General features: G+C 64.0%; 44 protein-coding genes (2 of these 44 cut by a window edge). 7 read left to right on the top strand and 37 right to left on the bottom strand.

Going from position 1 to position 57,671, the window contains the following annotated elements; translation table 11 throughout:
- The 17 genes from IB257_RS08750 to glmS form a co-directional block, all read right to left on the bottom strand.
- Nucleotides 1-1,417, bottom strand: the 5' portion of a protein-coding gene (locus tag IB257_RS08750) for a Vi polysaccharide transport protein VexE (RefSeq protein ID WP_175180367.1). Its footprint begins 488 nt before the window's first position; 1,417 of the gene's 1,905 nt are visible here — the first part of the coding sequence; the start codon lies at nucleotides 1,415-1,417; its stop codon lies off the left edge, out of view.
- The gene (locus tag IB257_RS08745; protein WP_119449878.1) at nucleotides 1,410-2,585 is read right to left on the bottom strand and encodes a sugar ABC transporter; all 1,176 of its coding nucleotides are present in this window, start codon (nucleotides 2,583-2,585) and stop codon (nucleotides 1,410-1,412) included. Before IB257_RS08745 ends, IB257_RS08750 begins: the two co-directional genes overlap by 8 nt.
- Nucleotides 2,563-3,279: an ATPase gene (locus tag IB257_RS08740; RefSeq protein ID WP_054455412.1), complete on the bottom strand. Its 717-nt coding sequence runs from the start codon at nucleotides 3,277-3,279 to the stop codon at nucleotides 2,563-2,565. The genes IB257_RS08745 and IB257_RS08740 overlap by 23 nt, the downstream gene beginning before the upstream one ends.
- A 9-nt stretch (nucleotides 3,280-3,288) precedes the next feature.
- Nucleotides 3,289-4,629 (bottom strand): ABC transporter permease, encoded by a 1,341-nt coding sequence (locus IB257_RS08735; protein WP_054455414.1) that lies wholly within the window; start codon nucleotides 4,627-4,629, stop codon nucleotides 3,289-3,291.
- Nucleotides 4,630-4,636: 7 nt separating this feature from the next.
- Entirely contained in the window at nucleotides 4,637-5,791 is a 1,155-nt protein-coding gene (locus tag IB257_RS08730; RefSeq protein WP_054455416.1) for a polysaccharide biosynthesis/export family protein, read from the bottom strand.
- A gap of 41 nt (nucleotides 5,792-5,832) precedes the next feature.
- Nucleotides 5,833-7,887 carry a glycosyltransferase gene (locus tag IB257_RS08725; protein ID WP_119449876.1) on the bottom strand — a complete coding sequence of 685 codons (2,055 nt, stop codon included), beginning with the start codon at nucleotides 7,885-7,887 and terminating at the stop codon, nucleotides 5,833-5,835.
- The gene (locus IB257_RS08720; protein ID WP_192492187.1) at nucleotides 7,884-10,364 is read right to left on the bottom strand and encodes a hypothetical protein; all 2,481 of its coding nucleotides are present in this window, start codon (nucleotides 10,362-10,364) and stop codon (nucleotides 7,884-7,886) included. The genes IB257_RS08725 and IB257_RS08720 overlap by 4 nt, the downstream gene beginning before the upstream one ends.
- A gap of 39 nt (nucleotides 10,365-10,403) precedes the next feature.
- Nucleotides 10,404-11,663 carry a nucleotide sugar dehydrogenase gene (locus IB257_RS08715; RefSeq protein WP_192353714.1) on the bottom strand — a complete coding sequence of 420 codons (1,260 nt, stop codon included), beginning with the start codon at nucleotides 11,661-11,663 and terminating at the stop codon, nucleotides 10,404-10,406.
- 617 nt (nucleotides 11,664-12,280) lie between these two features.
- Nucleotides 12,281-13,984 carry a LeoA/HP0731 family dynamin-like GTPase gene (locus IB257_RS08710; protein ID WP_192492186.1) on the bottom strand — a complete coding sequence of 568 codons (1,704 nt, stop codon included), beginning with the start codon at nucleotides 13,982-13,984 and terminating at the stop codon, nucleotides 12,281-12,283.
- The gene (locus IB257_RS08705) at nucleotides 13,984-16,182 is read right to left on the bottom strand and encodes a GTPase (RefSeq protein WP_175180365.1); all 2,199 of its coding nucleotides are present in this window, start codon (nucleotides 16,180-16,182) and stop codon (nucleotides 13,984-13,986) included. Before IB257_RS08705 ends, IB257_RS08710 begins: the two co-directional genes overlap by 1 nt.
- 173 nt (nucleotides 16,183-16,355) lie before the next feature.
- A complete protein-coding gene (locus IB257_RS08700; protein ID WP_192492185.1) occupies nucleotides 16,356-19,553 on the bottom strand; it encodes an exodeoxyribonuclease V subunit beta in 3,198 nt (1,065 codons plus the stop codon).
- A 2-nt stretch (nucleotides 19,554-19,555) separates the two neighbouring features.
- Nucleotides 19,556-22,249 (bottom strand): PD-(D/E)XK nuclease family protein, encoded by a 2,694-nt coding sequence (locus tag IB257_RS08695; RefSeq protein WP_175180363.1) that lies wholly within the window; start codon nucleotides 22,247-22,249, stop codon nucleotides 19,556-19,558.
- 69 nt (nucleotides 22,250-22,318) lie between these two features.
- Nucleotides 22,319-23,974: an ATP-dependent helicase gene (locus tag IB257_RS08690; protein WP_175180362.1), complete on the bottom strand. Its 1,656-nt coding sequence runs from the start codon at nucleotides 23,972-23,974 to the stop codon at nucleotides 22,319-22,321.
- Nucleotides 23,975-24,498: 524 nt separating this feature from the next.
- Entirely contained in the window at nucleotides 24,499-24,663 is a 165-nt protein-coding gene (locus IB257_RS08685) for a hypothetical protein (protein ID WP_175180361.1), read from the bottom strand.
- A 100-nt stretch (nucleotides 24,664-24,763) separates the two neighbouring features.
- A complete protein-coding gene (locus IB257_RS08680) occupies nucleotides 24,764-25,789 on the bottom strand; it encodes a YafY family protein (protein WP_175180360.1) in 1,026 nt (341 codons plus the stop codon).
- 206 nt (nucleotides 25,790-25,995) lie between these two features.
- Complete coding sequence (locus IB257_RS08675) at nucleotides 25,996-26,724, bottom strand: hypothetical protein (RefSeq protein WP_192492184.1); 729 nt, start codon at nucleotides 26,722-26,724, stop codon at nucleotides 25,996-25,998.
- Nucleotides 26,725-26,891: 167 nt separating this feature from the next.
- A complete protein-coding gene (glmS, locus tag IB257_RS08670) occupies nucleotides 26,892-28,724 on the bottom strand; it encodes a glutamine--fructose-6-phosphate transaminase (isomerizing) (protein WP_054455423.1) in 1,833 nt (610 codons plus the stop codon).
- A gap of 152 nt (nucleotides 28,725-28,876) precedes the next feature.
- Here glmS and IB257_RS08665 point away from each other — a divergent pair, with 152 nt between their 5' ends.
- Nucleotides 28,877-29,365 (top strand): Lrp/AsnC family transcriptional regulator, encoded by a 489-nt coding sequence (locus tag IB257_RS08665; RefSeq protein ID WP_192492183.1) that lies wholly within the window; start codon nucleotides 28,877-28,879, stop codon nucleotides 29,363-29,365.
- A gap of 11 nt (nucleotides 29,366-29,376) precedes the next feature.
- Here IB257_RS08665 and IB257_RS08660 read toward each other — a convergent pair whose 3' ends face one another.
- The 6 genes from IB257_RS08660 to IB257_RS08635 form a co-directional block, all read right to left on the bottom strand.
- The gene (locus tag IB257_RS08660) at nucleotides 29,377-30,435 is read right to left on the bottom strand and encodes a glycosyltransferase family 4 protein (protein WP_125472866.1); all 1,059 of its coding nucleotides are present in this window, start codon (nucleotides 30,433-30,435) and stop codon (nucleotides 29,377-29,379) included.
- On the bottom strand, nucleotides 30,432-31,754 hold the full coding sequence (locus tag IB257_RS08655) for a UDP-glucose/GDP-mannose dehydrogenase family protein (protein WP_054455429.1): 1,323 nt from the start codon (nucleotides 31,752-31,754) through the stop codon (nucleotides 30,432-30,434). The genes IB257_RS08660 and IB257_RS08655 overlap by 4 nt, the downstream gene beginning before the upstream one ends.
- Before the next feature lie 125 nt (nucleotides 31,755-31,879).
- Entirely contained in the window at nucleotides 31,880-33,292 is a 1,413-nt protein-coding gene (locus IB257_RS08650) for an MFS transporter (RefSeq protein WP_192492182.1), read from the bottom strand.
- Nucleotides 33,265-34,638 carry a bifunctional UDP-N-acetylglucosamine diphosphorylase/glucosamine-1-phosphate N-acetyltransferase GlmU gene (gene glmU, locus IB257_RS08645; RefSeq protein ID WP_119449871.1) on the bottom strand — a complete coding sequence of 458 codons (1,374 nt, stop codon included), beginning with the start codon at nucleotides 34,636-34,638 and terminating at the stop codon, nucleotides 33,265-33,267. Before glmU ends, IB257_RS08650 begins: the two co-directional genes overlap by 28 nt.
- Before the next feature lie 75 nt (nucleotides 34,639-34,713).
- Nucleotides 34,714-35,475: a PhaM family polyhydroxyalkanoate granule multifunctional regulatory protein gene (locus tag IB257_RS08640; RefSeq protein WP_054455435.1), complete on the bottom strand. Its 762-nt coding sequence runs from the start codon at nucleotides 35,473-35,475 to the stop codon at nucleotides 34,714-34,716.
- A gap of 40 nt (nucleotides 35,476-35,515) precedes the next feature.
- Nucleotides 35,516-36,193: a glycine zipper 2TM domain-containing protein gene (locus IB257_RS08635; protein WP_119449870.1), complete on the bottom strand. Its 678-nt coding sequence runs from the start codon at nucleotides 36,191-36,193 to the stop codon at nucleotides 35,516-35,518.
- A gap of 131 nt (nucleotides 36,194-36,324) precedes the next feature.
- Between IB257_RS08635 and IB257_RS08630 the strand changes: the two genes are divergently transcribed.
- Nucleotides 36,325-36,543, top strand: coding sequence for a DUF3717 domain-containing protein (locus tag IB257_RS08630; protein WP_054455439.1), 219 nt, complete (start codon nucleotides 36,325-36,327; stop codon nucleotides 36,541-36,543).
- 18 nt (nucleotides 36,544-36,561) lie between these two features.
- Here the strand turns inward: IB257_RS08630 and IB257_RS08625 are convergent, their stop codons facing one another.
- From IB257_RS08625 to IB257_RS08605, 5 genes are all read right to left on the bottom strand, one after another.
- Entirely contained in the window at nucleotides 36,562-37,167 is a 606-nt protein-coding gene (locus tag IB257_RS08625; protein WP_119449869.1) for an SCO family protein, read from the bottom strand.
- Nucleotides 37,168-37,184: 17 nt separating this feature from the next.
- Nucleotides 37,185-38,078 (bottom strand): heme o synthase, encoded by an 894-nt coding sequence (cyoE, locus tag IB257_RS08620; protein WP_054455442.1) that lies wholly within the window; start codon nucleotides 38,076-38,078, stop codon nucleotides 37,185-37,187.
- A gap of 13 nt (nucleotides 38,079-38,091) precedes the next feature.
- Nucleotides 38,092-39,126, bottom strand: coding sequence for a COX15/CtaA family protein (locus IB257_RS08615; protein WP_192492527.1), 1,035 nt, complete (start codon nucleotides 39,124-39,126; stop codon nucleotides 38,092-38,094).
- Nucleotides 39,127-39,197: 71 nt separating this feature from the next.
- Complete coding sequence (locus IB257_RS08610) at nucleotides 39,198-39,779, bottom strand: hypothetical protein (RefSeq protein ID WP_054455444.1); 582 nt, start codon at nucleotides 39,777-39,779, stop codon at nucleotides 39,198-39,200.
- A 90-nt stretch (nucleotides 39,780-39,869) separates the two neighbouring features.
- A complete protein-coding gene (locus tag IB257_RS08605; RefSeq protein WP_175212842.1) occupies nucleotides 39,870-40,676 on the bottom strand; it encodes an SURF1 family protein in 807 nt (268 codons plus the stop codon).
- 39 nt (nucleotides 40,677-40,715) lie between these two features.
- Here IB257_RS08605 and IB257_RS08600 point away from each other — a divergent pair, with 39 nt between their 5' ends.
- The gene (locus IB257_RS08600; protein ID WP_006224570.1) at nucleotides 40,716-40,916 is read left to right on the top strand and encodes a twin transmembrane helix small protein; all 201 of its coding nucleotides are present in this window, start codon (nucleotides 40,716-40,718) and stop codon (nucleotides 40,914-40,916) included.
- 101 nt (nucleotides 40,917-41,017) lie between these two features.
- Here the strand turns inward: IB257_RS08600 and IB257_RS08595 are convergent, their stop codons facing one another.
- The 5 genes from IB257_RS08595 to coxB form a co-directional block, all read right to left on the bottom strand.
- A complete protein-coding gene (locus IB257_RS08595; protein WP_042795688.1) occupies nucleotides 41,018-41,893 on the bottom strand; it encodes a cytochrome c oxidase subunit 3 in 876 nt (291 codons plus the stop codon).
- Nucleotides 41,894-41,931: 38 nt separating this feature from the next.
- Entirely contained in the window at nucleotides 41,932-42,156 is a 225-nt protein-coding gene (locus IB257_RS08590) for a DUF2970 domain-containing protein (protein ID WP_013390978.1), read from the bottom strand.
- Nucleotides 42,157-42,165: 9 nt separating this feature from the next.
- Nucleotides 42,166-42,291: a cytochrome oxidase small assembly protein gene (locus tag IB257_RS31515; protein ID WP_013390977.1), complete on the bottom strand. Its 126-nt coding sequence runs from the start codon at nucleotides 42,289-42,291 to the stop codon at nucleotides 42,166-42,168.
- 31 nt (nucleotides 42,292-42,322) lie between these two features.
- The gene (gene ctaD, locus IB257_RS08585; RefSeq protein ID WP_054455447.1) at nucleotides 42,323-43,930 is read right to left on the bottom strand and encodes a cytochrome c oxidase subunit I; all 1,608 of its coding nucleotides are present in this window, start codon (nucleotides 43,928-43,930) and stop codon (nucleotides 42,323-42,325) included.
- Nucleotides 43,931-44,034: 104 nt separating this feature from the next.
- On the bottom strand, nucleotides 44,035-45,192 hold the full coding sequence (coxB, locus tag IB257_RS08580; protein ID WP_054455449.1) for a cytochrome c oxidase subunit II: 1,158 nt from the start codon (nucleotides 45,190-45,192) through the stop codon (nucleotides 44,035-44,037).
- Between the two features lie 288 nt (nucleotides 45,193-45,480).
- On the opposite strand from coxB, the gene IB257_RS08575 reads away from it, so the two are divergent.
- The gene (locus tag IB257_RS08575; RefSeq protein ID WP_192492181.1) at nucleotides 45,481-46,293 is read left to right on the top strand and encodes an NUDIX hydrolase family protein; all 813 of its coding nucleotides are present in this window, start codon (nucleotides 45,481-45,483) and stop codon (nucleotides 46,291-46,293) included.
- 28 nt (nucleotides 46,294-46,321) lie between these two features.
- Here IB257_RS08575 and IB257_RS08570 read toward each other — a convergent pair whose 3' ends face one another.
- Nucleotides 46,322-49,036 (bottom strand): cation:proton antiporter, encoded by a 2,715-nt coding sequence (locus IB257_RS08570; RefSeq protein ID WP_054455453.1) that lies wholly within the window; start codon nucleotides 49,034-49,036, stop codon nucleotides 46,322-46,324.
- A 184-nt stretch (nucleotides 49,037-49,220) separates the two neighbouring features.
- On the opposite strand from IB257_RS08570, the gene cpdA reads away from it, so the two are divergent.
- Nucleotides 49,221-50,060, top strand: coding sequence for a 3',5'-cyclic-AMP phosphodiesterase (gene cpdA, locus IB257_RS08565; protein ID WP_192492180.1), 840 nt, complete (start codon nucleotides 49,221-49,223; stop codon nucleotides 50,058-50,060).
- Nucleotides 50,061-50,403: 343 nt separating this feature from the next.
- Here cpdA and rpoH read toward each other — a convergent pair whose 3' ends face one another.
- The 3 genes from rpoH to fghA all read right to left on the bottom strand — a co-directional run bounded on the left by rpoH (nucleotide 50,404) and on the right by fghA (nucleotide 53,150).
- Nucleotides 50,404-51,288, bottom strand: coding sequence for an RNA polymerase sigma factor RpoH (gene rpoH, locus IB257_RS08560; RefSeq protein ID WP_054455457.1), 885 nt, complete (start codon nucleotides 51,286-51,288; stop codon nucleotides 50,404-50,406).
- 212 nt (nucleotides 51,289-51,500) lie between these two features.
- Nucleotides 51,501-52,190, bottom strand: coding sequence for a hypothetical protein (locus tag IB257_RS08555; protein WP_119449866.1), 690 nt, complete (start codon nucleotides 52,188-52,190; stop codon nucleotides 51,501-51,503).
- A gap of 93 nt (nucleotides 52,191-52,283) precedes the next feature.
- The gene (gene fghA / locus IB257_RS08550; RefSeq protein ID WP_125472879.1) at nucleotides 52,284-53,150 is read right to left on the bottom strand and encodes an S-formylglutathione hydrolase; all 867 of its coding nucleotides are present in this window, start codon (nucleotides 53,148-53,150) and stop codon (nucleotides 52,284-52,286) included.
- Between the two features lie 235 nt (nucleotides 53,151-53,385).
- Between fghA and IB257_RS08545 the strand changes: the two genes are divergently transcribed.
- Both IB257_RS08545 and IB257_RS08540 read left to right on the top strand, forming a co-directional pair.
- Nucleotides 53,386-54,147, top strand: coding sequence for a hypothetical protein (locus tag IB257_RS08545; protein WP_119449865.1), 762 nt, complete (start codon nucleotides 53,386-53,388; stop codon nucleotides 54,145-54,147).
- 366 nt (nucleotides 54,148-54,513) lie between these two features.
- On the top strand, nucleotides 54,514-57,671 hold the 5' portion of the coding sequence (locus tag IB257_RS08540; protein WP_054455466.1) for a glutamate synthase-related protein. It continues 1,582 nt past the right edge of the window; 3,158 of the gene's 4,740 nt are visible here — the first part of the coding sequence; it begins with the start codon at nucleotides 54,514-54,516; its stop codon lies beyond the right edge, outside the window.

The following is a 57,671-nucleotide window of genomic DNA, read 5'->3' as shown; positions in this document are numbered from 1 at the left end:
CCAGCGCCATCAACCCGGCGTACATGGGACCGACGTGCGCGGTGGCCACCACCACGCCCTTGCCCCCCGCCAGCAGCGGCGCAAAGAAGCGTTCGCCGGTATCCAGCTCTCCCAACACCTGCATGGCTTCTTCGACGCTCTCCTCGCGGCATTCGAGCCAGTCGAACAGCAGGTGGTCCACCAGGTGGCCCCAGCGCGCACGGCGCTCCCATTGCGCGCGGTCGATACTGGTGTCGCCGCGCATCGACCAGGCCCAGTCCAGGCGCGCCTGCGGGATCGGGGCGGTGTGCAGCCGTTCCTCCAGCTGCGCCATGGCCTCGTCGAAGGTCGCCGGCAGCCGCTGGCCGCGTTGCGCCACGTACTGTCCAAAGAGCGCCTCGGCCTCCTGCTTGCGCCCCGCCTGCGACAGCGCGCTGATGGCCGCGCGCTGCCAGAGCTGCTTTTCGGGCGACTTCTCCAGCAGATGCATCATCTGGTCGGCCGCCGCGTCGTACTGCAGCGTGTAGCGCAGCGCGCGTGCGTAGAAAGCCCGCGTCTGTTCCAGGTCTGGCGCCAGGTCGATGGCCTGCTTCAACGGCGTCAGGGCTTCCTTGTAGCGTCCGGCGCGCAGCAGGGTCTCGCCATGCAACGTCAGCAGCCTGACATCCGCGGGCGCCGCGCTCAGGCCGGCCTCGAAGTGCGCCAGCGCATGCACCTTGCGGTCATCTTCGTTGCCGCGCCGCAGATGCGCCAGGCCCAGGGACGAGCGCAGGACCGCGCAGTCGTGGCCCGCGTCCAGGGCTGCGCCGCCAAAGCGGATCGCCGCCTCCACCCTGCCGTCATCCAGCAAGGCGCGCACCGCCATCGTCGCCACGCGCTCGTTGGGCAGTTCTCGCGGGTCCAAGGCGGCAGCCATGCCGGCCGCCTCGGCCGTATCGCCGTTGCGCACGAAAGCCATCAGCCAAGGGTAGGCTTCGCCGGGTTCGTTTTCCGCCAGGTTCCGGGTCGCGCGTGCGACCTCGGCAGCCTCGGCCACACGGCCGGCCTGCACCCGCAACTGGATGCGCGCCGCATGCAGCGCCGCCGCGCCGGGTTCGATGCCGGCGGCGGCATCCGCCTCGGCGATGGCGCGGTCCCATTGCTCGGTGCGTCCGAACAGGCTGGCGAGCAGGCGGCGCTCGTCGGCGCGCGCGGGATAGACCGCGACCATGATCTCCAGCGCGGCGATCGCGGCGCCTAGCTTGCCTTCCCGCACCAGGGGCGAAACCAGCAAGCGGCGGGCGTCGCGCCAACCGTCCGCGGCCTCGCGCAGCGCCGGCTCCAGCATGGGCATGTCGTTCAGCGGCTCGGCCGCGGAATGAATCTGCTTGATCACGTCACGCAAGCGTGCCGTGGCATCAGTGCCGGCGGGACGATCCGCAATTGCCGTATCAACCATGACGCAATCCCCTCAACAACGCCAACGCCACCCGAGCGATGAACATCAGCACAAAGCCCAGCGCCAGCGCCTGCAGCAGCAGGATTCCGGTACGCGGACTGCTCGGGCGGTCCGTGGGTACTGGCTGCGCGATGATGGACAGGTAGCGTTGCAGCCGCAGCGTGTCCGTCATGGCCTGCTGGTAGGTCTGCTGCGCCAGGGTCAGGTTCGAATCCGCGAACGCCTGGGCGTTGCGCAGCGCTTCATAGGACTTGAGCTGCTTCGCTTCCGTGTTGCCCGCGCCGCTCAGGCGCTGGCGCACGGCCGCGATCCGCTTCTTCAGGGAAGCCACCTGCATCTCGGCGGGCCGCAGCATGAAATGGTCCTTGTTGCCCAACGCGCGGATCTTGTCGAGATTGATCTGCGCGGTGTTGAGCTCCCCTTCGAGCTGGCTGGACAGGTTCAGCAGCATCGTCACCGTGGCCGTGGGATCGATATTGCCGTGCGTGGTCCGCCATGCTGTCAGCGTTTCCCGGGCGGCCAGCGCCTTCTGCTCCGCGAGCTTGACCGCCTCCTCGCTCACTTTCAGCTTGTCGGCGACGCCTTTCTCGTTCATCGAGCTGACGAAGCTCTCGGCCAGCTCGATCAACGCCCGGGACAGCAGCGCGGCATCCTCAGAGGAAAACGCGCTCACGCGCAATACGTCGATCTGTTCCAGCGCGTTGAAGGAGACCTTTACCGAGGCCTGGTAGGCGCGATAGAGATCGTCCTCGCTTGAGTCCTCTGCAAGATGATTCACAGGGTCCATGCCCGCGCGGATCAGGTACTGGCGCAGGCCGACCTTCTTGTCGAGCTGCTGCATGGCATCGCGCGACTTGAGGAAATCGGCGACCGCCCAGCCATCCACGAAGCCGCCGAGCATGCCGCCCGCGTTGCCCGTGGTCAGCAGGCTGGCCGCAGCCCCCCCGCCGCCTTGCTGCCCGGAGGCCGACTGCACGAAAAAGCGCGATTCCGCCTCGTAGCGGGGCGTGGCGAAGAGCAGCAGATACGCCAGGGCGCACGCGACCGGCGCCAGCACGATGAGCGTGTTGATCCAGCGGTGACGGCGCCGCTCTCGCAGCGCCGATTGCCGCTCGCGGCGGCGGCGTTCGATTTCGGACCTGCCCTCAGAGGCCGATTCCGCCCTCATCGAAGCCGCCTCCGAGGACGTCGTCGCCTGTGCCGGATTCGCTCCTTGATCGTCGCGGGGGGAACCTGCGGATGCACTGGTCGAGGTCGTCTTCGATGCTGAGTGCGCTTCGTTCATAAATCAAACCCTTGAAGCAATAGTCCGCCAACTGATTCTGGCGGTAACTGGAAAGAATGAGTGTCCGGCCGACCAGGCGCTCTTCGAACAGAGCCAGCCACAGGCGGGTGAAACGGCAAGGCTCGAAAGGGATGGCCCCTTCGATCACGTAGACATCGAACGCCGGCGCCAGCGCCAGCGCGAAGGAAAACTCCTGCCGCGCGTAGAGCGGCCAATGCTCCATGGGCTTGGCCAGGGTCCTGGGATCGCTGACCAGGTCCGCGACCAGTTCATGCGTGGCATCCGCGTCGATCTCGTACATCTCGCTGACGAAGTCGATCATGCTCAGGCCGTTGGCCTTGCCGCGGATGAATCCCTGGCGGCCTATCGCCCAGGACACGTTGCCATCGTGCTTGACGAAGCCCTGGCGCGGCGGCCGCAGGCCGCACAACACATCGACGATCTGGCGATGCAATTCCGGCGCGGGCGACAGCAGCGCATAGCGCCCGACCGGAATATCGAGATCGACATTGGAAAGCAGCGCTTGCCTGCTTCCGAATGCATAGGGCTCGTCAGTGACGCCATTGAAATGGATCATCCACTTCCCTCACATCGGCTGGACGTTGGGACGGGCCAGCCGCTCGGCCGCCAACGCAAGCACCATCAAGAAAACCAACGAGGTCAGGAAGTATCCCAAGCTCGCATCGTGCGAGGCGTAAGCCTCGAAATACGCGGAGCGCAGCAGCTGCATGCCGTGCGCCAAAGGCAGCCACAGCATCCAGGGCCGCAGGTTCTCTGGCAACTGTTCCGAAACAAAGAACACGGCCGCGAAGATCTGCAGAAACCGTTCGATGATCGGCGCGAGCCTGAGAAAGAAATGCCAGTAGGTCGCGATCGATCCGAACAACACGCCCAGCGCAGCCCCGAAGCATCCCATCAATACGACGAAAAGCAGAAAACCGGACCAGCTTTTCGGCAGCGTCACGAGTTCCAGCGCATGGCCCGCGCTGATCAGTACCAGGAACACCACCAGATATACCGACACATAGATGAACGCCTGCACCAGCGCGCACATCAAGGGAGTAACGCCCTGGAAGTTCAGCAAACCGCGGGCAGATACGTAGGCCGTGCTGCTCCGGAAGGCGATCTGCCGGAACATGATCCAGGTCGTCGCGCCCAGCAGCGAGAACGTCTGCACGTCCATGCCCATGATGTAGTGCGTGCCCATCAGGATGTACAGCGACGAAATCAGCGTCAACAGCACGACCGGGCCCACCAGCGCCCATACCAGGGCGATCCGGCTCTCGCCATGCATCACGCGCAGCTGGTAGATGAACATCGCCAGCAGCGTGCGGCCGACCGGCCGGACCTTCACGGAATGGCTCGGATCATGTCCTTCATGCAGGTCCTGCAAGCGGGCCCGCAGTATCGCGAGATCGCCGGCCTCGTCCTGCGGCACTTCGACTTCCAGCGCAATGTCGTTGCGCGAGGCGTGGCGGCGCGCTTCGCGCGCCTCGTCCTGCTTGCGGCGATCCACGCGGCGCGCATGCGCCGCGGCCAGCCGCTCGTCTTCCGCCACCAGCTTGGCTGGCATGTAGCCGGGCGCGAACACTTCGACGCCGTCGCGGATATCCATTTCCAGCAGGCGCACGATGACGCGCAGGCGCCGGCGCGAAAAATCCGCCAGCGTCTCATCGACGTTGCTGCGCGCGATCTCCGCGTCCAGCTCCGCCTGCACCGCCTCGTACACCGCCCGCCGGGCAGCCACGGAGTCGTGCGGCTCGCCCTGCAGGCGCGCGACCAGGGGCTTGAGCAGGACGGCCGGCGTGGCCTTTGCTTCAAACAATGCCGCCGGATCCAGGCGCCATGCCGCGACGCCGGATCCTACTGCGTAGCTACTGTCCTTACGGCGCGAACGCCAGCCCTTGATCCTGTCCTCGTTACTCATCGACACGCTATTGGCTTATGCCGGACGAGCCGCCCGAGTCGCTGTCAATGGCGCGCGTGGCGCTGAAGCCGGCGCTCATCGTGACGCGGAACGCGGACAACACCTTCTGCACCTGCGTGAACGGCGCATCCGAGATATAGATGGCCTGGCCTTCCTGCACGGTGAATTCGCGCGCCAGCGCCACCTGCTCCGGACGCGTCAGATCGAACTGATAGACCACCGGCAGCAGATCCGGCTTGCCCTCGGCGCCGGCCTTCGCGGGCGTGAACAGGAACACGGAACGCGGGTCCGCCAGCTTGTCGTCCAGGCCGCGGGAATCCGCCAGCGCATCCAGCACGCTGTAGTTGCGCTTGCTGATGGCCACGCGCCCCTGGGTGCCGGCCGCGCCCAGCACGGTCAGGTACTCCTTCGAGTCATAGGCGGTGATGACATCGCCCGCGCGCAGCAGGATGTCGTTGTTCTGGTTGCGGTAGATATCCGACAGCCGCACCGACGCCACCTGGTTGTCGCGGCGCAGGCTGATGACGAGCTGTTCGGGGTTCGTCTGCACCGGCGCGGCCTGGGCCAGCGCGCTGCTCAGGCGCTGCGAGGTCTGGGTGATGGGATACATGCCGGGCTTGGTCAGGTTGCCCTGCACCGTCACCATCTGGCCGCGCGCGTCCGCGGCGCGCGTCACGCTCACGTCGGCGCCGACAACCAGCCTGGCCAGACGAGCGACGACGGCATCATGCAGCTGCGCCAGGGTCATGTTGGCGGCGTGGAACTTGCCAAGGATGGGAAACGTCACGTTCCCTGCCGGGTCGATCTCCTGGTTGCCCAGGTCGCTCACGCCGGAGGGGTCCGCCGCGAACACGCCCAGCCCGCCGCGCTCCCAAACCTTCACATTGATGCCGTCGCCGGGAACCAGGCGGTCGAATCCGGCCTGTGTGAGATCGCGGTAGCGCACGGGAAAATCGGCCACATCGGGCACCCGGCTGGCCTGCACCAGTTCGCGCGAGACGGGCATCACGATGACGTCCTTGTCATCGTGCGCGCCCGTCATTTCGCTCAGCATCGGGCCGGAACGGGGCAGCTGGCACCCCGCGAGAGTCAGCGTGGCAAGAACCACCATGGTCAGGGCTGCCTTGCGTCGCAGCCCTGAACCCGGGACGTACATATGCATAAGATCCTTTCGTTTCCGCAGCTTGATCGGTTGGACGCCAATCAGGCTTGCATCAGGCGCATGGGTTCGATATCCATGCGTTCGTCGTTCTCGGACACCACGGGCATGCACAGGCCCATGAACTTGGTCAGCATGGCGTCAAGCGAGAACAGCTTCTGCGCGCGGTGACGGCTGTGCTGCCTGAGCTGCTCGTTGCTGCGCACCTGGTCGACCATGGATGCGACTTTCTCGCAGGCCTCGTGCAGATCCGGGTGATCCACGCAACTGAGCAGATGGCCGGTCTCGTTCTCCACAAAGCACTCGCCAGCGCCGCCAGCGGGAGTCGAGATCACCGGCACTCCCACCAACTGGGCTTCGATCAGCACGTTGGGCAAGCCTTCGTAGCGCGACAGCAGGACGCTGGCATCCATTTGCGAATACCAATAGCCCACGTGGTTGGAAAGACCGACCAGCAAGAGCCTGTCCGTCACGCTCAGCTCTTCGGCCAGGGCCTCGATGTTCTCGCGCAGCCGTCCGTCTCCAACGATGACGAAGCGCGCCTGCGGCCTGTCCTTCAGGTACATCGCCGCCAGCTTGATCCACAGCTGCGGCCGCTTGTCCGGCTCCAGGCGGAACACGCCGCCTATCGTCTCGGTGGCGTCGTTCGTGCTTTCCTGAAAGGCCTTCCACTTTTCCTCATCCACGGCCGAAGCGTCCGTCGACAGATCGGGCACGCCGTTGTAAAGGATGTGAAAGCGCGTGATCGGGATGCCCAGCCATTCCGAGTAGGCTTCCGCGGCCTTGCAGCTGTTGCTGACGAAAACCACCCCCGGCACCTGGGCCAGGGCCTGGTACAGCTCGGGATATTCTTCGCGGAAGCGGTCCTTGCGGATGTTCGGCGGCAGTCCGCGGAAGACCAGGTGTATGGTCGGGGCGCCAGCCAAGAGCGCCGCCAGCGCGCCGAACAGGCAGGTTCCGTCCTGCCACAGGCTCACCACGTCGAACGGGTTCTCGCGCAGCACAGGCGTAAGCCGGGTCACGCCGTAGTGCACCGGAGGCGGCAACTGCTCCAGCAGACGGCTCAGGCTGCCCTCGGGCATGGATTGATGGGACACCGACACGGCCGGCAGCTTGTTGATCTCCGTGACCGGAATCTGCGCCTTCACCAGCACCGGCAGGAAGAAATCCAGTCCCTGCTTCTTGGTGGAACCCGCGGGCTCGGTGTGCTGCTTGACCATGACTTCGACTTTCTTCGGCATCATGATCACGTCTGCCGGCCGGCGCTCGGGCGACTCCGCCAGGCGGGTCAGTTCGCCCGCAAGCCGCGTCAGCTGGCGCTCGGCGCCGCCGGGGCCAAGACTGCCCGTGACCAGCGCCACCGACACCGGCTTCTCCGCCGACTGCTCGACGATCTTGCGGTCGCGGAAGTGCAGGATCGCATGCTTCATGGACACGATCCTGACATCCTTGCCCACCAGCCCCTCTTCCGACTCGAAGCGTTGGTAGAAGGCGTAGTCGCTGGCCAGGTCGTTGGCCAGCTCGGCCGCCTTGCTGCCGGGCGTCAGGTGCTTCATGACGGGCGCGATCGCGTCGAACGCGTCGGCCAGCAGCCCGCGCTTGCGCAGGCGCTTGGCGAACTCGACGCGCATGTTGCGGTCGGTGTTCTCGGAAATCAGCCGGCGAAAGAGTTCGTCGGACTGCTCGTGCGCGCGGATGTCGCTAAGCAGCTTGGCCCGCGCGAACAGGCGGTTGGGATTCTGCGTCGAGGGCGGCAGATGATGGTCGACCAGGGCCAGGGCCTCATCGATCTTGCGTTCCTTCACCAAGCGCGTCGCGCAGTAGCGGACGATCAGGAAATCGTCCGGGCACTCCTGCAACAGCGTGGCCCACTGCTCGGCCATGCCTTCGTTCAGGCCCGCCGCCTCCTTCAGCCTGAGCAGCAGGAAGCGGACCTTGGAGTCTGCCATGTGGTCGCGCGCCAGTTCCTGGGCGCGGGACAGGTTTTCCTGGGCGACTTGAACCCGCACCGACGCCGTGACGATCTCTTCCAACCGGGCTTGCACCGCTTGCAGATCGGATGCAGCCTCCGCTCGCTCGGTAGTCAATGGGGGATTCATGCTGCCTTCCTCCGGTTGATCTTCTCGATCCACACGAGGCAGCGTTCGATGTAGTGATCGAACTGCGCCGGATTTTCGGAACGTTCCTGCAACTTGCGCCAGTACGGCAGGGCCTGTTCGAAGCGATGCAGTCGCATGGCGCCCACGGCGGCCAGGCGCAGGCCGATGGGGTCTTCCGGAACCAGCTTCAGGATGCGCTCGCCCAACGCCAGGCGTTCGGTCGTGCTGGCCGAATCCAGCGCACGCGCTTCGGCGTACAGCACGGCGATGATGCGCCGCTTTTCATGGTCGACTTCCGACATGCCGGGCCACGACTGCGCAACACGCTCCAGCAGGTTCCAGGCTGCCTGGTGATCGCCGGAGGAAAGGATCTCGCGCGCGCCTCGGATGGCGCGGGGTCCCAGCCTGCCTAGCTGGCGCTGCGCTTCGTCCTTGGCGCCCTGGTCCGCGCCGGCATGGTCGAGCACGGTCTTGTAGGCATCGATGGCCTCGCCATACCAGCCGCCGTGGAAGGCTACCCGCGCAAAATGCAGCTGGGTGCTGAACGAGGCGGAATCGCCGGCGGCAGCTTGCTCGAGGTGCCGCATGGCGGTCTTCTTGTCGCCTAGCGCGTCGGCCGCGCGGCCGCGCATGGCATGCAGTTCCGGGAAATCGATCTGGCTGTCCAGCGCGATGTCGGTAAGGTCGATGACTTCCTTGTGATTGCCCGCCACCAGCGCGGCCCGCACGCCCAGGCGCATCGCACGCTCGAAGGCGCGCTGGGCGCGCACGCCGGCCAACGCATCGGGAGTCAGCAGGCGATGCGCGCAGATGCGCTCCGCGGCATCGCGCAGGCGTCCTTCTTCCAGCGCGCGGTTGCCTTCCTCGGCCCAGGCCTGCGACTGCGAATTCAGCCAGGCAACGATATCCTCCTGCTCGCTGCTTGCCAGCTTGCACGAGACCGCCAGCGTGGCGGCGGCCATGATGCTGCCGCGCCACGAGGCTTCCTTGACCAGCTCCAACGCGTCGACATCATTGAGCACGGGCGACTCGGACGCCAGGTTGCGCAGTCCGGCGCGATCGCCGGCCAGCAGCCGGTCGCGCCACAGCATGGCGAAGCCGCGGCCATACGCGGGCATGGCCGCGCGGACCTGGTGGACCCAGCGTATGGCGGATTCCATATCGCCGCTGGCCTGCAGCAGCGCCAGCACGGTGTCGGCGGCTTCCACCGCGACCGCGTCTTCCGGGGACGAGATGCGGAACAGCTGCTTCCAGTTGCCCAGCGTCTCGTCCACATAGCCCAACTGGCCCGCGGAAATCGCCGCGATTCGCACGATTTCGGGGGTTTCGATCTCATCGCCCAGCAAGCCCGCGGCCAGCGAGTACGCCACGTCATGGCGTCCCAGCTTGAACTGGTTGCGCATCAGGATCTGCTCAGCCTTGCTGCCGGACGCCACCGCGCCGTCGGCGCTGCCCAGAAGCGCCAGCGAACCTTCGTAGTCGCCCAGCTCTTCCTGGATGCGCGCAAACAGCAGCGTGTGGTCGGGCAGGCCGGGATGGCGGCGCAGCACCTCGCGCACGCGGCGCGAGGCTTCGCGCAGTTCGCCCGAATCCCACAGCTTCTCGATGCGGTCGGCGCTTTCGTCGGCGGAGAGCTTGGGCGCGGCGGGCTGCGTCGTCGACGCATCCAGGCGCGGACGCATGAACGTCTTGAACCACTCTGCGCACAGGCGTTCGGCGAAAACCGGCGTGTAGTGGGTCAGGTCCAGTCCGCCATTTTCCATGGCCTCGGCCTGGCCGATCTTGTTCATCAGCGGCGTCGGGTCGTAGCAAGGCACGCCGATGCGCTGCGCGCTGGCGAGCACCGCGGCGATCAGTTGCTGGCGTTGCTCGATGGGCGCGTTGTCCGGCGTCATGGCATTGACGTGCGTGACGAACACCACTTTGTCGCGGCCCAGCAGGTCGACCAGCTGGTTCATTTCCTGCTCGATCTCCTCATCCGTCTGGTCACGCTTGACGATGCGGGCGAGCAGGTTGCGGTCGTCCGGCGTAAGCGCCTTGAAGACCGGGTCCTGGTCCAGCAGCGCGCGGCGCTCGGCCAGGCGGTCGGCGTGGGCCATGGACCAGAACATCCGGGTGCGCGTGCGGTCGGCGAAGAACTCGCTGAAGTAGCGCACCAGGTAGTTGGACTGTATCGGGTAGCCGTCTATGGTCAGCAGCTTGCGCGAAGACAGTTCGACCACATAGAGGTCAGCCGGCTTGTGGGCGCCTTTGCGCGCCTGCTCGCCATTCGAAGGCCGGAAGATCACGCGCTGGACGTCGGCAGGGATGTCGCCCTGGCCGAACATGAATCGCGCCTGCTGCAGCGCCTCGGCGCTGGTGTGCACGAAACCGTAGTTGCGCCCGAGTTGCAGCTTGATCGGGTAGCGGCCCACGGCATCGCGCAGCGGCGTATGGATGCGGCAGGTTCCAATCGGAGCGGTGGTAAAAGCAGCCATTCGGAGGCTCTCCTCTAGTGATCGATAGTGAGCCTGAACTTAAAGAGTCCAGTACAGGAGGTCGGACTGAAGCCGTTTGCTGTCGAGCACGGACTTCAGGTCGCACACCATGCCGTCGCTCTTGACCAGCGTCGGCAGGTCGTCCCAAAAGGTGTCCATGGTTTCGCGGTGCGGCACCGCCAGGATCAGCACATCCATGTCGCGGAACTGGTCGCGCTCGACGAGCTTGATGCCGTACTCGTGCTCCATCTGTTCCCGATCGGCCATCGGGTCGCACGCGACCGGGGTGATGCCGTAGGCGCCCAGGGCGTTGTAAAGATCGACCACCTTGGAGTTGCGGATGTCGGGCACGTTTTCCTTGAACGTCATGCCCAGGATGCCGACGCGGGTCGTGGCATTGAGGCGGCCGTTGCGGGCCAGGGTCTGGACCACTCGCGAAGCGACGTGGCTGGCCATGCCGTCATTGATGCGACGGCCCGACAGGATGACCTCGGGGTGATAGCCAAGCTCCTGCGCCTTGGACGTCAGGTAGTACGGATCGACGCCGATGCAGTGACCGCCCACGAGACCAGGCGAAAACTTCAGGAAGTTCCACTTGGTGCCGGCGGCTGCCAGCACTTCCGAGGTGCGGATGCCGACCAGATCGCAGATCTTCGACATTTCGTTCATCAGCGCGATGTTGATGTCGCGCTGCGTGTTCTCCAGCACCTTCGCCGCCTCGGCGACCTTGATGGAGGAGGCGCGGTGCACGCCGGCATCGATGATCTTCTCGTACACGCCGGCAATGACTTCCAGCGACTCCTCGTCCTGGCCGGACACGATCTTGACGATCTTCTCCAGCGGATGCTCGCGGTCGCCCGGATTGATCCGCTCGGGGCTGTAGCCCAGCTTGAAATCGACGCCGCAACGCAGGCCGGACACCTTCTCCAGCTCCGGTCCGCAGATTTCCTCGGTGGCGCCGGGATGGACGGTGGATTCAAAAACCACGATGCAGCCGGGGCGCAGCACGGGGCCGATCGAGCGGCAGGCGCGCACCAGCAGAGAAAAATCCGGGTTGTTCTTTTCGTCGACGGGGGTCGGTACGGCCACGACGAAGAAATCGCAGCCTTCCAGTTCCGAGATCTGGTCGGTGAACTGCATCGGGGAGGCAAGCAACACGTCGCGTTCGATCTCGCCGGTCCAGTCATCACCCTCTTTCAGCCGTGCGATTCTCCGCTTGTCCACGTCAAAGCCGATGACATCAAAGCGCTTGGAAAATGCGACGGCTACGGGCAGGCCGACATATCCAAGGCCACACACTGCGATTCTCTTTACCACGGGGGACCTCACTGTTTTCGTCGTGTCGAAGACACTAGAAATTGACACCCGGGGGCACGAAATCGATGCAGAATCGAATATGTTTGCCCCGGTTCGGGCGGGCGTATTGCTTAAGAATATTTACAGCTCGATACTTGATTAGGCGTACCAAGCGGCGAGCCAACGAATCGTATAGGTGGCAAACAGCAAAATTCTTTCTAAATATTTTTATTGCTGTGCAAGTAAGTCGGATTCGTCGCAATAAACCCCGGGAAATCCCTCAAACAATTACATTCATTACATAAACCGCAACATGGCCCGTCATTGGGGTTGTTAGCAAATATATAAAATGGTTTTTCTTGGTCCGGTTTAACCAAAATGAAAAAACATAATTATCGCAAGGGGTTATTTATTAATCACCCAGAGAAATGTCATATTCCAAGACAGCCTGGCTACAGTCATTATTCAGACATAACAAAGACTGACTTCCGTCTGCCGGGCAAGTGAGTGTTCGCACTCGCGTCCTTCCCAAAAGCAAAAAAGCCCACCGCGCAGGGGGCTTTTTTGCCGGATGCTAAAGGAAAGGGAATTAGGTTCGCCTCGTCCGGCGAACCGGCAGATCAGCCCTCCAACATGCGAAATTCAGCATCGATGGCTTCCGCCTGCCGGCGCCATTCCTGGAATTTGACCTGCCGCTCCCGCCCTTCGGCGACGCTCCCGAAAACGACGTCCACAGCCTTGTTGAGGTCAACGTAACTTTGGAAGAACCGCGTCTCGAAGTCGTCGCCATTGATGACTTTCAACAGTTCCACGCGCTGCTGCGTGAAGTCGCTCACCAGGCTCTCGACAATCTTCTTGAACTCGTCGGCCTTGTTGGCCTGTTTGATGGTGTCCCACACTTCAATGGCTAAGGTAGCGGCGGCCAACACGCCATTGAGTCCCTTCGCCAAGTTCACCGCGCCCCAAGGCTTGAACTTGAGCATCTTGGCCAAGTCCACACCGACGAACTTGGCCACATTGACCAGACCGTCCCTCGCCAGGAGGATATTGCCGTTGTTGATGAGCTTGCCCTTCAAGACAAAGTCCATTCCTTGCTTGCCAAGGCTCATCATCGTCGTTTCGTAGTGCTCGATCTCGGACTCGAAGCCTACCGCGATGCGTCCGATTTCCATCGTCGCCGACTCCAGTTGACGCTCGAACTCATTCTGCAAGCGCGCGGCGATCATCACCCCGTCCGTGCCGATTTCTTTCTCGAAGAACTCTCCAAAGCCTTCCATCCCGACGCCTGATACGCGCCGAATCAAAGACGCGAAGTAGTCGGTCACAAAGCTTCGCAGCCTAATTCTCGCGTCGCTCATCTGACGGCGAGCGTCCTGAAGCTCTTCCTGCATCTGCCTGCTGATGCCCTCAAGCTTGTCCATTTCCTCGCGTATTCTCTCGTCGTTCTGAATGGCAACGGGCAATTCCTTGTTCAGCACGTCGCGAATGATGCTTCTGCGCGTGGCGCTCACGATCGCTTGCGGGCCGCCATTGCTCTCGACCTTATCGGCAGTCGCTTGCTGCAGAAGTCCAATGTGAGACAAGCTGCGAAATTCTTCCGCATTGGACAGCCAATGCTCGACGCCAAGATCGAACGGATTGGCAGCCACTGCGACAATAGAGAGTTCCGACTGTTCTTCGGGAGTCAGGTCTATCAATTCCCGCAGGCGTTTGGACACGTTCTCCCGCTTGATCTCGAAGTTCTCCTGGAACTCGGATTCATCCGCCACGTCCGCCACCATATCGAACCGGCTCAATACGAAGACGGTTCTGGGGAGCAGATTCAATGTACGAAAAAGCCATGTCAGATCATCCTGGTGACTGGCCTTGATGGGATTGGTCGAGTCCATCACATACAACACCAAGTGAGCTTCACTCACGTACTTTTTCGTGATGTCCTTGTACTTTTCCAGCTCGCGCGTTTCAGCGTTCACTTGCTCTTTGAATCCGAACAGTCCCGGCGTATCTATCAGCACGATGGGGCCGGCCTCGTAGATGTTGACTTCGTTGGAAGACTCTTGTTGGCTGATCTTCATGCTGGACTTGTCCAACTTTTCTAGCCAAGCTGCGGCAATCGAAGTCTTACCTTCGGAGAATCCGCCGATCAAAGCTACCCGGAGCGAGCCGCCATCGACGTCTTCGATCGTGCGCTGCAATTTGGTCTTGAGGTCGGCAGCGATGGGAACGCCAGCATTCTCCCCTTGATGCAAGAACGACACGAGATCCCGCAGAATCGCTGTCGCTCGGGTTTGGCCTTTCTTGAATGCGTCTAGTGTTTTTTCCATTATCGACTCGTTACGAATTCCAGATTCTTGGACAGTTTGGTGAGTTTCTTGACAGCTTCGTCCAGGGACTCATTGATGACGCCGACCTGCCGGACCGGAACCATCAGAATTTCCTCGATACGGCCGACGGCCGCATCCAATTGCGGACGCGATTCATCCAGTTTTTCGCGCGTGGTGTCCCCAAGTTTCTTTTTAATATCGTCGAGGTTCTTGTTTACAGCCGTTCGCTGCTGGTTCATTTTGTACTCAGAGCTGAAATAGCTCCGGACGCTTTTGTAAAGCGCCAGGGCAATGCCTGCGATACCGGCTGCAAGTATCACCCACCCCGCGGGGTTCCAGAACAACGCGGCACCACCAGCCAGCACACCCAGCAAACTCGCCACCTTGAGACCGTTATCGATATTTATGTCGAGATTGAAGGTCTGATCCGGGCCTCCACTTCCTAGCTCAGCATAGGCCTGATTGAGTTCCTTCAGATGCTCTTGATAGCGATCTACGATCTTTGCCACCTTTCCCTCAAAATTCTGCCGTTCTTCCACCAGCGCGTCCGACAGCCTATCAATCAACGCCTGTTGCTGGCGTTTAAGCACATCCTTAAAACGCTGCTCGAAATCCTCGTTGCTAACATCGCACTTGATGTAGTCGTACATCTCGCTCTCGACGGCTTCGCTGAACCGCTCAATTTTGGCCGCACACTGCTGGCCTAGGCTTGAGGCGAACGCCGCCTTTGCTCTATTCAGCTGGTTCGCCGCCAGACTCTTCTGCTTTTTTGCATTTGCCTGCACCGGCTTAAAGCGGACGCGCGAGATCTCATCGATGCTATCGATTACGGAGGCAAGGGCAACTCTCGCCTTGTTGAAGTTCGATTCATGAATCTTCTCCGCGCACCCCTGAATCAGTTCTTCCGCCAGAAACTTCTGCAGTTTCCCCATACCTGAACGATCGAGCAGGGCCTGCGCATCGAACTTTGCGAGGAATTTTCCCCGGCTCTTCGCATCGCTCGAGCCCGGAACCAAACAATCGGCAACGCTCAGAAAGGCGACCTGGGCACTCATCGGAATAGTTTTCCGATAATTCTCGCCCAACACGCCTTTCATTCGTCGATCAAGGACCTTCAGACTGGCCGCTTCATCGTCTGTGATCAGATCCTGGGTCAGTTGTACGGCATTCGTGATGCGCTTGTTGAATAGAGTCCAGACCTCGGTCTGGGCGCCCAGATGCTTGACTATCTTTTCAAGAGTGCCCTCGCCATCGCCATCCCCCTTCTGCGGCGGCGCAGCTTTGGAGGTTACGTAGAACACCGCGTGGGCCTTCTGGACCGCTTGCCAAATCTGTTCAATGACGTGGGATTCGCTCCCCTCGATACCGGGCACATCGAGCAAGGCGAACTTCTGGCCCTCCAGCACGAACTGGAATGTCTGCACGTCCGTGGTGTAGTCAGAACGCCCGGTGCCAATAATCCTGCCGTCCGCGTGGACGTCAAGACGATGGAGGTTGTCCAGCTGATGTTGGTGCTTTTCCTCGGCTGCGGCCAAATTCCGCGCAGCCTCCGCTCTCGCTACCTCACCTGCCTTGTCTGCACGATCATGCTCGGCAAGCGCCAGCTTCAAATCTTGCTCGGCCTTCGCCAGAGCCACATCCTGGGGCGCGGACCGGAAAAGGCGCACAATTCTCTGAATTAATGTTTCCCGCCGACGAGCCTCCTCGACAAGAACAGTGGACTCCTGAACACGGGCCCTAAACATATCCTCGCGCAGTGCCTGTTGCTGTTTCCGGTCCGAAAGGTCGCTCTCGACCACAGCCAATTGCTCTTTGCCCTGCTCCACGCCGATGCGCGCCGCTTCCATATCGCTCTCGGAAAGGTTCAGGCGTGCCTGCTCCTCTCTGAATAGGCGCCGGGTATCGCGTTTGGTTGGTTCATCGAGGAGTATGCGCAGTGCCTCCACGGTGGTCGATTTACCCGCGTTCGTTTCTCCGTACAGGGCAATGGTGAACACATCCCATTCGGCATTACGTTGCAAGCCTTCGAGGCCTTGCTCCAGATCTTTCCTGTTGCTCTCCAAGATTGCCTTCGCCGTGTCCTGAGCCTCTGCAATCGCAGGCTCATCAATCGGGGCCAGCATTCCTTCATGAATCGCGGACACTTCATCCAACATGATGCGGTAAATCTGCTCGGGCGCGTTCTTCTGTACTCTCATCTCGTTCTTCTGTTACCTGACATTAAGCGAAGGCCATACCAGTTTGGGCTTTTGAACCAGCACATTCATACTCACTTCCCTGCTCACATTGCCAAAAGCAACGAGTCGCCGACGACTCACCCTCTCCGCTGGATGATCGGCGCACCGCCGCCTGCTGTTGTCTTGCGCGGCCATCAGGCCGCCCCGATCCGTACAGCCCGCGCCGCCACCAGCAAGAACAGCCAACGTTCTAGCACTGGCTCACCAGAGGCAGACTCGACCGCGCCGGCATAGGCTTCCAGCTGACCACCGTGCGTAACAGCCAAGCGATCGCCGTCGTCGACGCCGCGCGGATCCGCCTTGTGATCAATGAGGATGCGGCCGGCCGGGACGCGGATCAGCAGGTCGATCTGCCCGCGAACGACGGTGCCGTCGGCGCGTGGCACCTGAATCGGCAGTTCCGCCTGGGCAACCCCGCCGGGCCACCTCGCCTGCCACCAATCCTGGAAGGCTTCCACCTGAAAGCGCACCGCTTCCGGCGTTACTGCGCCATGGACGCCCCAGCGGATCAGGGCCTCCCTGATCTGTTCGTCGCTGACGGCACGCGCCGGGTCCGCCATCGAGCAAGCTATGCATCCATGCAGCGCCGAACCCAGCGCGGCCATGTCCGTGCCGGACTGGACCACGATCCGCCTGCCTACCTCTTCCACCGTTATCACCCGATGCTGCCCGGGCAGGGCAGCGCTGGGCGCGAACCAGAGCCGCTGAAAGGACTGGCGCTGGCGCGCGGCGAAGTAACGCATGGCCCACACCTCGGGCGCAGGCGGCGCGTCGAGCGATTCATCGAAATCCCAGGACTTCGCTTCGCGCACGACGGTATGGCCGTCCGCCACGAATTCGCCCGCCGGTCCCCAGAGCTTGGCCGCCGCATCGATCTCGTCCAGCCAGTGGCAAGGTGGAGGGTCGCCCGCCGCCTTGGTGCCGCCCACGAGAGCGAGCAAGTCGCGCGCACGGGTAAGGGCGACATACAGCAGGCGTGTGTTCTCCGCGCGCGCCTGCTCGGCCATGAGCTTGCCGGTTTCCGAGGCTTCCGCATCGGCGATGACCTGCACGCCAGCCCCAAAGGGATTGACCCAATGGTGGATGTAGCGATTGGCCAGAGGAGCCGTCGCGTCAAAAGCGCCTATCGTCCGGGAGCGCACGCTCCAGAGATCGGTGCGATAGCCGTGATCCAGGCCGATCACGATCACCATTGGCCATTCCAGGCCCTTGGCCGCATGGAAAGTCATGACTTCGACAGCGCCATGGGCAGCAGTCGCGCGTCCATCCGCCCCGTTCGCCTCCAATTCCTGGAACCAAAGCAGCATTCCGTTGACCGTCGCCGGCTGGCGTGCGCCCAGACAAGCGTCCTCGTACTGCTGTGCCAACGCCAGCAGCGCTTCAATATTGGCGATGCGCACTTGCGCCTCGCGCTCCGCTGCCGACCACTGGTGTGCCAGGCGCGCCACGCCGGATTCGGCCTTTGCCAGACGCAAGGCCTCACGGGGTGTGAGCGACGTCAGGGACGACCGCAAGCCTGCCAGTCTGGCAATCAGCGGATGAGCGCCTTCCCCCTCTGTCTTCCACGCCGACTCCGACGCCGACCTTTCGCCATCTCCGTCCGTACTCATGCCGGCGAGGAACTGCAAGCGGTCTTGCAGCCAGTCTTCCGGCCTGACCGCCCCAGTCAGCCCGACGATCATTGCGGTAGCCACGGTATCCGAAGCATCTCGCAAACGGCGCAGGCAGGCCAGCACCAACTGGACCTCGGGTGTCGAGATCAGGCCGGGCCGGGCCGCCGCCGCGGCAATGCCCCAGCGGCTCAGCGCGTCGACCGCGGACTTTATGTGATCATTCTTTCGGCACAGCACGGCGATGTCGCTGGCTTGCAGCGAACGCGCCTGGCCTGTGGTTTTGTCGACAAACTGGATGCCGCGCCCCAGCAGATCCGACACTGCGGGTCCCAGGGCTTTCAGCGAAATCGAACGCTTCCCGGCTTCCGTCACGAACGACCAGTTCAGGAGTTGCGGCTGTCCGACGAGCGGCCTGCGCACCGGCCTGAGCGCGGTTTCGGAGGCGGGAGCGGGATGGAAGGCCGGCACGAACACTTCGTTGGCCAGGCCCACCAGCGCCGGCGTAGAGCGATACGAATCCGACAAAGGCGTCCCCATTGTGCCGCCCCAGCTTTCCACAGAATCGAGGATCTGCTGGATGAGCGTCGAATCCGTGCCGCGAAAACCATAGATGGCCTGCTTGGGGTCGCCTACCCAGATCGAACTTTTGGCCAGCTTCGCCAACTCGACGAAGATGGCCAACTGAAGCGGATTGGTGTCCTGAAATTCGTCGACCAGCACGAGATCGAGCTCTCCCTCGAGCGCTTCACGCACCAAGGTACTGCCTTGCAAGGCTCGCAATAGCAACACTTCCTGATCGGTGAAGTCGACCACGCCAAGTTCCCGCTTGGCCTGCGCAAAAGCTTGCAAAGCGCGCCCCGCCAGGCCGAACACCGTACGAAGATAGTCCCGCACATCCTCGTGGAACCTTTCATGGGTGGGGTGGCGTGCCGCGACGTCTTGAAGCTCCTCCACCATGCCGGCCTGCCTGGCGCCAGCTTTCAGCTTCGACAGTTGCTGCCAGACGTTCCATGCCAGCTGTCCCCGAGCGAGTGCGCCGCGGGCTGCCGTGACTTTCTCGATCGCCTCGTTCAGAACTTTGGTCGTCACGCCGGCGGCCTGCGCCTGCTTGAGTTCGCCCTCCGTGCGTTCGAGCGCCGCGCCGAGAGCGGCATCATGATCGCCCTGCGGGCGCGGCCAACACGCCAGCATGGCGTCTGCATTGTCTGACCCCATTGCGGCGAGTTCGTCCGGGCCAAGATTGTTGGAGCGCGCGGCGTTCATGATTGCGTGCAGCGTAGCGGTCACCGCATCATCATCCAGGTCGAGCCGCACAGCCAGTCGCGCCAGATGCTCGACCGCATTGGCATCCTGAACACTTTCGACAGCCATGCGCACCAGGCGGCGGCCTTCGTCTTCGGTCAGAACAGTCTGATCCGGCGAGATGCCGAGTTCAAAGCAGAAGCGCTGGATCAATTGTCCGCAGACGCTATTGACCGTGCCAATGCTCGCCTGCCCCAGCGCCGCGGCCAGATCGAGCCGTCGCTGGCTCAACAGCGTCGACCTGGCGCGCTCGCGCAACTCCGAAGCCGCCTTGACCGTGAACGTGGTAGCCATGATCGCTGCGGGCCGCGCAGCGCCGCGTTGCAGGCGGTCGGCCAGCAAGTGTGTCAGATAGTAGGTCTTGCCGCTGCCCGCCCCGGCACGGACAAATTCCACATTCATGTTCTTCTGGTCCATGGTTATTCCCTACTGCCGAACAGTGCCGTGTAGTCGCCGTGCCACGGCGCGGTTTCGCCCAGTGGCAAACAACCTTCCGGAGATGGCTCCGGCGGCGGGTAGAGCCCATCCCCGATCACGTCGACATGCCCTTCCTGCCACTGCCGCACCCGCCAGGCCCAGGTGGTCCTGGCCTGCATGACGAGCTCCGCCGCGTTGACGCCGTTCTTTGCATTGACGACGCGGGCCAGCGGACCGAACAGGTCTGGCGTGGCGGTCAATAGCAGAGCCTCCCTGAACGTGAAATAACCCACCGCGGCGGGCGGCGCTTTGAGCTCTTGCCGGATCATCTCGCCATACAGCGCCAACTGCAGGTACACGCCATCGGCCAGCGCTTTGCGATACCGCTTGGCACCCGTCCATTTAAGGTCGAGCGCAGCTGTCCCGCCATCGGCAAGATGCAACAGCAGATCGGTTGCTCCATTGAGACGCAACGCGCCAAGCATGCCGGCAAGCGGCCGTTCGGCCTCGACGCGTTCAACGCCGGCGTGGGCCATATGTTGCAGCAATACCCGCAGGCCGTGACGCACGGTGCTCTTGAACTGGAAGAGCGCAGCGCCGTTGCCCGGCGCCAGCAACGGCATCCCTTCCTGTTCAAGCAATCTTGCCAATTCCGGCTCCAACCACGCCTCCAGGCGGTCATGGCTCCAAGATGGCGCATCATTGTTGACGAACAGCCTCTCAACCAACCGATGCGCGAGGTTGCCAAGCAAACGGCCATCCTTGGCCACCACCGTGGCCCGGCCTGTACGCAAACTGGCCGCGTACTTCAACACTGCGACCGCCGGGTTGTTGAAATGAAGGTCCAATGACGTATAGGACTGCGAAGGCAGGCGTGTCGGAAGCGGATAGGCGTCCCGCCATGGTGCATCCGTATCCAGGCGCCATACACCTTGTGCGCGCTGCAATGGCAGGGGGATGACCTGTCCTGCCCGGTCGCGCACCATGGGATGCTCTTCCAGCTGCCTTGCGGCCATCCCGGGTGCGAGCAGGGCGATAAGCTGCCAAGCCGGATGATCTTCCGCGGGCGCTGGCGGCAAGACCAGGATCAGACGATCGGTGGCGGTAAGCAGCGGCCTCATCCACAGCGCGGCCAGGCTTTCCATCGCGAACGCCAGGTCGACAAGTTCGACCCCGCTGGCCGCCAGAGCTTCGATCTCAGGACGACTCCATGGGTATCCTCCAGGCAGCTTCGGAGTGGAAGGCATCCACCAGACGACTTCGGCGACCGGCCCCAGCGCGCAAGCTTCGGGCGTCGTGGCGCTGAGCATGCAACCCGCCTCGGCCACGGCCAGGCTGTTGCCGCACAATGTGGTCGCCTGAGCACATAACTGTTCGAGCAGCCGGGGTTTGACGTGCTTGATCCCATCCCGCTGCAGCGATTCCAGGCCGCTGAGCATCCCCGCGCATTGACCGAGGGCCGCAGCGAGATCTCGCGCCGCTGCGGCGGCAGGCGTGAGGTGCTGCAGGCGCCCGCGCAGCGCCTGAGTCAGCAGCTTGACCCGCTCGATTGCATAGCCTATCGGCGCGCCGGAGGTTCGCGGGTGCCGCGGCGATTCGAGCCAGATCCGGATGTGCTGCTCCAATTCAGGGCGATACTCCGCAGGAGCGTCGTCCAGCAGGCGCGCACGCACCTTGGACCACTCAGCTCCGCCGATACCCGGTTGTTCGGAAAAGACCGCACCGAACGCCCGCCGCGCCGACGCCCGGAAGGGTCCGATCGGATGCATCAGGAAATCGAGCAAGCGCGCGGGTTCCAGGGGATCCCAGAAGGTCTCGAAGATCAACGGCAGCGCCAGCAAGGCCGGACGCAAGGCGCTGGACTCGTCGAAGCCGCAAGCCGGTGCGCCGTTGACGCGCAGGGTATCGTCGACTGAAGCGCCATGCTGCTCGCTGACGAGAAGCATCGGTGTCCGCCGGGCGTGATAGTGATGTGCGAGCCATTGTTCCGCGGTCTCGCATGTATGGGGACGAAGAACGACAACCGAACCATCGCTGTCGTCGATATCTGGCAGGGGAATGAAGGATTGGTCAAGGGACACCGCGTCCAGCACGGCGCGTTGCAAACGTCCCAGTTGCGTATGGGGAGCAGCCGCAGGGGTCAGCGCGCTTCCATCTACCAACGGGAAGCGGGCGAGCAGCCTGCGCCACAAGGACGGAAACAGCTTGCTGTCCTCCAGCAAGACGATCTCGCCGACCGGCACGCTGCGCTCATCCAGACGGCGCAGGACGGCATTGAGGCGATCGCCTTCGCCGGGAGGCAACAAGCCGGCCGCCGCGGTTTCGACGACGGCCATGTCCAATAGGCGAGACGGGCATCCCGCTGCCGCAACGCCTGTCCATCCTCCAAGTATCCATTCGTCGCGCCACTGCAGAAGCCGAGCCGCGGTTCCGATTTCATCGGCAGCCAAGCTGTCATGGAAGAACCTCCTCGGTCCATCGGACTGACGCAGCGCCAGCAGGAAGGCGGCAGTCCGTTCAGCTCCGCCGGCCGGCCGCGACGACAGGCCGAGCCAGGTTTCCAGCATCGCAAGAAAGGCCTGGCGCCCCACGGTCGGGCATTCGAACAACGCTCCGGGGTGAGGTCCTTGCCACTGCTCGACGTGCAGGCCTAGCGTAATTCTCAGCGCCGCCTTGGCGCGTTGTTGCTCTTGCATTTCGCTCACTCTCAGGTCAGAGGTGCCAAAGGGGTGAATGGCTGTTCCCGGAAGCCGCCACGGGACTGATCACGCAGTCGCCGGGCAGCCTTCAAGACGTGCGAGCAATCGCCCCGCCGCCCGGTCGGACAGGACCAAGACCAGTTTCATCGAGGCGCGAGTCGCGCCTACGAACAAGCGGCGGACCTCATCGTCGCCCAGCGCTTCGAAATCGATCTCCGCCATCACGACTGCCGGCGCGGACTGCCCCTTGAAGCGGTGCACGGTATCCGTCACCAGCGAGCCTTCCGAATACTCCGGCCGGCCCTCAGCATCGTAGGTGCCAAGAAATTTCTTCAGCACATAGGGACCCAACTGATCGTAGGATAGGATGCGGGAGTTATCCCTTCCCCGATAACTGAGAAGCGCGATGTCCGTCGTCGCGAACCCGGCAGATTGGCACAGGCGCACACCTTCCTTGACTTGGTCCAGCAACTGCGCGGCGGTCTCGTAGGTAAGGAATTCCACTTCGTGACCAATGACTGGCGATGCAGGCACGACGGCCATCCCGTCCGGGACCAATGCCTGCAGTAATTGAACGACCGAACGCGGACTACGGAAATTCTTGTCCGCCCGCAGGCGTATCCAACCCGGCAGTTGCACGGCAGCATGGCGATACAGTTTCTGCATCGGGTCTTCCAGCCAGAGTATGCGAGCGTTGTCGCGGGCATGGCGCAGAATCAGGTCGAACCATTCAGCCTTGATGTCCTGCCCTTCATCGATGATGACCGTATCGAAGGTCAGATCCGGTGGGACAGCCAACTCCCGGCAGGCATTGACCAGTTGCTCGAAAGCCATTGCGTCATTGAAGTCAGGCGCGGATCCCGACTGTCTGACCATACGTACGCACAACATGTGGAACGTGCAGACCGCGCCGCCGGAGGGCACGATCGTGGCGATGTGGTCCGCCAGAGGCCGGTTGAAGCAGAGATATAGCGGCCTGTGGCCAGCGTCGACTGCCGCGCGGTACTCGGCCAGGGCCAACTGCGTCTTTCCAGAGCCGGCCGTACCGTTTACGTGCAGTCGAAAGGGCGTCATGTCGATTTGCCGGGCCCAATAGGCCAGGCCGCTGGACACGCGGGTGACGAGGGCTTTGGCCCGCCCCACCAGCGCACTGGCGTCCGCCTCCAGTTGAATGAGGTCGCAGAGAAACCGATGCACCTGCGCGTACAGCGGACCCGCAACGCCCGCGGGGAGTATCTGCTGAATCACCGAGCATAATGCGTCGCGCCGGCCGGCGTCGACGATACGTTCGGACATCACGCCCACGGTTTGCAGCGTCTTGCACAAATAGTCCGGGCAGTAGAGCAAATGCTCGATCTCGATGTAGGCGCCGTTCAGAACCCGCGCCAGCTTGCTTCGCAAGCTATTCACCGTGCGACCCATTTGCGCGGGCACCGATTTCAGTTTGCCACCGCCATAGTTCTTCGCCAGCCCGTCAGGCGTCTCTTCCAATGACCCGCATTTCTGCTCAATGAGCATCATGTGCCCGGACTGGTTGACGATGACGAAATCGACTTCGCCATGAATGGCGTGAGAGCGTTCGATATTGGTCCAGTGCACGGCGTGATAAACCGTGTACTCGTCCGGCAACCCCTGCGCCAACGACTCCAAGGTCTCGAACTCCCGACGCATGGCACCGATGGCGTCCATGGTCTGCCAACCGTCCGGCACGATACGCGCCATGTTGCAAAGCTCCTTTTCAGGCGAAATTGGCGGGCGATGCCGGGGGCATCAGGAATATGTCGTCAGTCTGGGGAATGACCCTTGCCAGGCCGAAAGGGCCAATTTGTCAAAGTCAACATTTTGACTTACTTGAAATCATTTGAATACAAGGCGTGAGCATACCCTATCGGGCATCCCATTTCATTTTTGAATGGCACGCCCATTAGGGCATCTGGCAAATGGTAGTGCCATGACCTCGCGCTGGAACCGGGAAACACAGCATGTTCCTAGCGCTTTATTCCAAGTTCAGCAGCCGTTTCAACCGGCTCGAAACTAGCGCGAGCGCCGAGGGTGCGACGCATCGCAGTTGCTTTGATTGGCATTTTGGGCAATGCGCCGCAATATCCCGCCCGACGACAAGCGCGTCACTGGCGGGCGCAAATGTCCGTATCCAGTTGCATTGGGTGCATATTTGAGTGAATGGCCGGGGACGGACAGGCATGCTGCGACTCCAGGGTAAGCAGAACGAGATATGGGGAACGCTATCAGTTGGCGCCTGGCTCAGTCATTTTTCCGCAGGCGTCTTCTACCCCATCTCGCCTGACTGCATCGATATATCGGCCCAGGATTGCAGTGCTCAATACACCTGTCACGAACACAATGGCGAATGCGGCCAGGTGTTCCAGGGGCGTGGCGTTGTTGTTGATCATGTGTACTCCGGGATAGGCAAGATCGGCGGCAAGATGACTGCCGCATCCCGGACAGAATAGGAGGGGATCGGGACATTACATGTCCCGATCCCCTACGCATTCATGCGTGCGTCGCATATAGCGCCGAAAGTGCGCGCACTTCGGCGGCCATTTCCTCGCGCAATGCCTCAGGTCCCAAGACTTCTACGTTGGGGCCGAACGACCGCAGCCACCAGCGCAAACGTTTGCTGAGCAAGACCGTGCCCGTGACCCGCAGTTCGGATCCGATGTACTGCACCACTTGATCATCGGATAACGGCGATTCAATCAGATGATTGCCTGCGCCATTGAGAAAGCGCAATTCCACTTCCACCGCGCCCTCAACCATGAAATCGAACTGCCGCTGCTGCTTCACATACTCGGCCAAGCTGAATTCCCGTGGATAGGCGAATATCTCCGGCAACATGCTGGCGCTGACCACCCTGTCAAGCCGGTACATTGCGGGCTTGGCATAGCCCGCAATGGCCGCAACGAGATAGATCACCCCGCCCACCTCGACCAATCCCAACGGGTCGATTATCTTCGTCGTTTCCTGATCCGCTTTGGAGCGAACGCGATAAACCACTTCCAGTTTCTGCTCGAAAAACAGAGCGCGCGACACGGTGGAAAAGGTGTTTGAGTCTATAGCTGGATGCTGCAAGGCAAAAGCGCCGCTTTCTACTTCTACTTTATCCACCCATTTCCGATAGCGGCGTTCGCTGTCGCTGTGAGAAACGCCCAGCCGTTTCTCGGCGGTGTCGAACAGGGAAGACAGCGATTCGGAAACCAGCGACGGAATCTGACGGGATGAAAAGCGCTTCAAGGTCTGAAGCGCCAGCGCCTGTTCATGCGTCATCAGGCCTGCGGCCCTGGCGGGCACGCCGCCAGCGCCGGCGCACCTGCGCCAAACGAGCGCCGTCCCGCGCCTTTCGCATTCCACCAGTTGCTGGTCAAGCAGCTTCTGCAATGTGCGCAGAACCGTCTTGACGACGGGAGGATCGGGATCTGACCTGCACAACGCTCGGTGTATTTCCGGCGTACTTATGAAGTGCCCGCCTTGTTCGGCGTCCTTCAAAATATGAAATATATTGGCAACCAGCGGGGGCATGCAGGGACTCGCTCGCTTCGATTAGGAATTATTACGATGGTTAACTGGAATTTACCAGAGCGGACATAGCCCGCGTAATCAGGCGCCAGTGCAAGGGAATAATCCCTCATGAAGCGGAACCGCTGGGCATCGCGCGCCCCTCCTACATCCGCAACGCGTGACGACAACCGGAGGCGCAAAATCCCGATAAAAATAATCGGCTGGATTTACTCGAGAACAGGCCACTCAAAACCCAGCAACGCATCCACGCGCATCGCACCATCCAAAGTCATGGGCGCGGCGGTCAAAGGCTGCAATTCATGCAAACCCGCTTCGATGATCGTGCGCTGCAACTCCCGTTCGGGGACGCCGGCGACCGCTAGCGCGGCCGGCTGCATCAGCAATGCGGTCAGCGCCTCACGCAGCACCTCCGAAAATCCGGCAGCGGTTTCATCGAAGCCAAGAACGGAAAGAAGATTGGCGTCGGCGAACCTGCGCGCGGCGAGCCATGCATGCAGGGCCTTGTAGCCTTCCGTACGGTTCCATTCCAGAGCCGCCAGCGCCCGCACCAGCGTTTGCACGGCGGACGCCCAAGGCTTGTCCGCCGCCATGACCCAGACGCCCTTGCGAACGGCGGGCAACTGGCTGACCCGGCCGCGGCACAGAGCCAATGCGGCCACGCCCTGCTCACGAGCCTGACGCATGGCCTCGATCGGGCCAAAGGTATTCCATACGGCACGCCCTTTTCCTGTCAGCGCGGCAAAGTCGACAAGATGCAGCGATAGCGCGCCCTGCGGCGCGTCCGTATCCGCGTGCCAATCAAAGACCGGCATTTCCTGCGCAAGCTGCCGCACAAGCAAGACGATATCCTCCGCAGGCATGCCCCAGCCGTGCAGGGAAACCGCGGGGCGATTGGATGCGGTATGAATTCCACGGATTGCTATCGAGTCCGACACTGCGTCTCCACTTGAATTGGGAATACGCAGTTTGGATCGCGGTCCGGACATTAGCTGTCCCGAAGGCCGCATTGCTTGTATTTATTCTCTTGCCCGCAGGAGTCGTCCGGGATATTGTGAAAAAAAATGCCGCTACTGGAGCGGCATTTTTCTTGAGGCGACCGGCCTTACTCCACCGTCACGCTCTTGGCCAGATTACGCGGCTTGTCCACGTCCGTGCCTCGCGCGCACGCCGTGTGGTACGACAGCAGCTGCAGCGGGATGGTGTGCAGGATGGGCGAAAGCTTGCCGTAGTGCTCGGGCATGCGGATCACGTGCATGCCTTCGGCGCTCTGGATCTTGCTGTCGGCATCGGCGAAGACATACAGCTCGCCGCCGCGCGCGCGCACTTCCTGCATGTTGGACTTCAGCTTTTCCAGCAGTTCGTCCTTGGGCGCGATGGTGACCACGGGCATGTGCTCGGTCACCAGGGCCAGCGGGCCGTGCTTGAGTTCGCCGGCCGGGTAGGCTTCGGCGTGGATGTAGCTGATTTCCTTGAGCTTGAGCGCGCCTTCCAGGGCGATCGGGTAGTGCATGCCGCGGCCCAGGAACAGGGCGTTTTCCTTGGAGGCGAAGCGGTCGGCCCAGGCCATGATCTGGGGCTCCAGGGCCAGCACCGAGCCGATGGCCACGGGCAGGTGGCGCAGCGCCTTCAGGTGTTCGGCTTCCTGCTCTTCGGTCAGGTGGCCGCGCACCTGGGCCAATGCCAGGGTCAGCAGGAACAGCGCGGTGAGCTGGGTGGTGAAGGCCTTGGTGGAAGCCACGCCGATCTCGACGCCGGCCCGCGTGATGTACGACAGCTTGCACTCGCGCACCATGGCGCTGGTGGACACGTTGCAGATGGTCAGCGTGTTTTCCATGCCCAGCGAGCGCGCATGCTTGAGCGCGGCCAGGGTGTCGGCGGTTTCGCCGGACTGCGAGATCGTGACCACCAACGAGCGCGGGTTGGGCACGCTGTCGCGATAGCGGTATTCGCTGGCGATTTCCACGGCCACGGGGATCTTGGCGATGGACTCGATCCAGTACTTGGCGGTCAGGCCCGCGTAGTAGCTGGTACCGCAGGCCAGGATCAGCAGGGAATCGACGTCCTTGAAGATCTTGTAGGCCTGGTCGCCGAAGAGTTCGGGCGTGATGGCTTCGATGTCCTGCAGCGTGTCGCCCACGGCGCGCGGCTGCTCGAAGATTTCCTTCTGCATGTAGTGGCGGTAAGGGCCGAGTTCGGCCGCGCCGGTATGCACGTGCACGGTGTGGACTTCGCGGTCCACGTTCTTGCCGTTGGCGTCCACGATCCAGACGCGCGAGAGCTGCAGGTCGACGACGTCGCCGTCTTCCAGGTAGATGATCTGGTCGGTGGTGCCGGCCAGGGCCAGCGCGTCGGAAGCCAGGAAGTTCTCGTTCTGGCCCACGCCCACGACCAGCGGCGAGCCTTGGCGCGCGCCGACCACGCGGTGCGGCTCGTCGCGGCAGAACACGGCGATGGCGTAGGCGCCATGCAGGCGGCGCACGGCGTTCTGCACGGCTTCGAACAGGTCGCCGGCATACAGGTGGTTGACCAGGTGCGCGATCACTTCGGTATCGGTCTGGCTTTCGAAGACATAGCCCACGGCCTGCAGCTCGGCGCGCAGTTCGTCGTGGTTCTCGATGATGCCGTTGTGGACCAGCGCGATGCGCGGCTCGTCGTTGCCCAGGCGCGAGAAGTGCGGGTGGGCATTGTGCGTGGCCGGCACGCCGTGGGTAGCCCAGCGGGTGTGGGCGATGCCGGTGAAGCCGCTGACCTTGTCCTGCGCAACCTGTTCGGCCAATTCGGCCACGCGTTGCGTGCTGCGCGTGCGGCGCAGATGGCCGTCGGCGTAGACGGCGACGCCGCAGGAGTCGTAGCCGCGGTACTCAAGGCGCTTGAGGCCTTCAACGAGGATCGGGGTGATGTCGCGCTGGGCGACGGCGCCAACAATGCCGCACATAGGAGAGTGCTCCGGTAAGTTCGTGTACCGACGCATTGTGCTCGTCCCCGCAAGAAATTTGATTTCTTTATGCAGTAAAAAATGGAAGTTAATTCCCTTACATGATTGTGATTAAATAATATTTCTTCTAGATCATTTTTTTGAAATTAATCATGCAAAACGCACAGATTTCCCTGCCAGAGCTGGATGATCTGGACCGGCGCATTCTTGAACAGTTACAAGAAGACAGCTCGCTGACCAACCAAGAGCTGGCGCAACGCGTGCATGCCTCGCCTCCGACCTGCCTGCGGCGGGTGCGGCGGCTGGTGGATGAAGGGGTGATAGACAGGCAGGTGGCCATCCTGGCGGCGGAAAAGCTGGGCAGCACGCTGACCGCCATCGTCGAGATCACGCTGGACGTGCAGGCGGCTGAGAGCCTGGACGCGTTCGGGCAAAGCATGCTGGTCGAGTCCGCGGTGCTGCAGTGCTACCGGGTATCGCCCGGGCCGGATTTCGTGGTGATCGCGCAGGTGAAGGACATGCCGGCCTATCACGCGCTGGTGCACCGCGCTTTCACCGCGCAGGCCAACGTGCGCAATGTGCGCACGTTCTTCTCGGTGCATCGCGCCAAGTTCGAGACCCGGATAGACCTGCGGACCTGAGGCAGGTCGGATCAGCGGCGGGCGATCAGGCGCTCGAACTGCGCCAGGTAGCGGTTGCCCATCTTCTGCACGTCGTGCTCGTCTCGCACGTAGGCATAGGCGCGCTCGGTGACTTCCTGGCGGAAGGCCGCGTCGTCCAGGCAGCGCGCCATGCCCTGCGCCATGGCCTGGAAATCACCCACGGCGCACAGCACGCCGCGTCCGTCGGCCAGGCTTTCCTTCAGGCCGCCAGCATCGGTGGACACCACCGGCACGCGTTGCAGGAAAGCATCCAGCACGCTGCTGCCCAGGGCCTCTTCCTCGGAGCTCATGACGAACACGTCGAGGATGCTGTAGAAATCTTCCACGCCCTTGCGAAAGCCGGCGAAGCGATAGACATCCTCGATGCCGAGCTTGCGCGCCTCATCCTTGGCCTGCTGCTCGCGGTCGCCGCCGGCGCCGAAGTGCAGGAACACGAAGTCGCGGCGCGTCTTGGCCAATTCGGCCACGGCGCGCACCAGCGTGACCGGGTCCTTGTCGCGGATCAGCGCGGCCGACGTGGCCATGACCTTCTTGCCGGCCAGATCGAATTCCCGCACCAGCTGGGCGACATTCTCGGTGTCGATCTGGTGCGGCTCGACGGCGCTGCGGATGATGACGGGCTCGATCCCCAGGCGGCGCGGCTCGCCGGCGGCCATCTCGCTGATCGCCACGAACAGGTCGGCGTGGCGCCACTTGAAGCCGGTCTTCCATTCGTCGCCGGGTTTGACCACGAAGGACGTGCGGCGGGAAAACGCCACCGGCCGGCGGTGCAGCCATTTGGTGAGGACCGCCCAGGTGATGGTGTTGGCGGTCTGGGCATGAACTATGTCGTAGCGGCCGGCGCCGGCCAGGAAGGCCAGCTGCCCCGGCACGTTGCGGCAGGTATGGGCCACGAAGCCCTCCTGGCGCGCGCGCTCGGCCAAGGGCGCGCCTTCGCGGCACATCACTTCGACGTCGTGGCCAGCCTTGCGGAATGCGCGCATGCAGTACAGCGTCTGCCGTTCGCCGCCGCGCCAGCCCTTCTCGAAGTTCAGCTGCAGGATCTTCATGCGCGGCCGATGCCCGAGTACTCGAATCCCAGGCCGCGCACGTCCGCGGGCGTGTAGAGATTGCGGCCGTCGATGATAAGCGGAGTCTTGAGCAGGGCTTTGACGCGATCGAAGTCGGGCGCGCGGAAGACCTTCCATTCGGTCGCGATCAGGAGCGCATCGGCGCCGTCCAGCGCGTCGTACATGTCGGTGGCGAAGCTGATGCCGGGCTTGCCGGCCAGCGCGCGCGCGGCCTCGTGCATGGCGACGGGGTCATAGGCGCGCACCTCGGCGCCGCGGCGCGTCAGTTCGGCGATGACTGTCAGGCTGGGCGCTTCGCGCATGTCATCGGTGTTGGGCTTGAAGGACAGGCCCCACAGCGCGATCTTGCGGCCCTTGAGGTCTTCGCCGAAACGCGCCACCAGTTTTTCGGACAGGCGGAATTTCTGCGCGTGGTTGGCAGCCTCGGCGGCCTCGATGACGCGCATGGGCAAGGCGTTCTCGGCGGCTGTGTTGACCAGCGCCTGCACGTCCTTGGGGAAGCAGGAGCCGCCGTAGCCCGCGCCGGGATACAGGAAGTGATAGCCGATGCGCGGGTCGGCGCCGATGCCGCGGCGCACTTGTTCGATATCCGCGCCCAGGGCTTCAGCCAGGTTCGCCATTTCGTTCATGAAGGAAATGCGCGTGGCCAGCATGGCGTTGGCGGCGTACTTGGTCAGCTCGGCCGAACGCACGTCCATCACCATCAGGCGGTCGTGGGTGCGCTGGAAGGGCTCGTAGATGCGACGCATGACGCCGATGGTGTAGTCGTCGTCCGCGCCGACCACGACCCGGTCCGGGCTCATGAAGTCGTTGATGGCGGCGCCTTCCTTCAGGAACTCGGGGTTGGACGCCACGCTGAAGGGGATGTCCACGCCGCGTGCGGCCAATTCACGCGCCACGACATCGCGCACCTTGTCGGCCGTGCCCACCGGCACGGTGGACTTGTCCACGATGAGCTTGCGCGACGTCATGTGGCGAGCGATGTTCTGGGCGGCGGCCAGCACGTATTTCAGGTCGGCCGAACCGTCCTCGCCGGGCGGGGTGCCGACGGCGATGAACTGCACGTCGCCGAAAGCCACGCTCTGCGCGACGTCGTCGGTGAAATGCAGGCGGCCCGCCTGCACGTTGCGGCGCACCAGGTCTTCGAGGCCCGGCTCATAGATGGGAATGCCGCCCTGGCGCAAGAGGGCGATCTTCGCCGCGTCCACGTCCAGACACATGACGTCGTTGCCCATGTCGGCCAGGCACGCCCCCGACACCAACCCCACGTAACCGGTACCCACGACCGTGATCTTCATGCCTGAACGCCTTCAAAATAGGTAATCGTTGCGCCAGATGACTCAATCCGGCGCCGGCCGTCATTATAGAAGCGGCCGGGGGCCCAAGCCCGCCGGCGCCACAATGGCGGCCTCGCGGGACCGCCCTAGGGCCGCAACTTGCTGAAGCGAACCGTATTGACCACCACCGCCAGCCCGGCGCAGATGGTCCCCAGCACCAGCGCCAGGCCAGGGCCATGGGCCAGGCTGATGCTGAACGCGATCGCGACCAGCGCCGTGCCGAAGCTCTGGCCGAAGACCCGGGTGGTGGCCTGCAGGCCGCCCGCCGCGCCGCTACGCGAACGGGGCGCGGCCGACAGCATGGCGCGGTTGTTGGGCGTCTGGAAGAAGCCGAAGCCCATCCCCGCCATGAACATGCCCGCGATGATGGGCCAGTTCGACACCGTGGCCGGCAGCGCCGCCAGCCACAGCATGCCGACCACCATCGCCGCCGCGCCCATGCCGCTGAGCGTGGCGGCCGAATAGCGGTCGGACAGCCGCCCCGCGAGCGGGGCGATGATGGCGGTGCCCACGGGCCAGGCGCCCATCAGCATGCCCACTTCCAGATACGGCCGCCCCAGCACCTGCTGGAAATAGAACGGCAGGGACACGTAGGACGCCATCTGCGCGGCGAAGGTGCAGGCCGAGGCGCCTACCGCAAAGGCCAGCGGACGGATGCGCAGCAGATCCACCGGCACCAGCGGCGCTGGCTGCTTGCCCACGCGCCGCACCAGAACCAGGCCGATGACCGTGGCGATCGCCACCAGGCCGATACCGCGCAGCAGGTCCATGCCCATCATGTCCACGCCCGAAATGAAGACGCCCAGGGTCAGCATGCACAGCAGCGCGCTGATCCAGTCCAGCTTCACGTTGTTGCGCGGTACTTCCGGTAGATGCCGCAGGCCCAGCATCGTCAGCGCGCAGATCGGCAGGTTGACGGCGAAGATCCAGGGCCAGGGCGCCACCGACAGGATGGCCGAACCGATGGTCGGTCCCAGCACCGACATGATGGCCACGGTGGTGGCGTTGATGCTGATGCCGCGTCCCAACAGCTTCAACGGGTAGATGTTGCGCACCAGTCCGCCGAACATGCACATGAGCGACGCCGCGCCTATGCCCTGGAACACCCGCGCCGCGGTCAGCTGCCACAGCGTGCCGGCCAGGGCGCAGCCCAGCGAGGCCAGGGTGAACAGCATCAGGCCGAAGGTGAACATGCGGCGAAAGCCGATGCGCTCGGCCAGCGCCGACAAGGGCAGCAGCATCATCACCACCGCCAGGTTGTAGGCGTTCACGATCCAGACCGCCTGGGCCGGCGACGCGTTGAGGTCGACGGCGATCGTGGGCAGCGCCACGTTGGCGATGGTGGTGTCCAGAACCGACAGGCTGATGCCTGTCATCACGGTGGCCGCCGCCCAGTAACGGCGCGGCGTCGGCAGGCCGTCGGGCGGCGCGGGCTTGGCGCCGTTGGCCGGCGCCTCTCCGCTCTGCCCCGTCACGATTTCTTGACCGGGCGCTGCCATCCGTCGACGGTGACCTGCTTGGCGCGCGACACCGTCAGTTTCTCGGCCGGCGCGTCGCGGGTCAGGGTGGTGCCTGCGCCCAGCGTGGCGCCGCGGCCGACGCGCACCGGCGCCACCAGTTGCGTGTCCGAGCCGATGAAGGCGTCGTCCTCGATGACGGTGCGGTGCTTGTTCACGCCGTCATAGTTGCAGGTGATGGTGCCCGCGCCCACGTTCACGCGCGCGCCGATGTCGGCGTCGCCGATGTAGGCCAGGTGGTTGGCCTTGCTGTCCTCGCCCAGCACGCTCTTCTTGATCTCGACGAAGTTGCCGACGTGGCTGCGGTCGCCGAGTTCGGCGCCCGGACGCAGACGGGCGTAGGGGCCGACGCGCGCATCGCGGCCGACCTGCGCCTGCTGCAGATGGCTATAGGCCTCGATGTGCGTGCCCGGGCCAACGCTGACGTCGCGCAGCACGCAGTGCGGGCCCACGCGCACGCCGTCGGCCAGCGACACCTGGCCTTCGAACACGCAGCCCACGTCGATGAACACGTCGCGTCCGCAGGTGAGCGAGCCGCGCACGTCAAAGCGCGCGGGGTCGGCCAGCGTGACGCCGGCTTCCAGCTGGCGGCGAGCCTGCTCGGCCTGCCAGCGGCGCTCCAGTTCGGCCTGCTGCACGCGGCTGTTCACGCCCAGCGTTTCCCAGGACGCACCGGGCTGGGCCGCGCCCACCGGCACGCCGTCGACCACCGCCAGGCCGACCACGTCGGTCAGGTAGTACTCGCCCTGGGCGTTGTTGTTATCGATGCGGGACAGCCAGTCCTTCAGCTTCGCGGTCGGCGCGCTGAGGATGCCGGTGTTCACTTCCTTGATCTCGCGCTCGGCGTCCGAGGCGTCCTTGTGTTCAACGATGCGGCACACGTTGCCGCTGGCGTCGCGCACGATGCGGCCGTAGCCGGTGGAATCCGCCAGCACCTCGGTCAGCACGGCGGCGCCAGCGCCGCGCGCGTCCAACAGGCGCTGCAGGGTCTCGGGCTGCACCAGCGGCACGTCGCCGTACAGCACCAGGGTCACATCGTCCTTGCCATCGCCTTCAAGCAGCAGCGGCACGGCCTGCTGCACGGCGTGGCCGGTGCCTTGCTGCGGCTGCTGCAACACGAAGTGCAGGTCCGCCTGGCCTTCGTAGGCCTGTTTGACGCGGTCCGCACCGTGGCCGACCACAACGATGATGCGCGCCGGCTTCAGTTGGCGCGCGCTGTCCAGCACGTGGCCCAGCATCGGCTTGCCAGCCAGCGTGTGCAGAACTTTGGGGAGATCGGACTGCATGCGTTTACCCAGTCCGGCGGCAAGAATTACTACGTTAAGCATAGGTTCCAGTATGTTGAGTGGCGGTCGAGAGGCCTTGCGGCCGTCTCGCCCGACGATTTAAAGAGAGGACCGACGCTAGTTGGCGTCCGGTCCGGTTTTCTTGGCGGCCTTGCGGGGCGCGGCGGACTTGCGGGCCGCCGGTTTGGACGCCTTGGCTGCGGGCGCGGCCGCGGCCTTGGATTCGCCCGACTTGGGCTTGGCCGCGGCATCGGCGCCGGCAGCGGCAGGCGCGGCCGGCATGGAAGCCGCAGTGGCAGCGGCGATCTGGTTGAACTGCTGCTGCAGCAGGTCCCACCAGGCCTTGGAAGCGGATTGCGCCGCGGCGCCCATTTGTTCGCTCATGCCCGGCGCGGCGGATTGCTGCTGCCCTGCGGGCTCTTCGCCCTTGGCCTTGCCGCTTTCGGCGGCAGGGCTGGAGGCCGTCGTCTTGGCCGCGGACTTGGGGCCGGGCTTCAAGCCCAACACGACTTCCAGCGGCGAAGCCGCGCCGCTGTCCTGGAAGGCGCCCATGTCCAGATTGGCGGCGCTGTCCACGAAGGCGCGCAGCGTGCTGATGGTGGAGCGTTGGACTTCCATGCCCTGGATCGTGCTGGACAGCATGGACAGGTTCATGCGCAGCCAGTTTTCCACGGAGCGGAGTTCCGCGATGCGGCGGTCCAGGTCTTCCAGGTTCATCGGGGGAGCCATGGGCAGGCTGCTGGCCAGGCCTCCAGGTCCGGTCAGGCCCGCCCAGGCCTGGCGCATCATTTCCATGCTGGCCAGGAGCGGGTTGCCCGACAGGTCGGAATGCTGGCCCATGCCGGGCAGAACGAACGGGTTCGTGTGTTGGTCGCTCATTCCTGGTCTCCCCTAAGACAGATGTCGCCGGCAGGCGGGATCATCCGCGCAGCAGCTGATTGTTCTCCACGCGCACATGATCGCCCGACGCAAAAGCGAACGGCTGCGCGCTGCGGAATTGGCGCGTGCTGCCGTCATTCATGCGCACCGTGAGTTCATAGTGCGTCACCGTTTGTTGCTGTCTGATATTACGCTCAACTTCACGGCCTGCCAAAGCGCCGCCCACCGCGCCCAGCACGGTCAGGGCCGTCTTGCCGCTGCCGCCGCCGAACTGGTTGCCCACGACGCCGCCGACCACGCCGCCGCCGATGGTGCCGATGAGGTGGTCGCTATTGTCCTTGACGGGTACCTGCACTTGTCGGACCGATTCCACCACGCCGCAGGTGGCGCAGGCTTGCGGCGCTGGCGATTGGGGCGCGGGGCGTTGGGCGGGAGCCGGCGCCTGGGCCTGAGCCTGGGGACGCGGCGCAGCGGACGCCTGCGCCCCTTGCGCGGGCGCGGGCGGCACGGCGGCCTGCGGCGCGGGCGCCAGGTTGGCGTCTTCGGGACCGGCCTCGGCCACGGGTTCGTCGGCATGCGGGTTGGCCGAAGGCGAGGGCAGCCAGCCCATCACGGCGGCCACGCCCACCGTACACATGACGATGACGGCGATCGCCGCGGCAGCGACCAGGGGATGGATGGCGCGGCGCGCAGATTCAATTTTGGCGGATGTATTCATGACGATGCTCCATCGTTACTAACCGGCAGTGGTATAGCACCCAGGCACGGTTTCGGCGTGTTGCGATGGTGACGCTTCTTTGCAGGACGCGGGCCGGTGGACAGCCATTCCCATTCGTGGACAATAGGCGGATGGATCCCATTACCCTGCCCCAGCTCGAACAGGCCATCAACTACTGGCGCAATATTTCGCCGTCGGTGGGCGACGAATCCCGCCTGTGTCCCGAGGCTGCCGCGCTGGCCACCCCTTACGCGCTCATGATCATGGCGCACCGGCGCGAGATCCCTGCCGCAGAACTGAGCGAGCCGGCCCGCGCCGCGCTTGCCGGCTGGGCCGCCGCCGGCAAGTAAGCCAGCACGGCCGCCTGATCAGCCCTTGAGCAGGGCCTTGATATCCTGCGTCAGGGCTTCCACCCCGATGTTGTTGTTGGCCAGCACGCGCGATTCGCCCTTGCCGTCCAGCAGGTAGAACGCGGCCGTGTGGTCCATGGTGTAGCTGCCGTCCTTGGTCGGCGCCTTGGCGTAATAGGCCTTGAAGGATGCGGCGGCCTTCTTTACCTGGTCCGGCGTGCCGGTCAGCCCCAGGAAGCGCGGATCGAAGGCGGTGACGTACTGCTTGAGGACCTCGGGCGTATCGCGCTCGGGATCCACCGAAATCAGCAGCACCTGGACGCGGTCGGCGTCCGGCCCCAGCTTCTTCATGACTTCGGTCAGCTCGGCCAGCGAGGTCGGGCACACGTCCGGACACTGCGTGAAGCCAAAGAACACGACCACCACCTTGCCGGCGAAATCGGACAGCTGGCGCGTCTTGCCGTTGTAATCGACCAGCTCCATGCCGCGACCCAATTGGGTGCCGCTGATGTCGCTGCCCTTGAATACGGGCGCGCTGTCGCCGCAGGCGGCCAGGGCGGCGGTGAAAGCAGCGGCTGCGCCCAGGCGCAGGACCAGCCGGCGGCTGGTGGAAAACACGGACATCGACAACCTCCAGGGGATCAGCGCAGCAGGCCGACCCAGTGGTCCACCAGCAGGGCGCCGAACAGCAGCGCCAGGTAGAGAATGGAAAAACGGAACATGCTGCGCGCCAGCTCGTCGCTGTAGGCGCGATAGAGCCGCCATGCATAGGAAACGAACATGCCGCCCAGCACCAGCGCGGACACCAGGTAGAGTTCGCCGCTCATGCGGATGGCATAGGGCAACAGCGTGGTGGCGACCAGCGCCACGCTGTACAAGAGGATGTGCAGGCGCGTGAACTGGTTGCCGTGTGTGACCGGCAGCATCGGCAGCCCGGCCTTGGCGTAATCGTGGTTGCGGTAAAGCGCCAGCGCCCAGAAGTGCGGCGGCGTCCAGATGAAGATGATCAGCACCAGGATCCAGGCCTCGGCCGGCACCGAATCCGCCACGGTCGCCCAACCGAGCGCGGGCGGCATGGCGCCCGACAGGCCGCCAATGACGATGTTCTGCGGCGTACGCGGCTTCAGGATGACGGTATAGATGACGGCGTAACCCACGAAGGTGGCGAAGGTCAGCCACATGGTCAGCGGGTTGACCAGGTGATACAGCACGAACATGCCGGCGCCGCCCAGCAGGCCGGACATGCTCAGCACCTGGAAAGCCGAAATCGTGCCGCGCGCCGTGCCGCGGCGCGCGGTACGCAGCATGCGGGCGTCGATTTCCTGTTCGATCAGGCAATTGATGGCGAAAGCGGCTGCGGCCAGCAGCCAGATGCCCAGGGTGCCGAACAGCACGCGGCGCATGTCCGGAATGCCGGGCGCCGCCAGGAACATGCCGATCACGGCGCAAAACACCGCCAACTGCGTCACACGCGGCTTGGTAAGGACGAAATACTGGCGGAACAATCCGGGCTGGGGAGCGGCAATACTGGTCATAGTGGGCCCTATTTTAAACGCGCACCGAATTGGGGCCGTAGCCCCCGGCGGGCGCACGTCCAGCTGTGGACAAACGCACCATCAACACCACCGCGGCCAGGGTCAGGCCGGCGGCGCCTCCATTGTGCAGCACCGCGATCAACAGCGGCCACTGGAAAAAGATCGTGGTCAAGCCGGTCAGCAGCTGCGCGCCCAGCAGCGCCAGCATCAGCGCGGCCGGTCCGCGCAGGCCGGGCTCGGCGCGCAGGCGCCAGGCCAGTATGCCCAGGTACAGGAACACCACGAAGGCAAAATTGCGGTGGACCCAGTGGATCGCGGTCAGCGCCGGCTGGGAAATCATCTCGCCCGATGGCAATTCGCCCAAGGCCCGGATGATCGAATAGCCGCCATGGAAATCCATTTCCGGCACCCAGGCTCCGTGGCACATGGGGAAATCCATGCAGGCCAGCGCGGCGTAATTGGTGCTGACCCAACCGCCCAGGGTCACCTGCACCAGCAGCAGCGCAAACCCCCCGGCCACCCAGGGTTTCCAGCGTGCGGCCGCAGCCGCCACGGCCAGGTGCGGACGCTCGCGCGCCGACAGCCAGGTCATCAGCGCCAGCACCGACAGGCCGAACACCAGGTGCGCGGTCACGACGACGGGCATCAGCTTGTGGGTCACGGTCCAGGCGCCGAACGCGCCCTGCACGCAAACCGCAATCAGCGTCACGACGGCCAACTTGGGCGAACGGCCCAGCTGGCCGCGGTAACGCCACGCCATGTAGACGATGCCGATGATCAGCATGCCCAGGATGGTGCCGACATAGCGGTGGATCATTTCGATCCAGGCCTTGGACAAGGTGACCGGGCCGAAAGGCATGGCCTGCGATGCCTCGTGGATGTCGCCCATCGCGCCCAGCGGCGTCACGCTGCCGTAGCAGCCGGGCCAATCGGGGCAACCCAGGCCGGAATCCGTCAACCGCACGAAAGCGCCGAACATGATGAGGTCCAGCGTCAGGAACCAGGTAAAGAAAACAAGCTTGCGATAACGCGCTTTGATGCGTTCGATTTCCATAAACATCCAATCTGCAACGCCGCGCGCGATGCGCGCGACGCATTGAAACCATGCCAGCCCGAGGCTCAGCCTATTCTCGAGCTGTAGACCAGCTTGCTGATGTCCTTGCGCACCTTCACGCCATCGGCCTCGGCAGGGTACTGCATCATCAGGTTACCCAGCGGGTCGATCACCCAGATCGGCGCCTCCAGCCCGGGCTGGCCCGCCGCAGTATCGCGCGCCAGCAGGAACCGCGCCAATTGGTCTGGATTGGCGCGCACCATGACCGTGCCCTTGTAGGCTTCCAGCACCTTGTCCGGCACGGGCGCATCGTCGGTGATGAACCAGACGCGCGCCAGCCGGTCGACGTTCTTGCCCTGGCTGGCATGGCTGTTGCGCGCGATGAAGAGCTTGCGGGCGCAGCTTTCCGGGCAGGCGCCGCCATCGGCGGCCACCAGCAACCATTTGCCCTTCAGGCTCTGCAGGTCGAAGGGCTGGCCGTCCAGCGTGGTCAGGCGCAACTCCGCGGCCGCGGGCATGGGCCGCTGCGGATTCAGGAGCGCGCCGTAATTGCTGGACTCATCGGGCCACCATTGCGGATTCATGTAGACCACGACCGCCGCGACGATGGGTGCGAGCGAGCACAGGAACACCAGCAGCATCGGCATCAGGGAGCGCTTGCGTGCGGGCTTGGTAGAGGAAAGGTCGCGAGCCACTTTGTATCCTGTCGTCTTGCGGGTTAAGAGTCGGCGTCCCGGTCAGGCGCCCGGCGCGTTCTGCGCGCGCCGCATGCGCCGGATGGCGCCCCCCAGCACCACCAGCCATGCGACGGCGGCAATCGAGGCAAAAGCAAACCACTGTACGGCATAGGACGTGTTCTGCTGAAAGTCCACGGACGGCTGCGGCCAGTCGCGCACCAGGCCATCGTCCGCGTTGCCCGCGGCCTGCGACAGCACCGTGGGCAGCAGGGCCAGGCCGGTGGATTTGGCGTATGCGTCCAGCGGCAGGTTCTGCACCTGCGGCAAGACGCCGCCCGCCACGGGCAGCGAGGCCGGCAAGGCGGACTGCTCCGACCCTCCCAGCGACCAGATCTCGAACAGACGCGGCACGCGAGGCGACAGCTCGCCCATCACCGTCTGCGGCCCTTCGGGCGTGACGGGCAGCGGCGGCTGCGAGGGGCCCTGGCCCTGAACCCCCATGACGCGCGGAATCCAGCCGCGCAGCACCAGCACGGCGCGGCGCGCATCGGCGTCCAGCAGCAGCGGCGTGGCCAGCCAATAGCCGGGCTTGCCGTCATGGTTGCGGTTGTCCAGCAGTACACTGAATTGCGGCAGCCAGACCCCGGTAGCCTGGGCCGAACGCCAGGCAGTCATATCGGCGGGGTCGGTAGCCGGACTCAAGGGCAGCGGCGCTTGCTTGCGGCCCGCTTCGATAGCGGCCAGAATGGCGCGTCGCTCATCGCCGCGGCGCAATTGCCATTGCCCCAGCGATGCCAGGATGACCACGGCGGCACCCAGCAACAGCAAGGCGGCTACCGTGTATCGGGTTGAATGCGGTCGGGCCATATTTCTACAATAACTACTCTGATTCGTCCGGAGACCACCATGCGCGTTTTCGTCGTCCTGGCCTTTATCGGGATTCTGGCCAGCCTGGCATCGGCCCTGGTCTACCTGATGCGGGACAAGGGAACCACCAGCCGAACGGTCAACGCGCTGACGGTGCGCATCGGATTATCGGTGGCCCTGTTCCTGTTCGTGCTGTTCGCCCATCACATGGGCTGGATCGAAAGCACAGGCCTTAGATAGGCATACGGGCCGCGGGTTCCCGCAAGTGCACGATCGCAGATGAGTAAAACGCGCCAGCTCTCGCACAAGAACTGGCGCGCTTCATTGGTTCCGCGCAACGATCAGAACCAGTACACGAACAGGTACAGGCCCAGCCACACCACGTCCACGAAGTGCCAGTACCAGGCGGCGCCTTCGAAGCCGAAGTGATGGTCGGCCGTGAAATGCCCGCGGATCAGGCGGATCAGAATGACCGTCAGCATGGTGGCGCCCAGCAGCACGTGGAAGCCGTGGAAGCCCGTCAGCATGTAGAACAGCGACCCGTAGGCGCCCGAATTGAACTTCAGGTTCAGTTCGGTATAGGCGTGGTGGTATTCGTAAGCCTGACAGGCCACGAAGACGAAGCCCAGGACCACGGTGGCCAGCAGCCAGAAGATGGTCTTGCCGCGATGGTTTTCGCGCAGCGCATGGTGGGCAATGGTCAGCGTGACGCCGGAGCTCAGCAGCAGCGCCGTGTTGATGGTGGGCAGCCAGAACGGACCGACGGTCTGGAAGTGCTCGACCACGCCCGCAGGACCGAAGTTCGGCCACACGGCCTGGAAGTCGGGCCACAGCATCAGGCGGTGGTCCATGTCGCCCAGCCACGGCGTGGTGATGGTGCGCGTGTACCAGAGGGCGCCGAAGAACGCCGCGAAGAACATGACTTCCGAGAAGATGAACCAGCTCATGCCCCAACGGTAGGAACCGTCGATGCGCTTGCTGTTCAGGCCGATCTCGGATTCGTGGATGGCGTCGCCAAACCAGTAGTACAACACCACGATCAAACCGATGAAGCCCGCCAGCAGGGTCCACTTGGCCCAGCTGACGCCGTTGATCCAGGCCGCGGCGCTCAGGCCCATGAACAGCAGCGCCACAGCCGTACGCACGGGATGACCCGAGTCGGCGGGCACGAAGTAATACGGTGCCTCTTTACCTTGAACCGAGTGGCTTGCACTCATGGCTTTCTCCCTGGTACAGATTTATAGAATTAAGTGATTCAAGTCAGGCTGGAAACGGCCCAACGCACAATTAATACCAGCACAGTAACGAAGATAGCCGCTGCCAGCAGCCCCGCCACGATCACATGGACCGGGTTGAGCTTGGCGACGTCTTCCCGATGGCCCGCCCCCTTGCGCACGCCGAAGAACCCCCACGCCACCGCCTTCATCGTCTGAAGGAAACTCAGCTTGCGCTGGGAGGTTTCGCGCAGGTCGTCGCTCATGGCCCGCGCCTAACTGACAGCGACGCCCGACAGCAGGGCCGAGCCGCGCAGCACGGTCCAGGCAAACACGGCAATGACGAATGCCAGCAGGACCAGACCTGCGATCTTGTTGCGGCGGCGCTGCTCGGGTGTCATTGCTGTGCTACCTGAAACATGAAAGGCTGCCTTACTTCACTTCGGGCGGAGTTTCGAACGTATGGAACGGCGCCGGCGACGGCACGGTCCATTCCAGGCCTTCGGCGCCTTCCCACGGCTTGGCCGCGGCGGGTTCGCCCTTGCCCATGTAGCAACGCACCATCGCCCACAGGAAGATCAGCTGCGACAGGCCGAACCAGAATGCGCCGATGGTGGCCATCTGGTGGAACGTCGTGAACTGACCCGCGTAGTCGGCGTAGCGGCGCGGCATGCCTGCCAGGCCCAGGAAGTGCATCGGGAAGAAAGTGACGTTGAACGAGATCAGCGTCGACCAGAAGTGCAGCTTGCCCAGCTTTTCGCTGTACATGCGGCCCGTCCACTTGGGCACCCAGTAGTAGGCGCCGGCGAAGAGAGCAAACAACGAGCCCGCCACCAGCACGTAGTGGAAGTGCGCGACCACGTAGTAGGTGTCGTGGACCTGGATGTCGATCGGGGCGACCGACAGGATCAGGCCGGTGAAACCGCCCATGGTGAACACGAAGATGAAGCCGATCGAGAACAGCATGGGGGTCTCGAACGTCATGGAGCCGCGCCACATGGTGGCGACCCAGTTGAACACCTTCACCCCGGTCGGGATGGAGATGAGCATGGTGGCGTACATGAAGTAGAGCTGACCCGTGACCGGCATGCCGGTGGTGAACATGTGGTGCGCCCACACGATGAAGGACAGCACGGCGATGGAAGCCGTCGCGTAAACCATCGAGGCGTAGCCGAACAGCTTCTTGCGGGCGAACGCGGGCACGATGGCCGACACGATACCGAACGCCGGCAAGATCATGATGTAGACCTCGGGGTGCCCGAAGAACCAGAACACGTGCTGGTACAGCACCGGGTCGCCGCCGGCGGCCGCGTTGAAGAAGCCCGTGCCGAAATGACGGTCGGTCAGCACCATGGTGATGGCAGCGGCCAGCACCGGCATCACGGCCAGCAGCAGGAAGGCGGTGATCAGCCAGGTCCAGCAGAACAGCGGCATCTTCATCAGCGTCAGGCCGGGCGCGCGCATGTTCAGGATGGTGACGATGATGTTGATCGCGCCCATGATGGACGAGGCGCCCATGATGTGCAGCGCGAAGATCGCCAGGTCCATGCCGGGGCCCATCTGCAGCGACAGCGGCGCGTACAGCGTCCAGCCGGCCGCGGTGGCGCCGCCGGGCACGAAGAACGACGCGGTCAGCATGATCGCGGCCACCGGCAGCAGCCAGAAGCTGAAGTTGTTCATGCGGGCGAACGCCATGTCGGAGGCGCCGATCTGCATCGGGATCATCCAGTTGGCGAAGCCCACGAAGGCCGGCATGACCGCGCCGAACACCATGACGAGGCCGTGCATGGTGGTGAACTGGTTGAAGAGTTCGGGGCGGAAGAACTGCAGGCCCGGCTCGAAGAGCTCGGTGCGCAGCAGCAGTGCCAGCGTGCCGCCTTCCAGCAGCATGACAAACGAGAAGATGAGATACATCGTCCCGATGTCTTTGTGGTTCGTGGCGAAAAGCCAGCGGCGCCAGCCGGTGGGGATGGCGTGGTGGTGGTCATCGTGACCGTGGCCGTGGCCCGGCGACACGTGGTCTACAGTGACGCTGCTCATGATGGACTCCTTCCTGCTGAGTGCCGGGCCCGATCGACGGGGCCGGCAGGGTATCTCTAACTAAACGGAACCGGTTCTGCGAGGGTGTGGCGAGGCGCGCGCAATCAGCGCGCAGCCTGCACGTCCTTCGGTAGAACCGTCGGGTCCTGCCCCTTGCCTGCATTGCTCCAGGCATGGCGCGTATAGCTGATGACCGCTGCGATTTCGACATCGTTGAGCTGCCCGCCGAATGCCGCCATCGCGGTGCCGGGCTTGCCCTTCAGCACGGTGTTGATCTGTTCGGCCTTCGGGCCCAGAACAACCTTGTCTCCGTCGAGCGGGGGGAAACTGCCCGGGATGCCCTTGCCGTTGGCCTGGTGACAGGCAACGCAATTCGCCGCGAAAACCTTTTCGCCGCGGGCAACCAGTTCGGCTTCCGTCCACTCTTTATTGGGATCGTCGGCGTTTGCCGCCATCTTCTTCTTTTGGTCTTCAACCCACTTGTCGTAGTCGGCCTGCGCCATGACTTCCACGACGATGGGCATGAACGCGTGATCCTTGCCGCACAGTTCCGCGCACTGGCCGCGGTAGATACCGGGCTTGTCGGCGTTGAACCAGGTGTCGCGCAGGAAGCCGGGGATGGCGTCCTGCTTCACGCCGAAGTCCGGAATCATCCACGAGTGGATGACGTCGGCTGCGGTCAGCACGATGCGGACCTTCTTGTTCGCCGGGACGACCAGATGATTGTCCACTTCCATCAGGTAGAACTCGCCCTTGGGTTCGCGGTTCTCGATCTGAGCGCGCGGGGTCGAGAGCGTGGAGAGGAACTTGATGCCGGTGGCCGAGCCGTCGAGGTACTCGTAGCCCCACTTCCATTGGTAGCCGGTGACCTTCACGGTGAGGTCGGCGCTGGAAGTGTCTTTCATCGCAACCACCGTCTTGGTGGCCGGCAGCGCCATGGCGATGACGATGATGAACGGGATGACGGTCCAGGCGACTTCCACGCCCAGATGTTCATGGAAGGTCGCGGCCTTGTGGCCACGCGATTTGCGGTGCGCCCAGATGGAGTAGAACATCACTCCGAAGACGCCGATGAAGATCACGATACAGATCGTGAGCAGCATCCAATGCAACCACATGATGTCGCGCGAAATTGCCGTGACACCTTCATGCAGGTTGAGCTGATTGACCTTCGGGCCGCCGGGCATGTCTTGCACCTGAGCACCTGCCACGCTGCCAATCAGCATCGCACAAGCCCCCAGTATCCCTCTCCACTTCTTCATGCTTACCTCGAAACACGGCGCGAAGGTCCGTTCGCTAGTGGCGGAAGTCGCCGGAACCGGGCAACGCGCAATTATTAGATGGTAGGGCGTGACGGGGAGATAGAGCGGCCCCTGTCGTTCCCACTCGAAATCACAAAGAAACTGGCGGATTATAGCGGACGCGCAAACAGATGTAAGTTAGTGCCCTTGAATTCATCCGGCCCGCCCCCATCTGGCCGCGCCCCTTGACCACGCGCCGTAAACAGGGTGGCATAAAATCGTCGGCAACATCATCACCACGGTTCCACGATGCCCAAGCAGTTGTCCGACTTGTACGCCGACCTGCGCGCCCGCGCGCAAGAGCCCGCCCCGGAAGGCGCGCGCGCTTTATATATAGCGGGGCGTCGCTGCGGCTGGGCCACGCATGCGGCGTGCGATGCATTGCGCGATGCGCCCGGCATCGCAACGGACGGCGCGAGCCTGCGCATCGGCGCGGACCTGCAGCCCGGCGCAAACTTGAACGGCGTGCTTGAACAGGCCGCGCAACTGTTGCGCCAAGCCAACTGCCTACGCGGCTGGCGCGACGAATTGCTGGATGTTCTGGACGGCGACGAGCCGCTGGGCGTGATCGAACGCGCGGCGGTGCGGCCGCTGGGCCTGCTCACCAAGGCCGTGCATCTGAATGCGTGGACGCCGGACGGCCGCCTGTGGGTGGCGCGCCGCGCGCTCAGCAAATCCACCGATCCCGGTATGTGGGACACCTTGGTCGGCGGCCTGGCCGGCAGTCGCGAGGATCTGGAACTGGCGCTGGTGCGCGAATGCGGCGAAGAGGCGGGGCTGGACGCGCCGGACCTGACGCAGCGTTCGCCCCTGCGCACCATTCTGCGTATCCATCGCCGCCTGCCCGAGGGCTATCAGGTCGAGGATGTCCTGACCAGCACCTGCGTGCTTGCGGCTGACGTGCGCCCCGCCAACCGGGACGGCGAGGTGATGGAGATCGCCACCATCGACGCGGCCACGGCCGTGCGCCAGGTGGCGGAAGGCGAATTCACGCTTGAGGCAGCGCTGGTGATCGTCGAAGACATCATGCAGCGCCGCGCGGCCGGCGAGATCCCGTCCTGAGCCTCGAGGGCAGCCCCGCCCCCCTGAATCAACGTGGAACGATGCCCGGCTCGCCCAACGCCGGGTTGTCCGTGACGTTGCCGGCGAGATTCCCGGGAAGGTCGCTTGCAGGCGGCGCATCCGCCCCCGCGGCCTCGCGCGCCGCTTGGGTATCAGTGCCGGACGCCGCGCCCGCCGCTTCCGCGGCTTCGGCGGCCTGCGCCGGGCTGGGCGCCGACGCCGGCGCGGGGACCGGAGCGGGCGCGGCATTGGCCTGCGAAAACTGCTTCCACACTTCGATCGCGCGCAGGCGTTGCTTGGCCACGACCTGGATGCGTTCGCGCAGATGCTCGTCGCGCGCCAGCAGGGCGTGGAAATCGCGCGAGGACAGCATCAGCAGCTTGCTGTAGCCCAGCGACGTCACCTCGGGCATCAGCTGCTCTTCACCGAGCAGGCCAAGTTCGCCGAAGAATTCGCCGCTGCCCAGTTCGATCATGGTGTTGTCCGGCAGATGCACTGCCACGGCGCCCGAGGCCACGAAACACATCTCTTCGCCATGGCGGCCCTTGGTCAGCACGCGCTGGTCCGGCAACGCCAGTCGCGGCTTGAGCAGCTTGCTGATGGCCCGCAAGGAATCGGCGGACAGGCCTTCGAACAGCGGCACGCGTTTGATCAGGTCGGCCGCGCTCATTTCGATGTCCAGCGGCGGATGCTTGTCGATGTGGGCCCAGCGGCTCTTCAACTGCGCCATCAGGTCGGCGTAGACCTCGCCGCTGATCAGGAACTGCTCAAGCATGTCGCGGTAACGGATGCGCTCCATTTCGCGGGCCACGCGGCCCAGGTAGCTTTCCTGCAGCCACTGGGCGTAGGACGGATATTGCAGGTTCAGGGCCTGCATGGCGTTTTCGATCAGGTCCAGGCGGCGCTGGTGCAGGGACACGATGCGCTGCGTGGCTTCCTCGCCCAGCAGGGGGGTGATCTGTTCGCGCGCGAAGGCAATCAGGCGCTGCGCGACCGACCGCTTGCTCATCAGGTTGGCGAAGCGCTGGCCCAGTTCGCGCGCCAGCCAGCCCTGGAAGCCGAACAGGTAATGCAGGCGCAAGGCCAGCCGGAAACCGGTGGAATAGCGCACGTCGGCGACGATGGCGCGCTCAAAGCCCGGAATGCCCCCCAGCCGGATCGCGTCCTCCAGCCGTTCGGCCCGGGCCAGCAGGGTTTCGGCCATGCGCCAGTCCACGATCTGCGCCTTCAGGATGTCGAAGAACATTTCCTCTTCGCGCTGCGCCACGATGGCCAGTCCCACCGCCACGCGCTGGTCGTCCGTCATCTGGCTGACCTGGCCGTCGTGCACGCTGGTCAGGCTGGCGTCGAACACGGCGCGGATGCGGTCGCGGACCTCGGTGCCGATATGCTCGGTCTTGGCGACTTCTTCGGTCTTGCCCTGCAGGTCTTCCAGCGCCACGGCCAGGGCCTGGTTGCGGATGGTGCGCTCCACCGGGGACAACTGGTTCAGGCCCAGCATACGGATCAGCGGCCGCAGGCTGATGCCGTTGATGAACAAGGTCAGCAGCACGTAGCTGGTGGTGGCCACCGCGATGAACTGGCGCGCCTCTTCGGCCACCCCGGTCTGCTCCGTCACGGCCAGCGCCAGCGCCAGCGAGACGGCGCCGCGCAGGCCGCCCCACAGCATGACGACCTTATAAGGATTGCTGACCTTGGTCCCCAGCCGGGTCAGCCCCAGCAAGGGCAGCAGGCCGAAGACCACAATTGCGCGCGCCACCAGCGTGGCAACGAACACCACCGCCACCAGCGCCAGTTCCTGCCAGTCGGCGGCCGCCATCAGCTTGGGAATCAGCATGGCCGCGAACAGGAAGATCAGCGAGTTGGCCCAGAAGCCGAACTGCTCCCAGGCGCTGGACAAGTATTCGAACGTGGTGGGCGACATGCGCGTGCGGCCGGTGGAGCCCACCACCAGGCCGGCGATCACGGTGGCGACCACGCCCGACACGTTCAGGTAGTGCTCGGAAATGAAGAAGGACAGATAGGCCAGCGTCAGGGTCAGCGTGATTTCCGCGGTGGGAAAGCCGCGCAGCCAGGCGAACAGGAAGCAAGCCAGCCGGCCCATGGCGAAACCCGCCACGCCGCCGCCGATGAAGTGCACGATGAAGTCGTTGAAGATGCCGCTGGCGGTGAGTTCGCCATGGCCGCCCAGCACGGCCAACAGCACGGAGTACAAGGCAATGGAGGCCGCGTCGTTGAAGAGGCTTTCGCCTTCGACCAGCGTGGTCAGGCGCTTGGGCGCGCCCACTTCGCGGAAGATGCCCACCACCGCCACGGGGTCGGTGGTGGCGACGATGGCGCCCAGCAGCAGGCAGACCACCAACCCGTAGGGCGAAATGGCATCCAGCGTGACCCCGACCACCACGGTGCAGACGACCACGGCCACGATCGCCATCATGAGGATGGGGCCGATGTCGTCCATCAGGCGCCGCACGTTCATGGACAACGCGGTCTCGAACAGGAGCACCGGCAGGAACACCATCAGGAAGGTTTCGGACGAAATCTCGAAGCGTTCCAGCGAATCCAGGAAGTCGCCGATCCAGCTGGGCGCCCAGCCGTGAACGTGCACGATGATGCCGAGCAGACAGCCGACAATGGCCAGCAGCACCGAATAGGGCAGTTTGAGGCGGCCGGCCAGGGGCGGCATGAAGCAGACCAGCGTCAGCAGACCTGCCAGGCCGAATACGAGAAAACCTACATCCATGTTCTGTGGGCGGAGCTTATGTGAAGTTCCACAAGAATAGCGGCTTTTTCCTCCGGGACCGGCGCAGGAACTGCCAGGAATCGAGGAGAATGCACGTTTCGTTACCCCAATGCGGACAAGCGATACGCGTCGCGCCATGTTTTTTGGGTAATGTGGAATCGCACAAACTTTGCAGGAGCGGCACTTGGCCCGGATCCATTCCCTGACCCGGCGCGACGATGCGCCCGCCATGCTGGTCCAGCTGACCGACAGCCATCTGTTTGGCGAACCTGAAACCTCGATGCTGGGCGTCAACACGGACGCCAGCCTGCGCGCGGTGCTGCGCCAGATCGAGGCGGACGGCAAGCACCCCGATCTGCTGCTGGCGACCGGCGACATGTCCCAGGACGGCGAGGCCGCGGCCTATCGCCGGCTGGCGCGCGTCCTGTCCGAGGCGCCCGCCCTGGCGCAGGCCAGCATCCGCTGCCTGCCAGGCAACCATGACCTGCCGGCCGTGATGCGCCAGGAACTGCCGCAATGGTCGGTTCCGGTGACGGACGTGGGCGCCTGGCGCGTGGTCGCGCTGGACACCACCGTGCCCGGTTCCAACGCCGGCCATCTGCCCCCGAGCCAGCTCGATCTGCTGGAGGCCGCGCTGGCCGAAGCTCCGGGCCGCCACACGCTGATCGCCATGCATCACAACCCCATGCAGATCGACAGCCACTGGCACGATTCGATGATGATCGACAATCCCCAGGCCCTGTTCAAGCTGTTGACGCGCTGGCCGCAGGTCCGCGTGCTGCTGTGGGGCCATGTGCACCACGAGTTCGACCGCCGCCGCCACAATCTGCGCATGCTGGCCACGCCCTCGACCTGCTTCCAGTTCAGCATCCGCGACGGCAAGCATGTGGTGGACAACATGGCGCCCGGCTACCGCTGGATCAAGCTGTACCAGGACGGTTCGATGGCAACGGGCGTGCGGCGCGTGCAGGACGCGCTGTGGCATGGCGCCAGGACGGCCGCGGACAACGCCCAGGCGGCCTAGCCAGGCCGCGCCTCTTGCTTCGTCAGCGCACGGCGTTTGCCGCTTGAGTCGACTGCAAGCGCGAACCGGACGCGCATAAAAAACGGGGCACCAGATATGCATGGTGCCCCGCAAGCATCCGTCTCATAGGGGAGGGGAAAGAGGAGAAGCCGAGACGGATGACAAGACTGCTAACCGAAGTTCGCGGTCTACATGAAGTTAGGCGGTGCGATCCTCATTAAGTTTCTCGCGCCGCGCAAAATTTCAGCCCAAATTTGTATCAATTTATTCATGTGCGGCCGCGGCCCACCAGAAAAGCAAAAGGGCCGCTGATCGCGGCCCTTCGCATGGTTCGGCAACCGCCTCAAGAGGCAAGATTGCCGCGCATCTTCTTCAGGGCGGCCGCTTCGATCTGGCGGATGCGTTCGGCCGACACGCCGAACTCCTGGGCCAGTTCGTGCAGCGTGGCGCCGCCGTCGTCCTGCAGCCAGCGGGCTTCGACGATGCGGCGCGAACGCGGATCCAGCGCTTGCAGCGCGTCGGTCAGGCCAGCGCTTTGCAACTGGTCGCGGGCGGCGCGTTCCAGCACCCGGGTGGGTTCCTGGCGGCCCTCGTCGGACAGGTAGGCGATGGGCGCGTAGCTGTCGTCGTCATCGTCCTGGTTTTCAAGCGACATGTCGCGGCCGGACAGGCGCACTTCCATTTCGCTCACGTCTTCGCGGCGCACGTTCAGTTCGCGCGCGATGTGGTCGACCTGTTCCGGATCCAGCGTCTGGCCGTCGGGGCGCATGCTGCGCAGGTTGAAGAACAGCTTGCGCTGGGCCTTGGTGGTCGCGACCTTCACCAGGCGCCAGTTGCGGATGATGTATTCGTGGATTTCAGCCTTGATCCAGTGCACGGCGAATGACACCAAGCGCACGCCGCGCTCGGGGTCGAAACGCTTGACGGCCTTCATCAGGCCGACGTTGCCTTCCTGGATGAGGTCGGCATGCGGCAATCCATAGCCCAGGTACTGGCGCGCCACCGACACCACCAGGCGCAGGTGCGACAGAATCAGTTCGCGCGCGGCGCCCAGGTCTTCCTGGTCGCGCAGGCGGCGGCCAAGCTCGGTTTCACGTTCCGCGGACAGGACCGGCAGGCGGTTGACCGAGGAAATATAAGCGTCGATCGTGCCAAGTGCGCCCGGATTGGCAATGGCCAACGCCAGGGCGTTGCCGGAAGCGGCCAACGAGGTACTGGGTTGCTTCATAGCGGGGGTCTCCGGATGGCGAAGGGATAACGACATGGATTCGATGTTAGCACTCTAGTATTGGGAGTGCTAATTCGACTATTGCGGCGCGTCAAAGTTTCATTCGTCGCATTATGTCCCCGTTTATTTTTTAGAGTGGGGCGCCGCCGTGGGCAACCGAGCGCTGGCGGCAGATGGCCAGCCCCTGAATCCGGGCGCGGCCGCGGCTTGTCCTACCAACCCAGGCGCTTCAAGCCTTCGGCCGTAGCCTCGCCGTCGGGCCGCACGAACAGCGCCCCGCGCGGATCCATCAGCACCTGGTAGCGGGCGCCGTCGAACAGCGGCATGTACGCAGCGCTGCCAAATTGGACATCGACGAACGGGAACCAGTTCGGGAAATTCTTCTTCAACGATGCCAGGTCCGGCGCCGGCCAGTCATCCAGCGCGTGGACCGAGCGCGTGGCGGAGGCCTCGCGCGCCGCATCGCTATAACGGCCCGACAGGCGCTCCAGCCGGTATAGCGGCGGCACGCCGGCCATCAGCGCCGGCAGCCGCCAGCGCACGACCCGGGCATCGATCTGCCACTGGTCCCCATAGAGGACATACTGCTTGGTGCCCGTGCCAGGCGCGCTGGCGCTGACCTGGAACTGGCCGTCGGCCACCTGGCGCACTTCAACATGCGCCACCGGCTCGTCGGCCGTCAGGCGGAAGAATTGCACCAGCGAAAGGGCCAGCAGGCCCGACACGCATCCCAGCAGCACCAGCATCAGGCCGAACAGGCGGCGCACCGGCCGGAACTGGAACACCCTGCGGCCGCGCTCGTCGCGCGGGCCGCCGCGGCCCAGCAGCATGACGATGCCCGGCAGCAGGACGACGACGGCGCCCAGCAGTATCCAGACGAAGGGAGCGATTCCGTTGATCAAATCAGGCGTTCCTATTGAGCACAGACCGCAGGCGGCGCGCCGGGGCGCGCAAGCAGCCTGCCGCGGCAGGCCCGCCAGTATAGAAGCGCGCCCTCAGGGCGCCGGTTTTCCAAGCCGCTCGACGTGAAACCGGATGTGATCCTCGATGAACGTCGAGATGAAGTAGTAGCCGTGGTCATAGCCCGGGTGGCGCCGCAGGTCCAGCGGCTGGCCCGCAGCGGCGCAGGCGGCCTCGAATACCTCGGGATACAACTGTGCGGCCAGGAATTGGTCCGACTCGCCCTGGTCGATCAGGATGCCGGCGGGAAACGGGTTGGTGGCGCCGCGCATCAGCGCGGACGCGTCGTAAGCGGCCCAGTCCTCTGTCTTGTCGCCCAGATAGGCGCCGAACGCCTTCTTGCCCCAGGGGCATTGGCTGGGCGCGGCGATGGGCGCAAATGCCGACACCGAGCGGAACTTGCCGGGGTTGCGCAGCGCGAGCACCAGCGCGCCATGGCCGCCCATGGAATGGCCGAAGATGCCGGTGCGCGACGCGTCGCCGGGCAGGGCCTCGCCCGTGACGATGCCGTGCAGTTCCTGCGTCACGTAGCTGTACATGCGATAGTGGTCCCGCCAGGCCGGGGTGGTGGCGTCCAGGTAGAAGCCCGCGCCCGTGCCCAGGTCCCAGCTTTCGTCCTCGCCAGCCACGTTGGCGCCGCGCGGACTGGTATCCGGGGCGACCAGCATGACACCGAGTTCCGCAGCCAGCCGCTGGGCGCCCGCCTTGATCATGAAGGTCTCTTCCGTGCAGGTCAGGCCGGCCAGATAAAACAGCACCGGGACCGGACCGTCTTCGGCCTGCGGCGGAATGTAGACGGAGAAGCGCATGGGCAGGCCGATCTCCGCGGACTCGTGGCGGTAATAGCGCTGCCAGCCGCCGAAGCAGCGATGCTGCGAAATGAGTTCCAGGGCGACTGCCATTGCTTTCCTCCGATCGGAATGATGCGAAAAAAACGTCTCGCGGATTAGGGGATATCCACGGTACGACGTTCCGTCGCCGAATGTTAACCTGGGCTTTATAGGGTACGAACGACAGAAAAAAAGCGATTTCCTGCCCTGACCATGATCACGGGACTTGACCAGCGCCCACCGTGGCACTATTTATATACCGTGAGCGAAGACAACCCGTTCTTCCAAATACGCAAGTCCTGACACTATGGCCCGTCTGCCCCGTCTGTACGCCCCTGGGCTGCCCCAACTGGTGCAGGCCAACTTCATCCAGCCGCTGGCGGCGCCGTCGCAACCCGCGCCGGCCGACATACTGAATCAACTGGCCACGTGGCTGGGCGAATCCGCCCAACGCCACCGAGTCTCGGTTCACGGCTGGCTGCTTGCCAACGACCGCATCCTGCTGCTGGCCACGCCCGCCGACGAGGAAGGCCTGCCGCGCCTGATGCAGACGCTGGGCCGCAACCTGGCGGCGCGCTTGCGCGGCGGCCGGGTCTTCGCCGGTCGCTACCGATCCGCCTTGCTGGAACCGGGCGCCTGGGTGCTGCCGTCGCTGGTCTGGCTCGAAACCTATCCGGTGCGCAGCGGCGCCTCGCAGGATCCCGATTCCTGGCCGTGGTCCTCCGCTTCCAGCCATACCGGCAACACCACCGCCGCGCCAGCGCAGTGGCAGTCGGACCACGCGGACTACTGGGCCTGTGGCAATACCCCGTTCGACCGCCAGGCCAATTACCGCAAGCGCTTGCAGGACGGTCTTTCGCGCGAGGAAACCCAGCGCATCGACCAGGCGGTCTCCGGACAATGGGCGCTGGGCGGTCCCGCTTTCATTGCCAGTCTGGCCCATACCGCCAGCCGCCGGGTTGCTCCCGGCCAGCGCGGACGTCCGCGCAAGAAGCCAGCCGCGGCGTCGTCCGATGCCGAACCGAGTTCTGCGCCGCCCACCACGACGCCCACGTCGACCTCTTCCTGATTACGAACCCGCCTGAACGGCGGGTTCTTCACTTTTGCGGGCCACGCCGTTCGGGCCGGCCGGCGCATTTGCGTTTCCGCAACGTCGACTCAGGCTCAGGCTGCTGAAAATCGCCAAATAATTAGGGACATATAATAAGAAAAACCGCGTTTTATCGGGCGCGCACGCACCCTACTGGTGCATACCCCCCTGGTGAGGCCCATTTGGTGCGGCTTTTGATGCGTCACCGAATTAAAGACCGATGACGGGTAACATCAAAAATAAGGGACACACCCTATTTATTCCTATTGCACCCTACTCATGTCGGGGGTATTGTCCGTCTCCTGCACTGCAACATTACGACGCAGGCCCACTGCGGAGCGCGCCATGCCCCAAATTACCCCGATCGACTCCTGTCCCCCGCCCAAGGCGACCCCCATCGATGCCAGCCGCATCGGACTGCCGTCTGCCCAGGGCCTGTACAACCCGAAGAACGAGCATGACGCCTGCGGCGTCGGTTTCGTCGCCCACATCAAGGGCAAGAAAAGCCACGCCATCATCCAGCAGGGTCTGAAGATCCTGGAAAACCTGGACCACCGCGGCGCGGTCGGCGCGGACAAGCTGATGGGCGACGGCGCCGGCATCCTGATCCAGATTCCCGACACGCTCTACCGCGACGAGCTCGGCCATCAAGGCATCACGCTGCCGCCTCCCGGCGAGTACGGCGTGGCCATGGTGTTCCTGCCGAAGGAAACGGCCTCGCGTCTGGCCTGCGAACAGGAACTGGAACGCTCCGTGCGCGCCGAAGGCCAGGTGGTCCTGGGCTGGCGCGACGTGCCGGTGGACGTCGACATGCCCATGTCGCCTGCCGTGCGCGCCTGCGAACCCGTGATCCGCCAGCTGTTCATCGGCCGCGGCGCCGACGTGATGGTGCCGGACGCGCTGGAGCGCAAGCTGTACGTGATCCGCAAGACCGCCAGCCACGCCATCCAGAACATGCATCTGGCGCACGGCAAGGAATACTTCGTGCCCTCGGCCTCGGTGCGCACCGTGGTCTACAAGGGCCTGCTGCTGGCCGACCAGGTCGGCCGCTACTACCGCGACCTGGCCGATCCGCGCACGGTGTCGGCCCTGGCGCTGGTGCACCAACGCTTCTCGACCAACACGTTCCCCGCCTGGCCGCTGGCCCACCCGTACCGCATGATTGCCCACAACGGCGAAATCAACACGGTCAAGGGCAACTTCAACTGGCTGCGCGCCCGCGAAGGCATGATGCAGTCGGCCGTGCTGGGCGAGGACCTGAAGAAGCTGTACCCCATCGTCTACGAAGGCCAGTCGGACACCGCCACGTTCGACAACTGCCTGGAACTGCTGGTGAACTCGGGCTACTCGCTGGCCCACGCCATGATGATGATGATCCCGGAGGCCTGGGAACAGCACACGCAGATGGACGAAAGCCGCCGCGCTTTCTACGAGTACCACGCGGCCATGATGGAACCGTGGGACGGCCCCGCCGCGGTCGCGTTCACCGATGGCCGCCAGATCGGCGCCACGCTGGACCGCAACGGCCTGCGCCCGGCTCGCTACCTGGTCACCGATGACGACATGGTCATCCTGGCTTCGGAAGCCGGCACGCTGTCCATCCCCGAAAACCGCATCGTCAAGAAGTGGCGCCTGCAACCGGGCAAGATGTTCCTGATCGACCTGGAACAGGGCCGCATCATCGACGACGCCGAGATCAAGCTGCAGCTGGCCAACAGCCGGCCGTACCGCCAGTGGATCGAACGCCTGCAGATCAAGCTGGAATCGCTGCCGGCGCCGCGCCAGGCCGCCGTCGCCACGCAGTCGTCCGTGTCGCTGCTGGATCGCCAGCAGGCTTTCGGCTGGACCCAGGAAGACTACAAGTTCATCCTGGAACCCATGGCCACGACCGGCGAAGAAGTCATCGGCTCGATGGGCAACGACGCCCCGCTGGCCGTGCTGTCCGACCGCGCCAAGCCGTTCTACAACTACTTCCGCCAATTGTTCGCGCAGGTCACGAACCCGCCGATCGACCCCATCCGCGAACAGCTGGTGATGTCGCTGGTGTCCTTCATCGGCCCCAAGCCGAACCTGCTGGACATCAACAACGTCAACCCGCCGCTGCGCCTGGAAGTGTCGCAGCCGGTGCTGGATTTCGCCGCCATGGCGCAGATCCGCGACATCGAGCAGGTCACGGGCAAGAAGTTCCGCAGCTTTGAGCTGGACATCACCTATCCCGCCGCCTGGGGTCCCGAAGGCATCGAAGCCCGCGTGGCCGCGCTGTGCGCGCGCGCCGTGGACGCGGTGCGCAGCGGCTACAACATCCTGATCGTGTCCGACCGCCTGGTCGACAGCGAGCGCGTGGCCATCCCCGCGCTGCTGGCGACCTCCGCGGTCCACCAGCACCTGATCCGCGCCGGCCTGCGCACCAACACCGGTCTGGTCGTGGAAACCGGCTCGGCGCGCGAGGTGCACCACTTCGCGCTGCTGGGCGGCTACGGCGCCGAAGCCATCCACCCCTACCTGGCGCTGGAATCGCTGGGCAAGATGAACGACCCCGAAAAGGCGGTCAAGAACTTCATCAAGGCGATCGGCAAGGGCCTGAACAAGGTCATGTCCAAGATGGGCATTTCCACGTACATGTCCTACACCGGCGCGCAGATCTTCGAAGCCGTGGGCCTGCAGACCGCGCTGGTGAACAAGTACTTCACCGGCACCGCCTCCAACATCGAAGGCATCGGCATCTTCCAGGTGGCCGAGGAAGCGCTGCGCCAGCACCGCGCCGCCTTCAGCACCGATCCGGTGCTGGCCAACGACCTGGACGCGGGCGGCGAATACGCCTATCGCGTGCGCGGCGAAGAGCACATGTGGACGCCGGATTCCATCGCCAAGCTGCAGCACGCTTCGCGCGCCAACAACTACCGCACGTACAAGGAGTACGCGCAGATCATCAACGACCAGAGCCGCCGCCACATGACGCTGCGCGGGCTGTTCGAGTTCCGCTTCGATCCGTCGCGCGCGATTCCGCTGGACGACGTCGAATCCGCCAAGGAAATCGTCAAGCGCTTCGCCACCGGCGCCATGTCGCTGGGCTCGATCTCCACCGAGGCGCACTCGGTGCTGGCCGTGGCCATGAACCGCATCGGCGGCAAGTCCAACACCGGCGAAGGCGGCGAGGACGAACTGCGCTACCGCGCCGAAATGCGCGAAGGCAAGAGCACCATCAAGGACGGCGATACGCTGGCCTCGGTGCTGGGCTCGGACCGCATCGAAGCGGACGTCGAACTGAAGAAGGGCGACTCTCTGCGCTCCAAGATCAAGCAGGTGGCCTCGGGCCGTTTCGGCGTGACCGCCGAATACCTGTCGTCGGCCGACCAGATCCAGATCAAGATGGCCCAAGGCGCCAAGCCCGGCGAAGGCGGCCAGCTGCCCGGCCACAAGGTGTCGGAATACATCGCCAAGCTGCGCTACTCGGTGCCGGGCGTGGGCCTGATCTCGCCCCCGCCGCACCACGACATCTACTC

This window comes from Achromobacter sp. ACM03 (assembly GCF_014851665.1).
GTDB classification, from domain to species: Bacteria; Pseudomonadota; Gammaproteobacteria; order Burkholderiales; family Burkholderiaceae_B; genus Achromobacter; species Achromobacter aegrifaciens.
This window is presented reverse-complemented; position numbering and strand designations above follow the sequence as displayed.

Excerpts from the sequence above, each read along its gene's own strand:
- IB257_RS08665 (WP_192492183.1), top strand. The coding sequence starts at position 28,877 with ATGCAAAACGCACAGATTTCCCTGCCAGAGCTGGATGATCTGGACCGG.
- IB257_RS08700 (WP_192492185.1), bottom strand. The coding sequence starts at position 19,553 with ATGGACCAGAAGAACATGAATGTGGAATTTGTCCGTGCCGGGGCGGGC.
- IB257_RS08635 (WP_119449870.1), bottom strand. The coding sequence starts at position 36,193 with ATGAATACATCCGCCAAAATTGAATCTGCGCGCCGCGCCATCCATCCC.
- fghA (WP_125472879.1), bottom strand. The coding sequence starts at position 53,150 with ATGGCAGTCGCCCTGGAACTCATTTCGCAGCATCGCTGCTTCGGCGGC.
- IB257_RS08595 (WP_042795688.1), bottom strand. The coding sequence starts at position 41,893 with ATGAGTGCAAGCCACTCGGTTCAAGGTAAAGAGGCACCGTATTACTTC.
- coxB (WP_054455449.1), bottom strand. The coding sequence starts at position 45,192 with ATGAAGAAGTGGAGAGGGATACTGGGGGCTTGTGCGATGCTGATTGGC.
- IB257_RS08610 (WP_054455444.1), bottom strand. The coding sequence starts at position 39,779 with ATGCCGATGCTGCTGGTGTTCCTGTGCTCGCTCGCACCCATCGTCGCG.
- IB257_RS08600 (WP_006224570.1), top strand. The coding sequence starts at position 40,716 with ATGCGCGTTTTCGTCGTCCTGGCCTTTATCGGGATTCTGGCCAGCCTG.
- IB257_RS08625 (WP_119449869.1), bottom strand. The coding sequence starts at position 37,167 with ATGTCCGTGTTTTCCACCAGCCGCCGGCTGGTCCTGCGCCTGGGCGCA.
- IB257_RS08640 (WP_054455435.1), bottom strand. The coding sequence starts at position 35,475 with ATGAGCGACCAACACACGAACCCGTTCGTTCTGCCCGGCATGGGCCAG.
- IB257_RS08690 (WP_175180362.1), bottom strand. The coding sequence starts at position 23,974 with ATGGCGCGTATCGTGCCGGACGGTTGGCAGACCATGGACGCCATCGGT.
- ctaD (WP_054455447.1), bottom strand. The coding sequence starts at position 43,930 with ATGAGCAGCGTCACTGTAGACCACGTGTCGCCGGGCCACGGCCACGGT.
- IB257_RS08730 (WP_054455416.1), bottom strand. The coding sequence starts at position 5,791 with ATGCATATGTACGTCCCGGGTTCAGGGCTGCGACGCAAGGCAGCCCTG.
- IB257_RS08590 (WP_013390978.1), bottom strand. The coding sequence starts at position 42,156 with ATGAGCGACGACCTGCGCGAAACCTCCCAGCGCAAGCTGAGTTTCCTT.
- IB257_RS08705 (WP_175180365.1), bottom strand. The coding sequence starts at position 16,182 with ATGAGAGTACAGAAGAACGCGCCCGAGCAGATTTACCGCATCATGTTG.
- IB257_RS08605 (WP_175212842.1), bottom strand. The coding sequence starts at position 40,676 with ATGGCCCGACCGCATTCAACCCGATACACGGTAGCCGCCTTGCTGTTG.
- IB257_RS08660 (WP_125472866.1), bottom strand. The coding sequence starts at position 30,435 with ATGAAGATCCTGCAGCTGAACTTCGAGAAGGGCTGGCGCGGCGGCGAA.
- IB257_RS08650 (WP_192492182.1), bottom strand. The coding sequence starts at position 33,292 with ATGGCAGCGCCCGGTCAAGAAATCGTGACGGGGCAGAGCGGAGAGGCG.
- IB257_RS08720 (WP_192492187.1), bottom strand. The coding sequence starts at position 10,364 with ATGGCTGCTTTTACCACCGCTCCGATTGGAACCTGCCGCATCCATACG.
- IB257_RS08695 (WP_175180363.1), bottom strand. The coding sequence starts at position 22,249 with ATGCAAGAGCAACAACGCGCCAAGGCGGCGCTGAGAATTACGCTAGGC.
- IB257_RS08745 (WP_119449878.1), bottom strand. The coding sequence starts at position 2,585 with ATGAGGGCGGAATCGGCCTCTGAGGGCAGGTCCGAAATCGAACGCCGC.
- IB257_RS08710 (WP_192492186.1), bottom strand. The coding sequence starts at position 13,984 with ATGGAAAAAACACTAGACGCATTCAAGAAAGGCCAAACCCGAGCGACA.
- IB257_RS08630 (WP_054455439.1), top strand. The coding sequence starts at position 36,325 with ATGGATCCCATTACCCTGCCCCAGCTCGAACAGGCCATCAACTACTGG.
- IB257_RS08685 (WP_175180361.1), bottom strand. The coding sequence starts at position 24,663 with ATGATCAACAACAACGCCACGCCCCTGGAACACCTGGCCGCATTCGCC.
- glmU (WP_119449871.1), bottom strand. The coding sequence starts at position 34,638 with ATGCTTAACGTAGTAATTCTTGCCGCCGGACTGGGTAAACGCATGCAG.
- IB257_RS08735 (WP_054455414.1), bottom strand. The coding sequence starts at position 4,629 with ATGAGTAACGAGGACAGGATCAAGGGCTGGCGTTCGCGCCGTAAGGAC.
- cyoE (WP_054455442.1), bottom strand. The coding sequence starts at position 38,078 with ATGACCAGTATTGCCGCTCCCCAGCCCGGATTGTTCCGCCAGTATTTC.
- IB257_RS08545 (WP_119449865.1), top strand. The coding sequence starts at position 53,386 with ATGGCCCGTCTGCCCCGTCTGTACGCCCCTGGGCTGCCCCAACTGGTG.
- IB257_RS08570 (WP_054455453.1), bottom strand. The coding sequence starts at position 49,036 with ATGGATGTAGGTTTTCTCGTATTCGGCCTGGCAGGTCTGCTGACGCTG.
- IB257_RS31515 (WP_013390977.1), bottom strand. The coding sequence starts at position 42,291 with ATGACACCCGAGCAGCGCCGCCGCAACAAGATCGCAGGTCTGGTCCTG.
- IB257_RS08655 (WP_054455429.1), bottom strand. The coding sequence starts at position 31,754 with ATGAAGATCACGGTCGTGGGTACCGGTTACGTGGGGTTGGTGTCGGGG.
- IB257_RS08725 (WP_119449876.1), bottom strand. The coding sequence starts at position 7,887 with ATGAATCCCCCATTGACTACCGAGCGAGCGGAGGCTGCATCCGATCTG.
- IB257_RS08680 (WP_175180360.1), bottom strand. The coding sequence starts at position 25,789 with ATGCCCCCGCTGGTTGCCAATATATTTCATATTTTGAAGGACGCCGAA.
- rpoH (WP_054455457.1), bottom strand. The coding sequence starts at position 51,288 with ATGAAGCAACCCAGTACCTCGTTGGCCGCTTCCGGCAACGCCCTGGCG.
- IB257_RS08575 (WP_192492181.1), top strand. The coding sequence starts at position 45,481 with ATGCCCAAGCAGTTGTCCGACTTGTACGCCGACCTGCGCGCCCGCGCG.
- IB257_RS08740 (WP_054455412.1), bottom strand. The coding sequence starts at position 3,279 with ATGATCCATTTCAATGGCGTCACTGACGAGCCCTATGCATTCGGAAGC.
- glmS (WP_054455423.1), bottom strand. The coding sequence starts at position 28,724 with ATGTGCGGCATTGTTGGCGCCGTCGCCCAGCGCGACATCACCCCGATC.